Origin of the sequence: Brevibacterium sp. p3-SID960, assembly GCF_025144725.1 — a bacterium.
Classification (GTDB): domain Bacteria; phylum Actinomycetota; class Actinomycetes; order Actinomycetales; family Brevibacteriaceae; genus Brevibacterium.
In genome coordinates this window covers 1-52,640 of record NZ_JALXKS010000017.1, presented here as the reverse complement: position 1 = coordinate 52,640, position 52,640 = coordinate 1, and the positions used below count along the sequence as shown (strand labels likewise).

Here is a 52,640-nt window from a genome sequence, read left to right as displayed (position 1 = left end):
TGCGAACGGCGGGGTGGGAAAGCTCAGCTTTCGCCTTCGAAGTCCTCCGGTGAGACATGGTCGAGGAAGTCGCGGAACTGTGCGACCTCCTCTTCGTCTGCCTCCGGAGCTTCGATGCCGTTCTCCTGAATGAGCTGCTCATCGGCCAGCACCGGGCATTCGGCGATGAGCGCAAGTGCGACGGCGTCGGACGGGCGAGCGGAGATCGTCTTGCCGTCCGAGGTGTGCAGTTCGGCGAGGAAGGTGTGGTTCTCCTTGCCGGTGATGACCACTTCAGTCAGTTCGGCCCCGTAGGATTCGAGGATGTCGAGCATGAGGTGGTGGCTCAGCGGCCGCGGCGGTGTCAGACCGCGCTGGGCGATGCCGATGGCGTTGGCTTCGGCCGTGCCGATCCAGATCGGCAGATAGCGCGGCAGATACAGGGCCTTGAGCAGCAGAATCGGCTGGTTGGCGGGCAACTCGATGCGCACCCCGACGACTTCGACGCTGACGTAGGCCATTTCGCTCAGCTGCTGAGCGGACGCTGCTGGAAGATCATCCGGAACTTCCCGATCTGCACGTCCGCGCCGTTCTGCAGCTCGATCGAATCGATGAGCTGACGGCCCACGTAGGTGCCGTTGAGCGAACCGGTGTCGCGCAGGGTGAATCCGCTCGGGGTGCGGACGAACTCAGCGTGCTTGCGCGAGACGGTTACGTCATCGAGGAAGATGTCGGCATTCGGGCTGCGTCCTACGGTGACCACGTCGGTGTCGAGCAGGATCTGCGCTCCGGCGTCGGGGCCGGAGACGACGACGAGGAGCGCATCGGTCTCCTGCAGGTGGTTGAGGTCGGAGACCGGATGGATCTCACCGGTACGCGGGTCGAGGATGCTCGGCACCTGCTGGTCGTGGCCGCCGACAGGCTGGTTGCCGTAGGCATTCGGAGACGCCTGTGTGCCGGCTTCGGGCTGGCTTCCCTGCGGCTGCGAGCCGTACTGAGGCTCTGAACTGTACTGGGGCTGTGCACCGGAGTCGTACTGCTGGGGGTAGCCCTGCTGCGGCTGGGAACCATAGGCCGGCTGTCCGCCCTGCTGCTGCGGTTCGTAGGACTGCTGGCCATATTGTTGCTGCGGTTCGTAGGGCTGCGAGCCGTATTGCTGCTGGGGCTGCGAGTCGGCATCGTACTCCGGCTGTCCACCATAGGGCGGCTGCGAGCCGTACTGCGGCTGAGCGGCAGGGCCGCTGCCGTACTGCTGGGCGTTGTAGCCCTGCCGCTGCGGTGCTGCGGCAGCAATCTGCTCACCGGCAGCGTGGGAACCGCCTTGGTTCTGGCTCGGGTCGGTCGGGGTCTCACCGGTCTGATACGGGAAAGCACGCGGTTCGCGGGCGGAGTCATCGCCGCCGTACCACGGAGTCTGTCCCGCCTCATCCTGCGGGTAGTTCTGCTGGGACATCAGGCTCCCTCGCTTTCCACTGCGGCGGCGTACGCGTCTGCATCCATGAGCGTATCAAGCTCAGAGACATCGCTGAGCTCAACGTCGAAGAGCCACCCGTCACCATAGGGATCGGAGTTGATCACTTCCGGGGCGTCTTCGAGGGACTCATTGACCGCGATGACCTCACCGCTGACCGGGGCGACGATGTCGGAGACACTCTTGGTGCTCTCGACCTCGCCGCAGTTCTCATTGGCCGTGACGCTGTCACCCACGTCGGGGAGATCGACGAACACGACGTCGCCGAGCTGATCCTGCGCAAAGTCGGAGATGCCCACTCGCACGACAGATCCCTCACGAGTTTCGGTGACCCACTCGTGGTCACGCGAATACCGCAGTGAGGCTGGGAAGGTCAGGTCGGGCATGTTGTCTCCTGCTCATTGTGGTGATGCACCCAGCATAACTGGTCAACAGAATGACGATAACACTAGAGCAACATCACAGAAACCGTGCACGCGAAAACGCAGGCGAGGTCATCCGCTGCCCAGCTGCGGGACGGTGCTGTCGATGTCGAGGCTCGTCTCCTGGTTGATGGTCATCGCGCCGCCGCGCTTCTCGACCGTGTCGTAGATGCCGCCGGGGATGCGCAGGGCGGTGTCCATCGTGTCCGGCTGCCCGATCGCCAGGATCCGGATCGGTAGGTCCACCGGTTCGCCGTCGATCTCCAGGCCGCCGGTCGGGGTGTCAGTGAAGTAGGTGGACACGACCACGCGGTGCCCGCTGATCTCGATCGCCTCCGCCCCAGCATCGCGCAGCTCCTGGACCAGCGTGACGAGATTGGAGGCGCTGAGCTGACCGGGCTGGGCAGTGATCGTCACGTCTATGCCGGGCCCGGTCACCGGGACCGTGCCGGTGATGATCTGCATCGACCGAGCCCGCTCCTCGGCCTGCTTCTGCGCAGCCTCCTGCTGGTTGGTCGAGGATCGCAGCTCGTCTTCATCGCGGCGCAGCGAGGCGGATTCCTGCTCCAGGCGCTGGTTGCGGGAATCGACGTCGCCGAGGATGCGGATGAGCTCAGGTTCGGACAGCTGCGAGAATCCGGCGTCCTCGGTCTGCTGCAGCTGGGCGACGAAAGCGAAGCCCAGCAGCGCACACAGCACGCCGGCCAGCAGCTGGGAGCGATTGGCCCGGAACTTCAGCGCGCTTGCGAGCCGCCCGACGACGTCGCGCCGGGTGCCAGCGTCCTCAGGCTCGGGGTTGGGCCCGGGCAGACGGGGGGCGGAAGGCGCATCCTGCTCGCCGTCGGCCTCGGGACTGGAATCCGGCAGCGGCGTGCCCTGCTCACGGGCCAGCGCCTGACGCCGGGTCAGCGGCCGGTCCTCTGGGTGCGGCTGCTGGGCGCTCATGTCTTCGTCTCGATCAGCCATCTGTTACGCCTTGAACAGCTGCCGGCGGATTGCGGCGGCGTTGGTGAAGATGCGGATGCCGAGGACGACGACGACGCCGGTCGAGAGCTGCGAGCCGACGCCGAGCTTGTCGCCGAGGAAGACGATGAGCGCGGCGACGAGCGAGTTTGAGAAGAACGAGATGACGAAGACGCGGTCGTCGAAGTTGCCCGAGAGCACGGCGCGCAGGCCGCCTGCGAGCGCGTCGAGGGCTGCGACCACGGCGATCGGCAGGTACGGCTGGATGACGGCGGGCACTTCGGGATTGAGCACGATCCCCAAGACGATGCCGATGATGAGCCCGATGATCGCGATCACAGTGTCTCCTCAGAGTCTGCTGGTTGTTCGCCCTTCGGCTGAGCGTACCGGGGTTGTGAGAGCTCGGCTGCCGGGATCGTCACCTCAGCGGAGGTCGAGGCGGAGTAGCCGATCCCGTAGTCCTTGCTGATGGTGGCCAGGTAGCTGGCCGCCTGGGTCTGGTCGAGGCGGTCGATGAGGTCGTCTGGGCCGACGGCGACGACCTCATACGGTGGGCGCAGCGGGTCGTAGTTGACGAGGATCGCCCCGCCTGCGCTGCGCACCGCCGAGGTGGTGGTGATCCGGTGGTCGTTGACGGCCACGGCGTAGGCGCCTGAGGCGAACATCGCATTGATGACGGCCTGGATGTCCTCATCGTGGACCTTGTTGGCTTCCGGCGGGGCCTCCCGCGGGTCATTGTCAAGCGCGCTGGTGTCCTGGTCGATGAGCGTCAGCGTCACGCCGGGTCCGGTGACCGGGGTCAGCGCGGCCTTCTCAGCCAGCACCTCCAGCTCGCTGCTGCGGTCTTCGCCGAGGACTGACGTCTGCGCTTCGCTGAGCCGGGCGGCACGCTGCTCATTGGAGGCGGCGAGGTTCTCGTTCTCCTGCGAGCGCTGTTCGATCTGCTCGATGAGGTAGTCCGCTGTCGTGCGCTCTCCCCCGCTGCCGCGGGTCAGCTGGACCACGGCGATCGAGCCGGTGAGCCCGAGGAACACGGCGACGATGCCGGCGATGAGCTTGGTGCTCGGCCGCTTGGGTGCCCCGGACTTGGCTGCCAGCTCGTAGTCCGGCTCTGGCGTTCGCAGCCACAGCGATTCGAGCAGCGAGGACGAGTACGACTCGCGCAGCGCGCCGCTGCCGCGGGATGTCACCCGTCGTTCGGCGAACCTGCGAGCGCGCCGCAGGCGCTTGGTCTCGGGCATCCGGCGGCCTCCTCTCGTTGATCGCACCCGGGTGAGCGTGAGACTGCGTGCAGCGCGTCGCGCCCATCAGCGGGGCCGAATGCGCAGCAGTATACTGAGACCGATCATCTCATGACCGTCGGCGCCGATGGCGCGGCTGTGAGGTGTGCCGCAGTCGTGCGGGAGTTTTTGCTCCAGCCGAAGCGCCGATATACAGTTAGACGAGCCGATTCGCAGGATCGTCTGCATGGTCGGCATCGGGCTATGGCGCAGCTTGGTAGCGCGCTGCACTGGGGGTGCAGAGGTCGTGGGTTCGAATCCCGCTAGCCCGACCAGCGATGAGGGCCCCGGTCACCGACCGGGGCCCTTGTGCATCAGCAGGGATCCTGGGCCGAGGCTGGGGTCAGTCCCGCGGGTTCAGGCTCCGGGGTCCGGGTCTTCGGGGCCCGGGTCAGCCTCGGCGCGGCGCAGCCCGAAAGTCAGCCCGACGATCACGGCGACGAAGACGGCGCTGATCCCGAGCGTGACGGCCGGGCTCTCCCGATAGGCGGTGACGATCGCACTGAGGCCGACGAGCCCGACAGTCGAGTAGATGAGCGCCCACACAGCTCCGCCCAGACCGAGCGCCGGCAGGTAGCGGCGCAGGCTCATGCCGATCGACCCGGCGGCCAGGTTGACGACGGTCTGCACGCCGATGAGCAGGAAGCTCACCGCCACCGCGGCCGCCCCGTAGCGGCGCAGCAGCTGCTCGGCATGCTGATAGCGGGCAGACTGCATGATCCGCTCGACCCGCTGGATGCGGCTGACACCCCGGCGGGCGAGCCTGCCGAGCAGATAGGTTCCGCCGGCGCGGACGATGATGACGGCGTACATGATGAGCCACACGACGAAGAGCGGCAGCGGCCAGTCGGCAGGATTCACCGCTCCATCGTAGACCCTCACTTCGGTTCGCCTCACCTGGGAGTCCGGCCGAGCGGTGTGAGCCTGCCTGCCCCGCGCCCCGGCCCGGTGCTCCCGCAGCGCCGCCCGGCCACGGGCTAAGATTCACTCGAAGCCTGTCTGAGCCCGGAGGAACCACATCATCGTGCATGCACCGCAGTTCCCGGGAGCGCATCGCGCAGCCCCGGAACGCACGCTCATCGACATCCTCATCGACGTCGCATCCCAGCACCCCGAAGCACCGGCGCTTGACGACGGGGTGCGCTCGATCAGCTACACCCAGCTGCTGGAGGCGATGCGCGACTTCGGCCATCAGCTTCACGACGCCGGTGTCGGCCCCGGCGACACGGTCGGTGTCCGTGTGCCCTCCGGCACCCCCGACCTCTACATTGCGATCCTCTCGACCCTCATGATCGGCGCAGCCTACGTCCCCGTTGACGTCGACGATCCCGATGAGCGGGCCGCCACCGTGTTCTCCGAAGCCTCGGTCACCGCGATCGTCACCGCCGGGCTGCAGATCGAGTCGCGCCGCGATCCTGCGGCCGAGGCGGTGCCTGCCCTGCGTGCCCCGCAGCCGGATGATGACTGCTGGGTGATCTTCACCTCCGGTTCGACCGGCAAGCCCAAGGGCGTGGCCGTCACCCACCGCTCAGCTGCCGCCTTCGTCGACGCCGAAGCCCGGGTCTTCTGCCAGGACGAGCCGATCGGCCCCGGCGACCGGGTGCTCGCCGGGCTCTCAGTGGCCTTCGACGCCAGCTGCGAGGAGATGTGGCTGGCGTGGGCGCACGGGGCCTGCCTGGTGCCCGCCCCGCGCGCACTCGTGAAGTCGGGCATGGACCTGGGCCCCTGGCTGGCAGGCCGGCGCATCAGCATCGTCTCGACCGTGCCGACCCTGGCCGCGCTGTGGCCGGCGGAGACGCTTGAGAGTGTGCGGCTGCTGATCTTCGGCGGTGAGGCCTGTCCGCCGGAGCTTGCCCAGCGTCTCTCCGACGGCACCCGCGAGGTGTGGAACACCTACGGCCCGACCGAAGCGACCGTCGTCGCCTGCGCCGCCCCGCTCGGCGGGCCCGGCCCGGTGCGCATCGGCTTGCCGCTCGACGGCTGGGATCTGGCCATCGTCGACGCTGAGGGGATCCCCGTCGCAGACGGCGAGACCGGCGAGCTCATCATCGGCGGCGTCGGCCTGGCCCGCTACCTCGACCCGGCCAAGGATGCCGAGAAGTACGCGCCGATGCCTACGCTCGGCTGGCAGCGCGCCTACCGCTCCGGCGACCTCGTCGTCAACGACCCCGCCGGGCTGCTGTTCGTCGGCCGCGCCGATGAGCAGATCAAGCTCGGCGGCCGGCGCATCGAACTCGGGGAGATCGACGCCGCCCTGCAGGCGCTGCCCGGCGTCTCCGGTGCCGCCGCCGCGGTCAAATCCACCCCCGCCGGCACCGAGCTGCTCATCGGCTACCTCGCCCCAGCCGACACCGCGGCGCCGGCGCCCCTTGCCGACTGGGAAGCCCAGCTGCGCGAGGTGCTGCCACCGGCGCTGGTGCCCCGCCTGGCGGTCGTCGACACGCTGCCGACGAAGACCTCCGGCAAGGTCGACCGCAATGCCCTGCCGTGGCCGCTTGCCGACCTCGTCGACGACACCTCCGGTGAGGCGGTGCCCGAGGAGGCCGACTGGATCGCCGAGCAGTGGCAGGCGGTCCTCGGCGGCCGCCCGAGCATGGACACCGACTTCTTCACCGCCGGCGGCGGCTCCCTGGCCGCCGCCCAGCTCGTCTCCCGGTTGCGCGCCCGGCACACCACCATCACCGTCGGCGACGTCTACTCCCATCCGCGCTTCGGGGCGCTGGCCGAACTGTGCCTCGGCGACGAGGGCACCGGCAGCGCGGTGCCCGGCCAGCATCGCACCGTCACCCGCACCCGCCGGTCGATGCAGTTGCTGCAGACGCTGCTCGGCACGCTCGTGACGATCCTGGCCGGGATGCGCTGGGTCGTCCTCCTCATGGCCGCAGCCAACCTCGCCGCCTGGCAGGGCGCACCGCTCATCACCACCCCGTGGTGGCTCGTCATCGTGCTGTGGGCGGGGTTCGTCTCCGGCTGGGGCAAGATGCTCGTCTCCGCGCTCAGCGCCCGCGCCCTCATGGCAGGAGTCAGGCCGGGAGTGTACCCGCGCTCAGGCAGCGTGCACCTGCGACTGTGGCTCGCCGAGCACATCCAGGACCTCGCCGGCGCGGTGTCCGTCGCCAACGCACCCTGGGTGACGTGGTACGCCCGGCTGCTGGGCAACCGGATCGGCCCGGACGTCGACATGCACACCATCCCGCCGGTCACCGGACTGCTGACGATCGACCGCGGTGCCGCCGTCGAACCCGAGGTCGACCTCAAGGGCTGGTGGGTCGACGGCGACCTGCTGCGCATCGGCACGATCGACATCGGCCGCGACGCCACCGTCGGCGCCCGCTCGACCCTCATGCCCGGCACCCGGATCGGTGCCGACGCCCGCGTCGAGCCCGGCTCCGCGGTCACCGGCCGGGTGCGCAAGAACCAGGTGTTCTCCGGCTCGCCTGCCGTGCGGATCGGCAAGAAGCGCCGCACCTGGCCCGATCCGCCGACCCGCCGGGCCCGCACCCCGTTCCTGTTCTACGCGCTCGGCTCCCAGTTCCATGCCCTCATCCCGTATCTCGCGCTCATCCCGGGCGTGGCGCTCATGCTCGCGCTCACCGGGCCCGAGGTGTTCGCCCAGCCGCTGACGCTGCTGGCCTGGGCGCCGGTGCAGGCGCTGCTGTGGTTCGTCTCCACCGCCGCACTCGTCGTCATCGCAGTGCGCACGCTGGCCCTCGGGATGCGTGAGGGGCTGTTCCCGGTGCGTTCGATGATGGGCTTCCGGCTGTGGGCCACTGAGCGGATCCTCGACATGGCCCGGGAGCTGCTGTTCCCGCTCTACGCCAGCCTCATCACTCCGGTGTGGCTGCGGATCCTCGGCGCGAAGGTCGGGCGCGATGTCGAGATCTCCACCGTGCTGCTGGTGCCGTCGATGACGCAGATCGCCTCCGGGGCGTTCCTCGCCGATGACACGATGGTCGCCTCTTATGAGCTCGGCCACGGCTGGATGCGCATCGGCCGGGCGAAGGTCGGCAAACGCGCCTTCCTCGGCAACTCCGGCATCGCCGCCGCCGGCCGCCGGGTGCCGAAGAACGCCCTCGTCGCCGTGCTCTCAGCAGCACCCGCCAAGGCGAAGAAGGGCAGCTCGTGGATCGGGTCGCCGCCGGTGGAGCTGCGCCGCAGCGAAGTCGATGCCGATGAGTCGCTGACCTACAATCCGCCGGCTCGGCTCAAGTTCGCCCGCGGCTGCTGGGAGGCGCTGCGCGGCCTGTCGGTCATCACCGCGGGCCTGCTCATCACCGGGCTGCTCATCACCCTCTACGGGCTGCTGTCGGCTGGTGCGCAGCTGGCCCAGGCGACCGGCACCTCGGCGGCGGTGCTGGCACCGTTGACGCTGGTCATCGGCTCCGGTGTCGTCATGATGGCCGCTGGCGCGGTCGCCGCCGGCACTGCGGTCATCGCCAAGTGGGTCCTTGTCGGCAGGACACAGCCGAGTGAGCATCCGCTGTGGTCGAGCTTCATCTGGCGCAATGAGGTCGCCGACTGCTTCGTCGAACTCGTCGCCGCCCCGTGGTTCGCGCGCACTGCCGTCGGCACCCCGGCACTCGTGTGGTTCCTCCGCGCTCTCGGCGCGAAGATCGGCCACGGCGTGTGGTGCGAGACCTACTGGCTGCCCGAAGCCGACCTCGTGACCCTGGCCGACAATTCGACCGTCAACCGCGGCTGTGTCGTCCAGACGCACCTGTTCCACGACCGGGTGATGGCACTCGACACCGTCACCCTCGACCCAGGCGCTACACTCGGGCCCAACAGCGTCATCCTGCCCGCGGCCACGATCGGCCAGGCCGCCACCGTCGGGCCAACCTCGCTGGTCATGCGCGGTGAGTTCGTGCCCCCGCACGCCTACTTCTCCGGCAACCCCGTCGTCCCCTGGATCGACGCCCCGCCGCTGCCGGAGACCCCGCACCGGCCCGCACCGGCCGGCACAGAACGCACCACCTGCCCAGCTGAGACCCCGACCGATTCCGAGGACGCCCGTTGACCGCTGTCGACTCCTACACACCTGACTCCGGCACCACCATGCTGCGTGTCGAGCACTACGACCTCACGCTCGATTACCGCATCGCCCCCAACCGGCTCGCCGGCCACGCCCGGCTGCGGGTGCGGCTGCTGGAGGACAGCAGCGCCTTCGAACTCGACCTCGCCGGCCTGCAGGTGTCCAAGGCGATCGTCGACGGCACCCGGGCACGGTGGCGGCAGCGCGGCCGCAAACTCATCGTCCTCCCCCGCCGGACCTATCAGCGCGGTACTGTGAGCACCGTCGAGATCTCCTACGCCGGCAATCCGCAGCCGGCGATGGGCATGTGGGGAGATGTCGGCTGGGAGGAGCTGACCGACGGGGTGCTCGTCGCCGGCCAGCCCAACGGTGCGGCCACCTGGTTTCCGTGCAACGACCATCCCTCGAACAAAGCCGACTTCCGCATCTCGGTGCTCGTCGAGTCGCCGTATGCCGTCATCTCCAACGGCCGGCTCGTGAGCACCTCCCGCAAGGCCGGGCGCACCCGGTGGGTGTGGGAGTCCCAGGCGCCGCTGGCCCCGTACCTGGCGACCGTGCAGATCGGGCAGTACGAGACGACCGAGCTGGCACCGGCCCAGCGGCCGGGCCCGGTGCCGATGAGCATCGCCTGCTCACGCGGACTGCGGGAGCGCGCCCAGCGGGCTCTGGGCAAGCAGCACGACATGATGCGCATCTTCACCGACTGGTTCGGCCCGTACCCCTTCGAGCACTACGGCGTCGTCATCACCGATGACGTCCTCGAGATCCCGCTGGAGTCCCAGCCGCTGTCGATCCTGGGCCCGAACCACCTGGCCGCGACCTGGGAGGCCGAACGGCTCGTCGCCCACGAGATGGCCCACCAGTGGTTCGGCAATTCACTCACTCTCACCCACTGGTCGGACATCTGGCTCAATGAGGGCTTCGCCTGCTACGCCGAATGGCTGTGGGCCCAGGCCGCCGGACGCGGCCGCACCGATGAGCTCGCCCAGATCCACTGGGACCTGCTCGACAGCCAGCGCCAGGATCTGGTGCTGGCCGATCCCGGCCCAGCCGACATGTTCGATGACCGGATCTACAAGCGCGGGGCGCTGACGCTGCACGCCCTCAGGCTTCACGTAGGCGAGGAGTGGTTCCGGCGGCTGCTGCGCGGCTGGACGCAGCGCCACCGGTACGGCTACGTCACGACCGCCGACTTCCTCGACCTGGCAGCAGAGGTCACCGGCTCCTCAGTCGCGCCGATCGTCGACCCGTGGCTGTACGAGGAGAAGCTGCCGCAGCTGCCGAGGTGACCTGCCCCGCCGCGTTCTCGGCAAAGCGGCGGCCTCAGAGCACCTTGAGCATGACATCGCTGTCGCCTGAGCGGCCGATGTCTGAGAATCCGAGCTGCGTGTAGAGGTGCTTGGACATGTTGCCGTCGGACACCGACAGACTCAGCGCCGGGTGACCGGACACAGCAGCGAGTCGGCACAGCGTGTGCAGCAGCTGGCGGCCGGCCCCCTTGCCCTGGGCGTCGGGCGCCACGGCGATGGACACCTCGGGAATGTCATCGGCCACCCACCCGTAGCCGGGCGGATCGCTCAGCAGCCGACACCAGGCAGCGCCGACCGGCTGGTGATCCTCATCCCAGGCGATGACGGCGATGTCGCCGTCGCGGCCCCAGCCGTCGACGTAGGCAGCGAGCTGGTCGTCGGCTTCGATGACCGAGGCGTCGAGCTCCGGTGAGCTGTGCGACCAGTTGATGCACTGCAGCAGGAAGGGCAGCAGCAGCGCGCGTGCGCGCTCAGGCGTGTAGTCTGCAGGCAGCGGTGTGATGTGCATGAGTGTCCTCTCCGTCATCGGCCTCCACCAGCGTAATGGTCGCAGCCGCGGTTTCTGCGCAGATCCCGTCTGGCGGTCAGGAGCGCTCGGCGACTGCCTCGGCGCGGCGGATCCAGCCGTCGTTGCGCACCCGGAAGCCCAGGCCGATCGCGCGCAGGGCGACGAAGCCGATCCCGAAGCAGGCCCACAGCACCGTCACCGTCGGCCATTGGGCGTAGATGAGCGCGAGGATGCCGCAGTAGCCGAGGAAGGCGGCCAGCTGCGCAAAGGCGAGGTAGCGGGCGTCCTCGGCGCCCATGAGCACGCCGTCGAGAGTGAAGACGTATCCGGCGAGCGGCATGCCGATCGCCAGGACGATGACGAGCGGGGTCAGCAGGCTGCGCACATCCGCATCGGAGGTGAAGACGAAGCCGATGAGCGGTGAGACGGCGGCCAGAACGATGCCGACGAGGACACCGAAGCCGATACCCCACTGGACGAGCCGCCGGTTGATCGCTGAGACCTGTTCGCGGTTGCGGTAGCCCAGCTGCAGGCCGATCATCGCCTGTCCGGCGATGGCGAGCGCGTCGAGGACGAGGGCGAGGGAGTTGAACAGCGTCTGGATGATCTGGATGGCCGCCAGCTGGACGGTTCCCAAGCCGGTGGCGAGCACGATGAGGACGATCATCGCTGCCCGCAGCGACATATTGCGCATGAGCAGCCAGCCGGAGGTCCGGGCCGAGGCGAGCACGCCGGACCAGTCCGGCCGGATGGGTGCGTGGTGGCGGCGGGCGGCGCGCACAGCGATGACGAGGTAGATCGAGCACATGCCCACATGCGCCATGACCGAGCCCAGCGCAGAACCGGCCACGCCCATGCCGAGGCCGTAGATGAACACGGCATTGAGGACGATGTTGGCCAGGAACCCGCCGACGGCCACGTACAGCGGGGTTTTGGTGTCCTGCAGACCGCGCAGCAGCCCGGTGGCGGCAATGACGATGAGCATGAACGGCAGTCCCCACCAGGAGATCGCAAGATAGGCGTGAGCGCCGGCTGCCACCGCGGGCGTGGGGTTGAACCAGCTGATCGGCACCTGAAGCAGCGGCAGTCCTGCTGCCAGCAGGAGCACCGAGGTCAGCAGCGCCAGCCAGATGCCATCGAAGCCGGCGCCGATCGCGGCCGGGGTGTTGCCTTCACCGAGCTTGCGGGCGACCCGCGGGGTGGTGGCATAGGCGAGGAAGATCATGAGGCCGAGCACCGTCTGGATGATCGTTGAGGCGATCGCAAGCGCACCCAGCGAGGCCGGTCCCAGGTGTCCGACCATCGCGGTGTCGGCGAGCAGGAACACCGGTTCGGCGGCCAGCGCGCCGAGTGCCGGCAGCGCGAGGGCGAGGATCTCCCTGTCGAGGAAGCGGTTGCGGCTGGCGATCGGTCGGGCCTTTCGACGGACGGTGGGGGGCGAACGTGCCGAGAGGCGGACGCCGTGTGGCATCCGCCTCTCGATCATAGTCCCGCAGCAGCTTGCGGGAGCGGGTCGGGCGTGTGACTCAGCTCGCCTCGCCGGAGACCTGCTCGGCTCCGATGCGGCGCATCTCGCGGCGCAGGATCTTGCCCGAGGCAGTCTTGGGCAGCGCTTCGATGAAGTTGACGTGGCGCGGGGCCTTGTAGGCGGCCAGGTGCTCACGGCAGTAGGCGACGAGCTCGTCCTCGGTGGCCTCAGCGCCGGGCTGCAGGCTGACAAAGGCGGTGACCGTTTCGCCGCGGTACTCATCGGGTACGCCGACGACGGCGGCTTCGAGCACGGCAGGGTGGGTGTAGAGGACGTCTTCGACCTCGCGCGGCCAGACTTTGAAGCCGGCGGCGTTGATCATGTCCTTCTTGCGGTCGACGATGAACACCCAGCCGTCTTCGTCCATGAAACCGACATCGCCGGTTCTGAGCTCCCCGCCGGGGATCTCCGAGGCCGAGGCGCTTGGGTTGTTGATGTACTCGCTGACGACCATCGGGCCGCGCACGCAGATCTCACCGACCTCACGGGGGCCGAGTTCGTTGCCGTCGTCGTCGAGGATGCGCACGACGGTGTCGGGCACCGGCAGCCCGCAGGACAGGTTGCCGCTGTCGGGGTCGACCGGGGCGCGCATGCCCGGCGGGACGACGATGCACTGCGCGGTCGTCTCAGTCAGCCCGTAGCCCTGGCCGATGTAGTGGCCGGTGCGCTCTTCGAACTTCCGCACGATCGCATCGGGCAGCGGAGCACCGCCGGACATGAGTGATTTGAAGGAGTCGAAGGCGTCGGTCTCGAAGGTCGGGTGCGCCAGCAGCGCCATGTAAGCCGTGGCCGGGCCGGCCATGTACTGCGGCTTCTCGCGGCGGAAGATCTCCAGGGTGCTGGCCGGTTCGAACCGGTAGTTCATCGCCAGGGCCGCGCCGATGGCGACGGAGGCGATGAACTGGCAGACGAAGCCGGTGATGTGGAAGACCGGGGCGAGGGTGAAGATGACGTCGTTCTCGTCAAGCCCCTGGTGCATGCCCAGGGACAGGGAGTTGACGCTCACGCCGCGATGGGTGACCGCTGCGCCCTTCGACCGGCCGGAGGTACCGGAGGTGTAGCCGATGATCGCGGTGTCGTCTGGGCTGAGCTCAGGGGCGGGCACCGCACGGCCCTCGTTGGCTTTGACGACGTCGAGGAGCTCTTCGCAGCCGGTGTCGTAGTGGTCGGCGAAGATCCCGAAGATGCGTTCGTCGTTGGTCGTCTGGAAGTCGGTGTCCTGGCAGGTGAGCACCCATTCGAGGTCCTGGCTGTAGGTCTTGACCCGGTCGAGGTGGGCGGCGGCGGAGACGACGAGGCCGCGGATGCCGGAATCGGCGAAGATATGGCTGAGCTCGTCGCGGTACATCGGGTTGAGCGGCACCGGGATCGCGCCGACCTTCCACGCCCCGAACACAGCGATGTGGTAGTGCGGAGTGTTCTGCAGGTACACGCCGATCCGGTCGCCCTTGCCGATGCCCTTGTCGGTCAGCCAGGCGGCGTAGGCGTCGGTCTGGCGGGCGATGTCGGCCCACGTGGGCTCGTATCCGAAGTAGGCGATGGCGCGGCGATCGGGGAACTTCTCGACCGTCTCGCGCAGCAGCGCATCGCCGGTGGTGTGCGGGACGGGCTCATGGAGCTGGGACAGGTGGCTGTAGGTCTTGAGCCAGGGACGGGTCTCCGAAATGCTCATCGTCTCTCCTCGGATCGTGATGTTCGGAATTCGGGTGTGCCCGGCGGTCAACGGTGACCGCCGGGCGCGGGCCGGCTGATGTCAGCAGACCTCGAAGAGGCCGGCGGCGCCCATGCCGCCGCCGATGCACATGGTGACGACGACGAGCTTCGCGCCGCGTCGCTTGCCCTCGATGAGGGCGTGGCCGGTGAGCCGGGCGCCGGTCATGCCGTAGGGGTGGCCGACGGAGATGCCGCCGCCGTCGACGTTATAGCGCTCCGGGTCGATGCCGAGCCGGTCGCGGCAGTACAGTGCCTGCACGGCGAAGGCCTCATTGAGCTCCCACAGATCGATGTCGTCGACGCTCAGTCCGTGCTGATCGAGCAGCTTCGGCACGGCGAAGACCGGGCCGATTCCCATCTCATCCGGTTCGCAGCCGGCCACGGCCATGCCGCGGTAGACGCCCAGCGGCTCGAGCCCACGGCGGGAGGCCTCGTCATCGGACATGAGAACCGCGGCCGAGGCGCCGTCGGAGAGCTGGGAGGCGTTGCCGGCGGTGATAGACGGGTGGGCGGAGGCGACACCGGGTTCGAGCACCGGGTTGAGGCCGGCGAGTCCGTCCAGGGTGGTCTGCGGGCGGTTGCCCTCGTCCTTGGTCAGGGTGACGGTCTTCTCGGAGATCTCCTTGGTCTCCCTGTCCTGGATCAGCTGCACGGACTCCAGCGGCACGATCTCCGCATCGAGGCGGCCGCCATCCTGGGCGGCGGCGGTGCGCATCTGGGATTCGTACGCGTAGGCGTCCTGGTCCTCGCGGGAGACCTCGTAGCGTTCGGCGACGACCTCGGCGGTGTGGAGCATCGGCAGGTACAGGCCTGGGATGTTCTCGACCAGCCACGGGTCCTTGGCGCGGAAGGTGTTCATCTTGTCGTTCTGGACGAGTGAGACCGATTCGACACCGCCGCCGACGGCGATCTTCATGCCGTCGTGGGTGATCTGCTTGGCCGCGGTGGCGATCGCCATCAGGCCGGAGGAGCACTGCCGGTCGATCGTCATGCCGGAGACGGTGACGGGCAGGCCGGCGCGCAAGGCGGCCTGGCGGGCGATGTTGCCGCTCTGGGAGCCCTGCTGGAGGGCGGCGCCGAGGATGACGTCGTCGACTTCAGCACCCTCGATGCCGGCGCGCTCGACGGCGTGGCGGATGGCGTGGCCGGCGAGTTCCTGCGGCTGGGTGTTGTTGAAGGCGCCGCGATAGGCCCTGCCGATCGGCGTGCGGGCGGTGGAGACGATGACTGCGTCTGTCATGGGTGTCCTTTCTGGATGACGAGGGGCGCCCCGTCAGTCTATTGCGTCTGTGTGATCCTCACCACACGGGAAGCTCAGTGAGTTCGGCCAGGGCTGCGCGGTTGGCTGCCGGATGTCCGAGGGTCAGCTCGCCGGCCTTGGCCCGCTTGAGCAGCAGGTGGATCGGATACTCCCAGGTCATGCCGTTTCCGCCGTGCAGCTGCACGGCTTCCTCGGCGGCCTGCACGGCGACCGGAGCGGCGTAGGCGAGCGCGGTGAGTGCGCAGATCCGGGCCTCGCGCAGATCCTCGTCCCCGCGCTGCCAGTTCGCCGCCGTCTGAGCAGCGTATGTGGCAGCGGCATCGGCCTGGCTGACGGCCAGCCACAGATCGGCGAGCCGATGTTTGATCGCCTGGTAGGAGCCGACCGCACGCCCGAACTGCACGCGGGTGCGCACGTAGTCCAGGGTGGTGGAGAGCGCCTGGGCCGCGGTTCCGGCGAGTTCGGCAGCCAGCGCCACCTGCCCGGCCAGCGTCGCCGCCTCGACCGCAGCCACCGCCTGGGGGCCGGTGGCGACGATCCGTGCCGCTGCGTTCTCGACGGTGATGTCGGCGAGTCTGCGGGTCTCGTCCAGGCTGAGGAAGGGCAGAATGCGTGCCTCCGCGGGGTCGATGACGACGATCGTTGTGTCCTCCCCGCTGCCGAGCACGGCGATGAGATCATCAGCACCTGCTGCTTCCATCACACCTGCGATGGTGCCGCTGACGTGGGCTGTGCCCGCCTCGTCCGCATTCGAGGCGGTGGCTGCCGCCAGTCCGCTGTTCAGGGTCGGGCTGGTGGCCGGAAAGGCGACGGCGGCGTACCGGTCGCCCGCAGCCAGGGCGGCTGCCAGGTCGCGGTCTCCGGCGCGGGTTGCCAGGGTGGTGGCGATGACGCCGGAGGTGAGGAAGCGCAGCGGTGCGGCATGCCGACCGATCGCGTGGGCGACGACGGCGGCTTCGGCGAGGCTGGCGCCGGCTCCGCCGTCTGCTTCGGGGACGAGCAGTCCCGCGAGCCCGAGTTCGCGAGCCCACCCGTCGTTGAGCTCGCGGGAGGCGATGGCAGGGTCGTCGTACACCTCGGCGACGGTGCCGGGGTCGCAGCGTTCGGTGAGGAACGCGCGCACGGTGCGTCTGAGGTCGGCGGCCAGTTCGGTGTCGAGCATTTCGATGGTCATCTGGGCAGATCCTTGAACGGCAGGTCTTTGTCGGTGCGGTGTTCGCCGGGCAGTCCGAGGACGCGTTCGGCGATGATGTTGCGGATGATCTCGCTGGTGCCGCCTTCGATCGAGTTGCCCTTCGCACGCAGGTACCGGTAGACCGGGGTGCGGCCGGTCATCGAATAGTGCTCGGGCCGGCGCATCTCGTAGCTGTCGTGGCGCAGCCCGTCGACTCCCCGCATCCGCACATCAAGGGCGGAGAGCTGCTGGGCGTTGCGCGCAAAGGACAGCTTCGCACCAGACCCTTCGGGCCCGGGCTGGCCGGCGGCGACCTGCTGGGCGGTGCGCTCTCCGAGCATCCGGGCGGCTTCGGATTCGACCCACAGCCGCATGAGCTCGTCGTGCAGCAGCGGATCGCGCACCTCCGGCTGCTCGCGCCAGGCCCGCGTGACAACGCCGAGCATGCCGCCTTCGCGCGGTGCTCCCCCGCCGATCGCCACCCGTTCGTTGTTCAGCGTGGTGTTCGCGATCTTCCAGCCCTCGCCAGGCTCACCGAGGCGCATGGATGCAGGCACCGGCACATCGGTGAGGAACACTTCGTTGAATTCGGCCTCGCCGGTGATCTGGCGCAGTCCGCGGGTCTCGACCCCGGGGGCGTGCATGTCGAGCAGGAAGTAGCTCAGTCCGCGATGCTTGGGCACACTCGGGTCGGTGCGGGCGATGAGGATCGCCAGGTCAGCGTTGTGCGCTCCGGAGGTCCACACCTTCTGCCCGGTCACCCGGTAGGTGTCCCCGTCGCGGACGGCCTTCGTTGCGACGGCGGCGAGGTCGGAACCGGCGCCGGGTTCGCTGAAGAGCTGGCAGACGATCGTCTCAAGCGTGTAGATGCGTCTGAGCCACGTCTTCTGTTCAGCGGTGCCGTAGGCGGCGATAGTCGGGGCGGCCATGCCGAAGCCGATCGCGTTGTCGTGCGGGTCCGGCCGGTGCAGCCCAGCGGCGTCAACGGCGGCATCGGCGTAGTCCTGCAGGCTCGCCGAGACGCCCAGACCGCCGGCGCCGCGCGGGAAGTTCACCCAGGCCAGGCCGTAGTCGTAGAGCAGCCCGGCGTGCGGGGCCCGCGCTTCCGCCTCGGCGCCGGTGAGCCCGGCGGCCGCGGCTGTGGCTGCCGCGACCGCCTCGTCAATGCGTGCGTGTTCGCTCACCAGGTCAGTCCTTGGGTCCGCCGGCGACGTAGATGACCTGGCCGGAGACGAAGCCGGCTCCTTCGCTGGCGAGGAACGATGCGGTGTGGGCGATGTCCTCGGGCTTGCCGGAGCGGGCGACCGGGATCTGGCTGACGGCCATGGCGACGAAGTCGTCGAACTCGACGCCGACGCGCTCGGCGGTCGCCTTCGTCATATCGGTTTCGATGAAGCCCGGGGCGATCGCGTTGGCGGTGACGCCGAACTTGCCGAGCTCAATCGCATACGTCTTCGTCATCCCCTGGATGCCGGCCTTGGCGGCCGAGTAGTTCGTCTGTCCGCGGTTGCCCAGCGCCGAGGTCGAGGACATCGAGATGATGCGGCCGAACTTCTGCTCGACCATATGGGACTGGCAGGCCTTGGTCATGAGGAAGTTGCCGGTCAGGTGGACGTCGAGGACCTTCGTGAAGTCAGCCGAGGTCATCTTGAACAGCAGGTTGTCCTTGATGATGCCGGCGTTGTTGACGAGCACAGTCGGGGCGCCGAGCTCCTCAGCGGTGCGCTGAACGGCGGCGTTGGCCTGGTCCTCATCGGTGATGTCGGCACCGATGCCGATGGCCTGTCCGCCGGCTGCGCCGATGCGGGCGACGACATCGCTGCAGGCGTCTTCGCTCAGGTCGACGACGGCGACCTTCATGCCGTCGGCGGCCAGCCGCTCGGCGATCGCGGCGCCGATGCCGCGGGCGCCTCCGGTGACGATGGCGGTGCGCTGGGTCATAAGTTCTCCTTCAGGTTCGGGGTGTGTGGTCAGGTGGCTGTGCGGGTCAGGATGCGTACTTGCGCAGCTCACGGCGGGCGATGGTCATCTTGTGGACCTCATCGGCGCCGTCGACGATCCGCAGGGTGCGGGCGTGGGCGTACATCTCGGCCAGTGGGAAGTCGTCGGTCAAACCGGCTCCACCGTGGACCTGGATCGCTCGGTCGATGACGCTCAGGGCGACCTTCGGTGCTGCGACCTTGATCTCGGAGATGAGGTTGCGGGCCTCCTTGTTGCCGACCTTGTCCATCATGTCAGCGGCATGCAGGGTCAGCAGGCGGGCCTGGTCGATGTCGACGCGGGATTCGGCGATCCAGTCCTGAATGTTGGCTTTGGCTGCCAGCGGCTCGCCGAAGACCACCCGTTCATGGGCGCGGCGGCACATGGATTCCAGAGCGCGTTCGGCCATGCCGATGGCGCGCATGCAATGGTGGATGCGGCCAGGACCGAGGCGGGCCTGGGAGATCGCGAATCCCTCGCCTTCGCCCTTGAGCACGTCCTTGGCCTCGACGCGCACATCGGTGAAGGTCACTTCGGCGTGGCTTTCGCGGTCGAGGTAGCCGAAGACCGGCAGGGAGCGGACGATCTCGACACCGGGGGCACCGGTGGGCACGACCATCATCGACTGCTGGCGGTGCTTCTCGGCGTTCGGGTCCGTCTTGCCCATGACGATGAGGACCTTGCAGTCCGGGCGGGCGCCATTGGAGGTGAACCATTTGCGGCCGTTGAGAAGGTAGCCGTCGCCGTCCTTCTCCATGCGCATCTCGATGTTGGTGGCATCCGAGCTGGCCACGGCCGGTTCGGTCATCGCGAACCCGGAGGCGATCTCACCGTCGAGCAGCGGGCGCAGGTACTTCTCCTTGTGCTCATCGGTGCCGAAGAGCGTGAGAACCTCCATGTTGCCGGTGTCCGGGGCGTTGCAGTTCGTCGCCTCAGGCGCCAGGTTCGGTGAACGGCCCATGATCTCGGCCAGTGGGGCGTATTCGAGGTTCGTCAGGCCCGGGCCCCATTCCTCGTGCGGGTGGAAGAGGTTCCACAGTCCTCGGGATCGGGCTTCGCCCTTGAGCTCCTGGAGGATCGGCGGGACGGCATGCGGGTCATCCTGGGATGCCATCTGCTCGCGGTAGACGGGTTCGGCTGGATAGATGTGGGAGTCCATGAAGGACTCCAGCTTCTCGCGCAGCTCCTTGGCGCGGTCGGTCTCGTCGAACATCGCTGGCCTTTCTCTCAGGTGTTCTCGTGTGTGCGGGCCTCGGCTTTGAGCCGGGCCTGGTAGCGGCGCATGCCGCGCAGCCATCGGTCGTAGTCGGAGCCCTTCATCTGGAACATCTCGGCGACTTCCGGGTGGGGCAGGATGAGGAACGTGCCGTCGTCGATCGCCCTCATGATGCAGGCGGCGACGTATTCGGGGCTGAGCACCTCACCGGCCTCGGAGACTGAGCGGCTGGCAACGCGTTCGGCGGGGTCCTCGCTGTCGAGCCCGGCCATGAGCAGTTCGGTGCGCACGCCCATCGGGCACAGGCAGGCGACCTGGATGCCGTCATCGCCGTAGGTGATGGACAGCCATTCGGCGAAGGCGAGCGCGGCGTGCTTGGACACGGCGTAGCCGGCCTGTCCGATCTGGGTCAGCAGGCCCGCCGCCGAGGCGGTGGTGACGAAGCAGCCTGCTCCCCTGGCCTGCCAGGTGGGGATGAGCGCCTGGGCAGCGCGGATGTGGGCGCGCAGGTTGATGTGGAGGATCGCGTCCCAGTCGGCGTCGGATTCGCCGAGTCCGCGCGCACCGGCGATGCCGGCATTGGCGAAGTAGAGGTCGATCTCACCGAGTTCGGCGCGGGTGCGGGCGAGGAGTTCGGTGATGCCGTCTTCGGATGCGCAGTCGCCCTGCCAGGCGCGGCAGCCGAGTGCGGAGGCGACCACGGAGACTGTGTCGGCGACGTCGGCGAGCATCACGGAGGCCCCGCGGTCGATGAGCTGTGCGGCGATGGCCTGGCCGATGCCGCCGGCGCCGCCGGTGACGACGGCGACTGCGCCTGAGACGTCCATGGGTGCCCCTTCTGAAGAACTCTCCTGCTGCGTCTGTGATGCAGGTGACATCTCAACTTATAGTTGAGGTGAGCGTCAATTTCAAGAACTAACGAACGAACGTTTACCTCCTGAAAGGAGATCCTCATGTCGCAGGTGTCGCTTCTCGACCCGCTGCTGGAGCACGCGCGCACCCGGCCGGAGAACATCGCGGTGCGCGGCCCGCGCGCCGCTCAGCGCACATCCCTGACCTACCGGCAGTTCGTCGATGCGATCGCCGCTCGCGCACGCCGGCTCCAGGCGGCCGGACTCCAACCAGGTGAGCGCGTCGGCCTCATCGCCCCGACCTGTCCTGAGTTCCTCATCGAGTTCTTCGCGGTCGAGGCCTGCGGGGCGATCACCGTGTGCCTCAATCCCCTTTCAACGGTTCCCGAACTGAGCTTCGTGCTCTCCGATTCCGGCGCCAGCCGCCTCATCATGCACCCGATCTGCCCTGAGGCGGGCACTGCGGCCGCAGAGGCGCTCGGCATCACCGCCGAACTGCTCACACCCGTCGACATGGACGCGCTGCCGCAGGCGAGCCCGGACTTCGCCCCGGTGACCCGGGATCCCGGGGACTGCGTGCTGCTGCTCTACACCTCGGGCACCACCGGCCGCCCGAAGGGGGCGATGCTCTCAGCGCGCACCCTGCTCACCGGCGTCACCGCCGGCGAGACGGTGGCCGGCCTGTCCCCTGCCGACCGGGCCGGCACCGCACTGCCGCTGTTCCACGTCTTCGGGCTCGGTTCGGTGGCTTACCCAGTGCTCGCCAACGGCGCCGCCATCACCCTGCTGCCGCGTTTCGATCCCGATGAGCTGCTGGAGACGATCATCGCCGACGAGCTCACGATCGTCGCAGGCGTGCCGACGATGTGGAATGCGCTCACCTACGCGACTGCCCACGAGGACGTCATGACTCCGCAGCTGCGCTTGGCGCTCTCCGGTGGGGCGGCGATCTCGCTGGACCTCATGCGCGCCTTCCACACCCGGTTCGGCGCGTCGATCACCGAGGGCTACGGGCTGACTGAGACCTGCGCGTTCGGCACGTTCAACGCCGCCGAGGGTGAGGACAAGATCGGCTCGGTCGGCCTGCCTGCCCCGACGATGGACGTGCGGATCGTCGATCCTGCCACCGGTCAGGCGTGCGGCTCGGGACAGACCGGCGAGGTGCGGCTGCGCGGCCCGCTCGTGATGCTCGGCTATTGGAACCAGCCCGAGGCCACCGCTGAGGCGTTCGATGCCGACGGGTTCTTCTGCACCGGGGATCTCGGGTATGTCGATGAGGACGGCTATCTCTTCATCGTCGACCGGCTCAAGGACCTCATCATCCACGGCGGCTACAACGTCTATCCGCGTGAGGTCGAGGAGGTTCTCTACGCCCATCCGCAGGTCTTCGAAGCCGCTGTCATCGGGGCTGCCGACGACCACTACGGCCAGCAGGTCGCCGCTGTCGTCACCCCGATGCCCGGCGCCGAGCTGACCGATGATGAGATTGAGGCGTGGTGCCGGCAGTCGCTGTCGGCCTATAAGGTCCCGCGCATCATCCGCATCGTCGACGGCCTGCCGAAGGGCCCGACGGGCAAGATCCGCAAGCGCTCGATCGAACTGTGAAGGAGTGAGCGATGACCATCCAGCGTCAGCCCGGTGCACCGCTGACTGAGCGCGGCCGCCGCACCCGGCAGGCCCTCATCGACGCGGCGATCGACGTGTTCTATGAGCAGGGTTACTTCTCCACCCGGCTCTCGGCGATCACCGAGCGGGCCGGCTGCTCGACCGGCACGCTGTACACGTACTTCGCCAACCGGCAGGAGATCCTCGCCGCGATCATCGAGGAGTCCTACGCCCCGGTGGTCGCAGCCGATCATGCGTGGGGCGCCCCGGACCATGACCCCGGCACAGACGTTCCCGGTCCCGAGGCGCTCATCGCCAAGATCCGGAAGGCCACTGGAGTGTACGTGCGCCGGTACCGGGACAACGCCCGGGAGGTTGCGCTCATGGATCAGGTCGCTGCGGTCGATCCGGAGATCCGGGACATCCGGCTGGCGCGCAACCGGGTGTTCTACCGGCGCAACAGGCGCAGCATCGAGCAGATGCAGGCAGCCGGGCACATCCGCTCCGACCTCGACCCGGACCTGACGGCCAAGGCGCTCTCGGCGATGGTGAGCCGCACGTGCAAGTCGATCTACGTCGACGAGCCCCAGCAGCGCTACTGCAGCGAAGCAGGCGTCGAGGAACTGGCCGACAAGCTCTCACAGCTGTGGGTCTCGGCTCTCGAGCTCAGCCCCGGGCAGCGCTGAGAGCTAAACACTGGGCTGGGCCCCGCGGCTCGGGCTTTCGGGACTGGCGGTTACGCTTCGTCGATGTCGTCGAAGCGGGAGATGTCGCCGGCGCCGATCCGGCGCACGACCGGTGAGCCGGGTGTGAAGTCGATGACCGAGGTCGGAGTGGTGCCGGGCACGCCGGAGTCGATGATGACGTCGACGTGCTTTCCGAGCGCCTCGGCGACGTCCTCAGCGTGGGTCAGCGGCTCCTCGTGATCGGGCAGCAGCAGGGTTGAGGACAGGATCGGCTCGCCGACCTCCTCGACCAGTGCGAGTGCGGTGGCGTTCTGCGGAATCCGGGCGCCGACCGAGTGCTTCTTCGGATGCATCATCTTCCGCGGCACGTCTTTCGTCGCCTTCATGATGAAGGTGTAGGGCCCCGGCGTCAGGGACTTGATGGTGCGGAAGGCGTAGTTGTCGACGATGACGAACTGGCCCAGCTGCGCGAAGTCGTGGCACATGAGCGTGAAGTGGTGCTTGGAGTCGAGCTGGCGGATGCGGACGATCCGCTCGATGCCGTCCTTGTTCTCCAGCGCGCACCCGAGCGCGTAGCAGGAGTCGGTCGGGTAGGCGACGAGACCGCCATCGGCGATGGCCTTGGCGGCCTGGCGGATGAGCCGCGGCTGCGGGTTCTCAGGATGGATATCGAGTATCTGTGCCATTGGCCAAGTCTATCGAGAGAGGCAGGCTGTGCACACCGGTCTCAGTCCAGCCCGGCAACCCGCCGTCGGGCCATGAGCGTCACCGCGGTGGCGACGGCGACTGCGCGGCCAGTGCTGTGAGGCTGAGATGGGTGCCGTCTGGACGCAGCTTTTCACCTGCCGCCCGGCCAGCGCCAGGAGCACGAGGGCGGCGAGCGCACACACGGCTGCGGCGCTGACGACCCGCAGCAGAGCACTCACGATGATGCTGAGGAGGGTCTTCACGACTGCGCCTTCCTGCAGGGGCGGTCAGTCGAGGTCGATGACCGCACGCTTCGGTGAGCGACCAGGTACTGCCGTTTCACTCATCGTCAGCCCCGGCTGGGAGTCCTCCACCGTCTCGGCGTGAGACTCCTCACCTGAGGTGTCCATCGACTCGCTCGGGCTGGCAAGGAGTGGGGACTCTGCAGCGCGCACATCGGAGGCGACAAGCAGGTTGATCCAGCGGGCGCGCGGGTCGACGTCGACGAGCAGAGCCTTGACCAGCAGGGTCGCCGGCAGGGCCAGCAGCGCACCGAACCACCCGAGGACCCACACCCAGAACAGCAGGGACAAAAACGAGATGAAGGGGGTGACGCCGACGGACTGGCCGGTGAACTTCGGCTGGATGATCGCCTGGATGACGAAGTTGAGCAGGCTGTAGGCAATCACGACCCACAGGGCGTCCCACCAGCCGCCTTCGATCAGCGCCATGATGGCCGGCGGCACCAGGCCGATGACAAAGCCGATGTTGGGGATGTAGTTGGTCAGGAACGCCAGCACACCCCACACGAGCGCCAGCGGCACGCCGATGATGATGAGGGCGACGACGTCGAGGGCGGCGACGATGAGGCCGAAGACGGTGGCGACGACCCAGTAGCGGCGCACGCCGACGGCGAAGGTGTTCATCGCCTCTACGAAGCGCGGCTGCACGCCCGAGGCCAGGGTCATGCGCCGTGGGAAGGCCAGAGAGTCCATGACGATGAAGAAGGTCGCCATGATCGCAGTCGTCACGAGCGTCACGACCAGGGTCGCGTTCGACAGCACTTCGCGCAGCGCGGCGGCGAGCTGGTTGACGTCGAAGTTCGCCATCTGCTCCTTGACGAACTCGGGAGTCAGACCCAGCGATGAGCTGCCGGCGAGCAGGTCGCGGTAGAGCTTGTCGAGTTCATCGGAGTATTCGGGGATGACGAGGACGAGCTCGGCGATCGACCAGCCGGTCAGTGCGAAGAAGGCCGCCACGACGCTGAGCACCAGCAGCACGGTCACAACAGCGGCAGCGGCGGCCGGGACGCGGCGGCGGACCAGCCAGGCCTGCACCGGATAGCCGACGATCACGAGGTTGAAGGCCAGGAACACCGGGGCAATGATGAGCTGGAGGTCCTTGATGAATCCGACGGCGAAGAACAGCCCGGCCAAGCCGAGGACGATGATCGTGAACCGCGGCAGCGCCCACTCGCGGGGCCGGACCGCCTCAGCGGTCCCCGGCCGGCCCGCGCTGGTCAACGTCCCTTCCTCTTCTCCCGGATCCGCATGCTCACATCGATCGGGGTGCCGGTGAAGCCGAAGGTCTCCCGCAGCCGCCGGATGATGAACCGGCGGTAGCTGGGATCGAGGAACCCGGTGGTGAAGAGCACGAACTTCGGCGGCCGGGACGAGGCCTGCGTGCCGAAGAGGATGCGCGGCTGCTTCCCGCCGCGCAGCGGGTGCGGATTGGCAGCTGAGAGCTCGCCGAGGAAAGCGTTGAACCGGCCGGTCGGGATGCGGGTGTCCCAGCCTTCGAGAGCCGCCTCCATAGCGGGCACGAGCTTCTCGGCGTGCCGGCCGGTCTTGGCGGAGATGTTGACGCGCGGGGCCCAGGCGACGTGGCCGAGATCGCGTTCGATCTCGCGTTCGAGGAAATGGCGGCGCTCCTCATCGAGCAGATCCCATTTGTTGAAGGCGAGCACGAGTGCACGGCCGGCGTCGAGGACGAGGCGGATGATCTTCATGTCCTGATCGCTCAGCGGCTCATTGGCCTCCAGCAGCACGACGGCGACCTCGGCGCGCTCGAGCGCGGTCTGGGTGCGCAGGGCCGCGTAGAAGTCCGCCCCGGAGGACTGGCGGGCACGCTTGCGGATGCCGGCAGTGTCGATGAATCGCCACTGCCTGCCGCCGAGATCGACGAGCTCGTCGACCGGGTCGCGGGTAGTGCCGGCGGTGTTGTCGACGATGACGCGTTCGGTGCCGACGAGCTGGTTGAGAAGCGAGGATTTGCCGACGTTGGGCCTGCCGACGAGGGCGATGCGGCGCGGGCCGCCGACCTCTTCGGTCTGTCCGGTCGCCGAGACCTCCGGCAGCATCTCCATGATCGCGTCGAGGAAGTCGGCGACTCCCCTGCCGTGCATGGCGGAGATCGGGTGCGGTTCGCCCAGCCCGAGTGACCAGAGTTCGGCGGCCATGAGTTCTCCGCGTTCGTCATCGACCTTGTTCGCTGCCAGCAGCACCGGCTTGCCGGACCGGCGCAGCATCCGCACGACATGTTCGTCGGTGGCCGTCGGCCCGGTGGTGGCGTCGACGACGAAGACGACGCCATCGGCCATCCGCACGGCGATCTCGGCCTGTTCGGCGATGCGGGACGCCATGCCGCGCGAATCGATGTCCCAGCCGCCGGTGTCGACGAGGGTGAGCGGGCGGCCGTTCCATTCGGCGTGGTAGCTCACCCGGTCGCGGGTGACGCCGGGGACGTCTTCGACGACGGCCTCGCGGCGCCCGAGGATCCTGTTGACCAGCGTCGACTTGCCCACGTTGGGCCGGCCGACGATGGCGAGCACCGGGGCCGGTCCGCGTCCGCCGTCTTCGGCCTCGATGACGCCGTAGGCCTCGAGCAGCTCCCGGTCCTCCTCTTCCAGTTCGTACTGGTCGAGGCCGGCGCGCAGCGAGGCGGCGCGCTGTTCGGCGTCATCGTGGTCGATCGCCTGCACGCGCTCGGGCAGCGAATCGTCGGGGTGCTCGACGAATCCGTCGGCAGGCTGAGATCCGGGCTCCTGTGCAGAGGGTGACATGGTCATCAGGCTTTCTGTGCGGCGGCGACGAGTGCGAGGACTGCGCCGACCGACTGGTCGAAATCGATGTGGGTGGTGTCGAGTGTGTGCACGCCGTCTGCGGCGGTGAGGAAGCTCGTCGTCTGGGCGTCCTTGGCATCGCGGCCGAGGGTGACGTCGCGGGTGGCAGCCACCGCCTCGGCGTCGGCATTGCCGTGGGTCTCCCTGGCGCGGCGGGCCACGCGCACCTCATCATCGGCGGTCATGAGGATGCGGACCGGGGCGTCGGGGGCGACCACGGTGGTGATGTCGCGGCCTTCGACGACGATTCCGGGCTCAGCTGCGGCGATGATCTGCCGCTGCTGCTCGATGAGCTCGCTGCGCGCCTCAGGCACGGCCGAGACGACCTGAACGCTGGCCGAGACCTCTGCCGAGCGGATCTCCTCGGTCACGTCGATGCCGTCGACGGCGACGGTCGGGGCGCTCGGGTCGGTGGAGATCTCCAGGTCAGCGCCGCGGACGAGTTCGACGACATCGCCGGGGTCGGTGATGCCGCGGGTCATGCACAGCCAGCCCATCGCCCGGTACATCGCCCCGGTGTCGAGGTAGGCGTAGCCGAGGTGGGCGGCCACGGCCTTCGAGACGCTGGATTTTCCGACGCCGCTGGGGCCGTCGATGGCGATAACGGTCATTCCTGTCCTTCGTGTTCGATGACGGCTTCGGGAACCCACCAGCCGCGGGAGGTGAGGCCCTCTTCGAGTTCGCGCTGGCGTGCCGGCACGACAGCGACTTCGACACTGCCCAGCTTAACGCCGGTGGCGTGCTCGATCCGGATGTCTTCGATGTTGATGCCGAGCTCGCCGACGTCGGCGAAGAGCTTGCCGAGCATACCGGGGGTGTCGTCGATGAGGACGGTGATCTCGGCGTACTTCTGCGGTGCCTGGCCGTGCTTGCCGGGGATCCGGTCGTAGCCGTCGTTGCCGGCGGTGATCGTCTGCGCGATCGTCGCGATCGATCCCGGTTCCAGGTCGAGGGCGCTGATGAGGGTGTCGAGGTCTGCCCGGATTGCGGTGAGCACGTCGCGGACCTCGGCGGCGTTGCCCGCCAGGATCTGGGTCCACAGGCTGGCGTCGGAAGCGGCGATGCGGGTGACGTCGCGCAGTCCCTGCCCGGCCAGTGCCACTCCGTCCGGCGGCATGTCGACGAGCTGGGCGGCCATGAGGCTGGCCATCACCTGCGGGGCGTGCGAGACGCGGGCGACTGAGGAGTCGTGGAACTCCGGATCGAGGTGGACGACGGCCGCACCGACGTCAGTGGCCAGCGCGACGATCTGGGCGAGGCGCTCAGCCGGGGTGTCGTCATCGGAGCACACCACCCAGGGCCGGCCGACGAACAGGTCGTCGCGGGCGGCGATCGCTCCGGACTTCTCGCGGCCAGCCATCGGATGGGAGCCGATGTAGCGGTCGAGGTCACCGGGTGCGCAGGCGCCGCGCACCTCGTGCAGCAGCACGGTCTTAACACTGGCGACATCGGTCACGGTCGCCCCGGGGAACCGGTCGAGTGCGGTGAGGATCGCCTGTCCGGCCACGTCGGGCGGGGTGGCGACGATGACCACATCGGTGGCCTCAGGTTCGCCGACGGTGCCGGCACCGAGGTCGGAGGCCAGCCGCTGGGCGGTCGGTGACAGGTCGGCGAGCGTCACCGCGTGGCCGGCACCGGTGAGCGCGAGTCCCAGTGAGGTGCCGAGCAGGCCGGTGCCGACGATGTGCACGCGCATCGTCTGGCTCACAGACCGACCGCCTGCATGAGCTCGCCGATCTCGTCGGGGCGCAGGTCGCGGACCTTGCCCTGGCGCTGTTCGGCCAGGGCGATCGGGCCGAAGTGGGTGCGCACGAGCCGGTCGACGGGGTTGCCGACGGCGTCGAGCAGGCGGCGCACGATCCGGTTGCGGCCTTCGTGGAGGACGAGTTCGACGAGCGCGCGTCCGGGGGTTGAGTCGATGAGTCTGAAGGAGTCGACCCGGGCGATACCGTCGTCGAGTTCGATGCCCTCGCGCAGCCGGGCGCCGACGTCCTTGGCAACCGGGCCGCGCACCTGGGCGAGGTAGGTCTTGGGGATCTCATAGGACGGGTGGGTCAGGCGGTTGGACAGCTCCCCGTCGTTGGTGATGAGCAGCAGCCCCTCGGTCTCGGCGTCGAGTCGGCCGACGTGGAAGAGCCGTTCGGGCCGGTCGCGCAGGTACTCAGCCAGGCTCGGCCGGCCTTCGGGGTCGTCCATCGTCGAGACGACTCCGGAGGGCTTGTTGAAGGCGAGGTAGACGCGGTCGGGGGCGGTGACGATGCGCATCGAGTCGACGTGGACGGTCTGGATCTCCGGGTCGATGCGGGTTCCGAGTTCGGTCACGATCTGCCCGTCGACTTCGACGCGGGCATCGGCGATGAGCTGCTCGCAGGCGCGCCGGGAGCCGAGGCCGGCATCGGCGAGGACCTTCTGCAGGCGCACACCGTCTGGCTGGTGGACGGCACTGGCCGCCGAGGCGCTCTGCTGGGCGGTGCGCTGCGCGTGGCTGCGCTGTCGGCGGGTCGGGCGGTTGGACCGGTGACCGGGTCCGCGAGGATTGCTGCGAGTCATAGGGGTCATTGTCTCAAACCCGCACGTGGTTGCCGAACCGGGCACGAGGTGTGGCTGCGGGTCGTGCTGCCGCTCAGGTGCCGGCGGGCTCACCGCTGGCTTCCAGGCCGACCTCGGCCGGTGCTGCCGGTTCGTCGGCGTCTGCGTCGAGGTCGATGTCGTCGCCGGTGGCCACGTCGTCGTCTGGGGGCAGGAAAGGTGCGATGTCCGGCAGTTCGTCGAGGCTGTCGATGCCGAGGCTTTCGAGGAACTGGCCGGTGGTGGTGAACTGGCGTGCGCCGGTGACCTCCTCGGTGCCGGCTTCGACGATGAGCCCGCGCATGAGCAGGGTGCGCACGACGCCGTCGACGTTGACGCCGCGGATCGCGGAGATCCGTGCGCGGGTGACCGGCTGCCGGTAGGCGATGACGGCCAGGGTCTCCAAGGCCGCCTGGGACAGGGTGGCGGTCTGGCCTGCGGTGAGGAAGTCGGAGACGAGGTCGTGGTAGTCGCTGCGCGAGTAGATCCGCCAGCCGCCGGAGGCCTCACGCAGTTCGAAGCCGCGTCGCCGGGTGCCCGGCTGCCGTCCGTCGTAGTCGGCCTGCAGCTGCCGGCAGGCGGCGATGGCGGCGCCGGTGTCGATACCGAGGCTGACCGCCAGCGCTTCGGCGGTGACGGGGGCGTCGGCGATCATGAGCACGGCTTCGATCCCGGCCAGCAGCGTGTCCTCGCCCTGTGGCGCGGCTGGTTCCCCGCCCCGCGCTGCGGCCGGTCCCCCGCCCTGCAGGGTGTGCTGCTCGCTCATGTCGGCTCCTCGTCATCGGGTGGCGTCGGGGCGTCCCATTCGTCGGTGTCGGGCAGTGCGATGGTCGCCAGGTCCTCGGCTTCGGCGGACACAACGGTGAGCTCGCCGAGCGGGGCGGGCTGGTCGAAGTCGCACATCCCGGCTTTGAAGAGCTCGAGCAGTGCCAGGAACCGGGCGACGACGACAAGGGTGCTCTCGGCATCGGCGATGAGGTCGGAGAAAGTCAGCCGGCCGTGCTGGCCGAGGCGGGTGAGGACCACGGTGCGCTGTTCGGCGACGCTGATCTGGGGCAGGTGCAGGTGGTCGGTGCTCACCGTCGGCGGGGTGTGGTCGCGCTGCAGGACGGTCGCGTAGATCGCTGCCAGGACCTGCGGGGTGGCGGTGATCTCCAGGGGCGGCAGGATGTCGCGCAGCCCGTCTTCCAGCGGCACTGAGCGGGCGGTGCGGGTGGCGGCGTGGGCCATCTGCTCGGCGAGGACGGCGGAGACGGCCTTGTAGGCACGGTACTGCAACAGCCGGGCGAAGAGCAGGTCGCGGGCTTCGAGCAGCTCTAAGTCGAGTTCGTCGTCGACGTCGCCGCGCGGCAGCAGCCGGGCGGTCTTGAGGTCGAGCAGGGTCGCTGCCACGAGCAGGAAGTTCGACAGCTCCTCGAGGCTCTGCTCTTCGCGCAGCGCGGCGACGTAGGCGATGAACTCGTCGGTCACTTCTGCCAGGGCGACATCGGTGATGTCGAGCTTGCGCTTGGAGATGAGCCCGAGCAGCAGGTCGAAGGGACCGGAGAAGTTCTCCAGCCTGACGACGAAGCCGCCGGACTCGTGCTGCCCGGCGGCTCCGCTGCTCTCGGCATCGCTGGTGGCCGGGGCCGAGGCGTCCTGCTGTGCCGTGGTCGTCGCTGGGCTCAGGGTGCTCCCCCACGGGCGACGAGCTCGCATGCCAGCTGACGGTAGGCCTGTGCTCCGGTGTGGGTGGGGGCGAACGAGATGATCGGCTCGGCTGCCACCGATGCGTCGGGGAACTTCACAGTGCGGCTGATGACGGTGTCGAAGACCCGGTCTCCGAAGGCCTCGACGACCCGGGCGATGACCTCCTTGGCGTGCAGCGTGCGCCCGTCGAACATCGTGGCGAGGATGCCGTCGATCTCCAGGCCGGGGTTGAGGCGGTCCTGGACCTTCTCGATCGTCTCGACGAGCAGGGCGACGCCGCGCAGGGCGAAGAACTCGGTCTCCAACGGGATGATGACGCCATGGGCGGCGGTGAGCGCGTTGACGGTCAGCAGGCCGAGCGAGGGCTGGCAGTCGATGAGGATGACGTCGTACTCATCGGCGACCTTGGCCAGGGCGCGGGCGAGAACCTGTTCGCGGGCGACTTCGCCGACGAGCTGCACTTCGGCAGCCGAGAGGTCGATATTGGCCGGCAGGATGTCGATGCCTTCGACATTGGAGGGCTCGATGACCTCGTGCGGGTCGAGGCGGGAGTTCATCAGCACGTTGTACACGCTGCGCTCGAGATCGTGCGGGTTGAGGCCGAGCCCGACGGAGAGTGCGCCCTGCGGGTCGAAGTCGACAAGCAGCACACGGCGACCGTAGTCGGCCAGCGCCGCTCCGAGGTTGATCGACGAGGTCGTCTTGCCGACGCCGCCCTTCTGGTTCACCATCGCGATGATCCGTGCTGGGCCGTGCCCGTCGAGCGGCGGCGGTTCAGGGTACTCGACCTGCGGTCGCCCGGTCGGGCCCATCACCTCGGCATCTGGGATGTCCAGCTTCTGCTGCGAATCAGCCACGCCAGTCTCACCTTTCGTCTCGGATGTGTTCAGCTTATCGTGCGCACCGGCAGTTTCGCCGCTCCACCGCGCCTGCCGCCGCAGGCTGGGCTGCGCGCCGGTTCAGTGGGCCCGCGGGTGGGTGGTGGCGTAGACCTCGCGCAGGGTCTGGCTCGTCACCCGCGTGTAGATCTGGGTGGTCGTCACGGCGGCGTGACCGAGCAGCTCCTGCACGACCCGGATGTCGGCGCCGCCTTCGAGCAGGTGGGTGGCGAATGAGTGGCGCAGTGAGTGCGGGCTGATGTCGTCGTCGAGGCCGGCATGCTGGGCGGCGGTCTTGATGGTCTGCCACGCGGATTGGCGGCTGAGCCTGCCGCCGCGCTGGTTGACGAACACGGCGCCGGCGCCCTGGCGGCCGGGCTGCTGGCCGGTGCCGACGCGGGCGGTCATGTCCGGCCGGGCGCGCACAAGCCAGGCTTCGAGCGCCTCGGAGGCGTGTGAGCCCAGCGGCACGAGGCGCTCCTTGCTGCCCTTGCCGTACAGGCGCACGATTCGGGATTCGAGGTCGATGTCGTCGATGTCGACACCGATCGCCTCGCTGATGCGCGCGCCGGTGGCATAGAGGAACTCCAGCAGGGCCCGTGCCCGCAGCTGGACCGGTTCGTCTCCGGCGCAGGCGGCGAGCAGCCGTTCGACCTCGGCGATGGTCAGCGCATGCGGCAGCGAGTCGACGTCCCGGGGCGGGGAGATCTCAGCGGCCGGGTCGTCGGGGACTCGACCTTCGGCATGGAGGAAGCCGAAGAGCCGCCGGATCGCCACGGTCAGCCGGGCGCGGGAGCGCACCGACAGGCCGGTGTCGGCGATGTATACGAGGAAGGTCTCCAGATCAGCGCCGGTGACGGCGGTGAGGTCGCGGATCTGCTGGTCGTCGAGCCAGGTGAGCAGCCGGGCGAGGTCGCGGGCGTAGGCGTCGAGCGTGTTGTGCGACAGGCCGCGTTCGAGCTGCAGGTGAGCGAGGTAGTCGCGGACCGGGTCGCCGAGCCTGGCCGGCGCCTCGGGCAGCAGTTCGGCTGCGTGGCGAGCCATCAGGGTCCGTCGGCGACGGGCCCGGTTCGGGCGCGGGGGCCGCGAGCGCGCAGCTGCACGTCTCTGGCCGGCCACGGTTCGTCGGCTGGACGCATGTTCTCCCAGCCGCGGGTGCGGGCATGTTCGGCGTGGAGGATCGCCAGAGCTGCGGTGCCGTTGGTGATGCGTCCGGCCAGCACCGCCTCGACAGCTTCGGTCAGCGGGATCCAGACGGGCACGATGCCGTTCTCCTCCCCGTCGCGCAGGTGGCGTTCGGCTTCCGGGACGGCGCAGAGGTCGCGGGCGGTGAAGATCCGCAGCGTCTCGCTGACACCTCCGGGGGTTGAGAGCTGATCGGCGAGCAGGCGCCACTGTCCTGCGTGCAGGTCTGCTTCCTCACCGAGTTCGCGCTGCGCGGCGTGCAGCGGTTCCTCGCCGGGCACGTCGAGCAGGCCAGCTGGAATCTCCCAGTCCCGGCACAGCACCGGGTGCCGGTACTGCTGGATGAGCAGGATCCGGTCCCGGGCATCGATCGCAGCGATCGCGACGGCCCCGGTGTGCTGGACGAAGTCGCGGGTCAGCGGCTCCTCGGATTCGGGTACGGAGAAGGTCTCGCGCCGCACATCCCATACGTAGCCGCGGAAGGCGGTTTCGCTCGCGGTCACCTCGGCGGGTGCGAACTCGTCGCGCAGCTCGCCTGCCGGGTGCTGCCCGGCGGTCAGCGCTTCGGCCGCCGAGCTGGTGTGTCGTGCGTGCATCAGATGCTGCGCCGGTCGAGTGCTGCGCGCACGAGGCCGGAGAACAGCGGGTGGGCCTCAGTCGGCCGGGACCGCAGCTCCGGGTGGGCCTGCGTGGCGACGTAGTACGGGTGGACGTCGGCGGGCAGTTCGACGAACTCGACGAGCTGCTGGTTCGGCGAAGTGCCCGAGATCACGAGTCCGGCGTCGGTGAGCTGCTCGCGGTAGGCGTTGTTGACCTCGTAGCGGTGCCGGTGGCGCTCGGAGACCTCGTCGGCACCGTAGACGCCGGCGACGATGCTGCCGGGCAGCAGGTCGGCGCTGTACAGGCCCAGCCGCATGGTGCCGCCGAGGTCCCCTTCGCCGTCGACGATGTCGAGCTGCTCGGCCATCGTGGCGATGACTGGGGCCGAGGTGTCGGGATCGAACTCCGTCGAGGACGCCTCGTCGATCCCGGCGACGTTGCGTGCGTATTCGACGACCATGCACTGCATGCCCAGGCACAGGCCGAGCGTCGGGATGCCGTTCTCGCGGGCGTAGCGCAGGGCGCCGAGCTTGCCTTCGATACCGCGGATGCCGAAGCCGCCGGGAACACAGATCGCGTCGAGACCGGCGAGGTGCTCGGCAGCGCCTTCGGGGGTTTCGCAGGAATCGGAGGCGATCCAGTGGATGTTGACCTTCGCGTCTTCGGCGAATCCGCCGTGGCGCAGCGCCTCGGTCACCGACAGGTAAGCGTCAGGCAGGTCGATGTACTTGCCGACGAGGCCGATCTCGACTTCGTGACGGGGGTTGTGGACACGTTCGAGCACCCAGTCCCACTGGTCCCAGTCGACGTCGCGGAAGGGCATGTTGAGGCGGCGGATGATGTAGACGTCGAGGCCGCCGTCGTGCAGGACCTTCGGAATGTCGTAGATGGAGCGGGCATCAACGCAGGAGACCACGGCTTCGAAGTCGACGTCGCAGGCCGAGCCGATCTTCGCGCGGATCGAATCCGGCAGTTCGCGGTCGGAGCGCAGCACGATCGCATCGGGCTGGATGCCGATCGAGCGCAGCGCTGCCACCGAATGCTGGGTCGGTTTGGTCTTGAGCTCTCCCGACGGCCCGAGGTAGGGCACAAGGGAGACGTGGATGAAGAAGCAGTTCTCGCGGCCGACGTCGTGGCGAACCTGGCGGGCGGCTTCGAGGAACGGCTGCGATTCGATGTCGCCGACGGTGCCGCCGACCTCGGTGATGATGACGTCAGGGGCCTCACCGTCGGTGCGCTCAGCCTGGGAGCGCATCCGCAGCTTGATCTCATCGGTGATGTGCGGGATCACCTGGACGGTGTCACCGAGGTAGGCACCGCGGCGCTCCTTGGCGATGACCGAGGAGTAGATCTGGCCGGTGGTGACGTTGGCGCTGGCGTCGAGGTCGGTGCCGAGGAAGCGCTCGTAGTGGCCGATGTCGAGGTCGGTCTCTGCACCGTCGTTGGTGACGAACACCTCACCGTGCTGGAAGGGGTTCATCGTGCCCGGGTCGACGTTGAGGTAGGGGTCGAGCTTCTGCATCGCGACTGTGAGCCCGCGCTGCGCGAGCAGATGTCCCAGCGATGATGCTGTCAGTCCCTTGCCGAGGGAGGATGCCACACCCCCGGTGACGAAGATGTGCCGGGTTGTGTTCTGTCCGCTTGTTCGCAATCGATTCACCACGGAATTGAATCCTATCAGGGAGGACGGGATCGCGTCCCGTCAGGGAGGCGACAGACGTCAGCGGCGCTCGATCGGGCGGGTGCCGGCGTGCATGCCGAGCACCGTGTCGTAGATGTCGAGCAGGATCAGCCCGGCGGTGTCGACGCTGGTGGAGGCGGCGACCCGGTCCTTGGCTGCCACTGCTGCGGTGGCACGGGCGGCGGGGTTGTCGACGTAGTCGGCGATGGCGGCCAGCAGTCCGGGTGTGTCGTCGGCGGCGACGTGGGTGACGCTATCACCCCAGATGCGGGCGCCGCGCTCCCGGCCGATGTGGATGACGGGCCTGCGCATCTGCATGAGCCCTTCGGTGCTCAGCCCGGTCATCCGGTCGGCTGCGACGACGAGATCGGCGGCAGCGGCCACTTCGGCGGCGGAGTATTCGCTGGCCACGCGGATGTGGTCGAAGCGGTTGGCGATCTCGCGGCTGACCTGGTCGCGGGCTGCTCCCCCGCCGGTGAAGGCGACGACCCAGCGGCGGTCGGCACGGTGGCTCGGCAGCCTGATCGCGGCGTCGAGCACGGTGGTCAGGTCTGTGCCGTCGCGCATCTCGATCGGGCTGGCGATGAGCCAGTAGCCGGCAGGCACGTCGAGGTCGCGGCGCACGCGTCTGCGGTCGCGGGTGATCGCCGTCTGCAGGTCGCCCCGCGGGTCGAGGTCGGGGCGCAGCAGCGGGGCGCGTTCGGTGACCGGGACCTCGAGGTCGGCGAAGTACTCGCAGACCGGGTCGGTGGTGCCGAGCACGGCTGTCGAGGTGCGGGCAACGGTGCGGGCCAGCAGCGTGTCGACGGTGCTGGACTCGTCGAAGCGCTCGACGGTGGTGATGATCGCCGGGTGCATCCGCTGCGGCAGGCCGGTCAGGGCGAGACCGGCCAGCGCACCGGCGTGCAGACCGTGGGCGTGGACGAGATCGACGTGCCGGTAGTACTTGTGCAGCGTGAAGGCGTGCGAGGCGTCGGAGACGCGGATGCCGCGCACCGCGCCGATCTCGATGTGGACGAGCAGCGGGTCAGCGGTGTCGAGGCCGAGCGTGTCGAACACGGATCGGCGGGCGGCGACGGCAGTCGGGTAGCCGGCTTGCAGGTGGCGGGCGATGGTCTCGCGGGCCATCTCGACGACGACGGAATCGGCAGTGTCGAGAACGTGCATGATCCGGGTGCTGGGATCCGGTCCGAGGGGCGTCTGGCTGGCGAGTTCGCTCATGGCTGTCGCTCTTTCTGCTGGTCGCGGGTGGGTTGCGTCTGTCTCTAGCCTAGCGATGTTTCAACGGCCGCCGGCATCGAGCAGAGAGGTGTAATGGCGGAGGACCGTGCGGGCGACTTCGGGTTCGCGCGGCAGGTCGAGTGCCTTGTGGGCTGCGCGGCGGCCGAGCTCGGCGCGCATCTGCTCTTCTGCAGCGAGCATCCTGATGCCCTCGGCCATCGCCTCGGCGTCCCCGGGGGTGACGAGCAGGCCTGCATCGCCGAGCAGTTCGGGGGTGCCGCCGGTGGCGGTGGCGATGATCGCCTTGCCGGCCATCATCGCCTCCTGCAGCACGAGTGCGCGGGCCTCCCACAGGCTGGAGAGGACGAAGATGTCAGCGGCCTGGTTCAGCGTGGTGACATCATCGCGCTGACCGAGGAAGTGCACCGGCAGCTGCTCGGCGATCACGCGCTTGCGCAGCACCCGCAGCTCGTCCTCATCGGCGGCCCCGGCGATGAGCAGGTGCACCCGGTCGTCATCGAGCCGGGCCAGTGCGTCGAAGAGCAGACCGTAGTTCTTCTGCGGGGCGATCCGGCCGACGGCGAGCATGAGGACGGTCTCGCGCGGCAGGGCCAGTTCACGCAGCAGTCTGGAGCGCAGCAACCGGTTGTTGACGTCTTCGGCGAACTGCGGGTCAGGTGCTGCGGCTGGGGCGAAGACAGCGTTGCGGGCACCGTGATCGCGGGCTCGGACGACGAGGTCGGAGCTGGCTCCGATCGTCAGGTCGGCACCGCGGGCGACGTACATCTGCACGGCCTTCTCGGCCAGTTCCCGGATGCCGCTGCCCATCGCCTGGTTGTGCCAGGAGACGACGGTGTGGGGGCGATTGCGCTTCGAGAGCCGGTTGGTGGCCATGAGTGTGGTGAAGCCGGCGCGGAAGCCGTGGGCGTGGACGATGTCGGCGTCGAAGGTGGCGATGAGCTTGCGCAGCCGGTTGATCGAGGCGGTGTCTTTGACGCTGAGGCTGGTGCCGAGTTCGAGGGGTGCGAAGACCACCTGGCCGAGGGCGTCGAAGCCGAACTGCTCATTGGTGGCCGATGGCCCGATGACGCCGACGGTGTGGCCTGCCTGCGCGAACTCCCGGGCCAGGGAGGCGACGTGGGTTCCCACTCCCCCGGTGGAGGTGGCTAAGACCAACAGAATCCGCAGGCTGCGCATGGACGATGTCCTCTCAGTCGATCGCTCACCGGCGCCTCTCGGCACCGCTTCAGCCAGTCTAGCGAATCCGCAGGGCTCTGCTGGCCGGTCGGATCAGCGGCTGGCCAGCTGGCGCATCGAGGTGATGAGCCGGCGGTTGAGCGCGAAGGTGAGTCCGGCCATGACGGCGACCGCGACAACCCCTGCGATGAGACCGGAGACGACTGCTCCGCCTGCCGGCGGCCAGCTTCCTGCCAGGGCGAGCATGAGCTGGGCGCTGCCGTAGCCGGCGACCGCTGCGGCAAGGGAGGTGAGCACGGTGAGCGACAGGTTGCGCGTCATCCCCTGCAGCGCCTCGGGCCCGACGGCCCGGCGCAGGAAGGACAGGTGGAGCACGGCAGCGACCGTCATGCCGATGGCATGTCCGAGGCAGACGAGGATGAGGGTGGCCGCAGCGCGGTGGCTGGGGTCGGTGGTGGTGATGACGGCGGCTCCGCTGAGCACGGTGGCGATGACGGATATCCATCCGGTGGTGGTGCCGATGGCGGCATAGCGGGCGGATTCGAGGGCGGCGTACATGCGCATCGCCCAGGCGATCATGCACCAGCCGGGCACGGCGAGTGCCATCACGAGGATGGCGGTCGACATCGCAGCGAAGGGCACCGCCTCGGAACCGGAGGCGGCGTCGAAGGCGGTGAAGAACTGCTGCAGCGGCACGGCTGCGGCCACGAGGATCGCGGCTCCCAGGCCGCCGGCGATGAGGATCGCGGAGGTTGTCGTCGCCACGGTGCGCGGCACCTCGGCGCCGGCCTCGGCGACCTGCCGGGACAGGCGCGGGAACACGACGGTGGCGATCGGCACGGCGAGCACTGCGTACGGGAGCATGTACACGGCCTGGATGTAGTTGAACAGCACGAACACGCCGGTGCCGCCGGTGCGGTTGGAGACGGTGAGGACCGAGAGGATCGCGATCTGCTGGGCGATGAGTGCGGTCATGCCGGCGGCGCCCAGGCGCACGGCGCGGCGGGCCACGCCGTCGGGGAAGGTGAAGGTCGGCCGCAGCCGCACCCCGGCCGCAGCGGTCGGCAGCCACAGCGGCAGGGCCAGGGCGACGACTCCGGCCGTGGTGCCCCAGGCGAGCAGGGCCAGGGGCCCGGCGGCAGCGTGGTTCGGGTCAGTGGGCACGGCGCCGTAGGCAAGGTAGGTGCCGATGACGACGAGGCTGGAGAACAGCGGCATGAACGCCGGCCATAGGAACTTCCGGTGGGCCTGCAGCACGCCGGTGAGCACCGCCCCGACTGCGTAGAGCGGCAGCTGGGCGGCGAAGATGAGGAGGAACTGCCCGGCGTAGTGGGCCGCGGCCGGGCTGGCATCAGCACCGCCGGAGATGAGGGCTGCGGCCAGCGGCTGGTGAAAGACGGCCACGAGGACGGCCAATGGCAGGGTCAGCGCCAATGACCAGGTCAGCAGGGCTGAGGCGATCCGGTTGACCTGTGCGCGGTCGGCCCGGGCAATCGGGGCGGCCAGCAGCGGCACAACCGCTCCGGCCAGCGCGCCTCCGGCAACGACCTCGTAGAGGATGTTCGGGACCTGGTTCGCGGCCTGGTAGGCGGTGCCGACGACGCCGGCGCCGACGGTCGGTGAGAAGACGAGCCAGCGGACGAACCCGATGATCCGAGTCAGCAGGGTGATGACGGAGACGGCCAGTGCCGCCCCGGCCGTGGCCCGCAGCCAGCGGGGCATCAGCGCACTCGTGCCCAGGCGTCGAGCTCGCGCAGTCCCGGGGTGCTTTCGATGACCTCGGTGAAGGAGACCTTCTCGCTGGCCAGGGTCAGGCCGGCCAGCAGGGCGAGGCTGAGGGCGAGTTCGGTGCGGGAGGCATCGAGTGCGGCTGCGGTGCCGAGCAGGCTGCCGAGGGCATTGGCGCCGGTGTCGCCGAGCATCGTGAGCCCGGCTGCGTCATCGGCGAAGGCTGCAGCGATGACGCCGAGGCTGCCGCCGCTGAGCACGAGGGCGGACCCGCGGCCGCTGAGCAGGCCGATGCCGGCGAGCAGGGCGCTGGCCTTGAGCGCCCGGGCCGGGCGCAGGTCGAGGAGGTTGATGAGGTTGGCGGTGCCGGCGATGACGCCGCCTGCCAGCACCGCATCGGCGAGGCTGCCTGCGAGCTGGGAGCCGAACAGCTCGTCGGCGTCCCGGCCGATGAGCGCGGCGACGACCGAGGAGGCGGAGATGCCGAGGACTTTGAGGCCGCCGGTGGTGACCTCGCCGCGGGTCAGGGCGCTCAGGTGTCCGCGCAGTCCCTTCTCGCTGCCGGATTCGGCGAAGTCGTCGACGGCGCCGAGCACGCCGGCCGCGGTGGTGGCCAGGGTGGCGGCCAGACGATGCGGCAGCGGGTCGGCGAAGATCGCGACGGTGGTGGCGCCGGCGGCAGCGGCCGGACCTTCGATGAGCGAGACGGTCTCTCCGGCGTGGTTGGTGCGGTCGAGGCGATTGTTGAAGCCGAACCGGCTGCGGGCGGCGCTGACGCCGCGGGTGGCGGCGTAGCCTGCGACGGCGGCGACGGAGGCGGTGACGAGCGTGCGGATCATTTCTCAGCTCCTGGCATGAGGGCGTCGGCGTTGGCGGCGAAGCCGTAGTGGCCTTCGGACGTGTCGTCGTGCAGGGCGGCGACGGTGAGTGCGGTGATGACCGGTCCAGCACCGAGCTCGATGCTGTCGACACTGGAGACGCCAGTGTCGTTCTCGCGCACGTAGCCGACCAGGCCGCTCTCAGCGCCGGCGGTCGTGCTGGCGACCACGGTCGGAGTGGCTCTATCGAGGTCGGCGGCGAAGGCTGAGTAGGCGTTGGCTTCCGGGCGCGGCGCGTCGGTGGCTCCGGCATCGCCCTGGCCTGGCTGTGCCTCGGGAACCGGCGGGGCGATGAGGACGATGACCTCGGCGGTGGCATAGCTGCCGCCGTTGAGCCGGCCGGCGGCGCCGAAAGCCTGGAGCACGTCTTCGGACTGCTTCTGGTCATACCGGGTGCCCTCACCGTCCCCGGGGGCGGCGGTGACCTCGGTCGCATCGCCGGCCGGGGCCGCGGTGGCGGCTTCCTCGGCGGCACCGCCGGCGGAGACGGCTGCCGCCAGCGCCGTGGTGAGCGCGCTCGCATCGTCATCGGGCAGGTTCGGGTCGATCGAGCGCAGGGTGTCGAGCAGGTCCTCAGCGCCCTTCGGGTCGAAGGCGTCGGCGGAGAGCTCGCCGCCGTCGTTGACGGTGGCGTCGGCCTCGGACAGGCGGTCGCGCACTGCGTTGACGGCGTCGGCGTTCGTGTCGGCGGCGCGCACGAGGGTCACCGGCACCTCGGCCAGCCGGTCCTTGAGAAGGTCCGGGGCGGTGGCGGCGATGAATTCGTTGAGGTCGCTGACGTCGGCCTTCGACTGGTCGAGCTCGGTGCGCAGTTCGTCGCGGTCGGAGCGCAGTGAGTCGACCTGGCTCTGCAGGGATTCGCCGATCGGCTCCTTCAGCGGTCCTGCGCCGAGCACGATGCCGATTGCCAAGGCGACGAACACCGAGATGAGGGACACGAGGTGGTAGCGGAAGTCGATCACGTCAGAGGAGGCCCTTCGTCGAGCAGGTGGGTGGCGGGCAGATGGGATTCGGGCGGCGGCACAGCCAGCGCTTCAGGAGTGGGAGTCGGTGAGAACAGGTTCTCGATCCACTGGATGAGCCCGTCGAACTGGGCGCCGATGAGCCCGAGCAGCGTCTGTCCGGCCGGAGTGGCCGACATCGCGACAAACAGTGCGAACAGTCCGGCCAGGGCGAGGATCGACAGCTGCCAGTTTGAGATCCGCTGCCGGTACAGCAGGGACACGCCCTTGGCGTCGAGCAGCTTCGAGCCGACGCGCAGCCGGGTGAGGAACGTCGAGGCCATGCCGCGGCGGCCCTTGTCGAGGAACTCGATGAGCGTGTCGTGGGTGCCGACGGCGACGATGAGCGGGGAGCCCTTGTCATCGGCGAGCAGCATCGCGATGTCCTCACTGGTGCCCGAGGCGGGGAAGATGACGCATTCGAGACCGAGGCCGTGCAGACGCTCGACACCGGGTGCGCGGCCGTCGCGGTAGGCGTGGACGACGAGTTCGGCACCGGAGCTCAGGGCGGCATCGGAGACGGAGTCCATGTCGCCGACGATCATGTCCGGTGAGTGGCCGGCTTCGAGGATCGCATCGGCGCCCCCGTCGACGCCGATGAGGATCGGCCGATACTCGCGGATGTAGGTCCCCAGCATCGCGAGGTCTTCTTTGTAGTGGTAGCCGCGCACGACGATGAGCGCGTGCCGACCGGCGAAGCTCGTGCGCACGTGAGGGACGACGAAGTCCTCCGAGAGCAGATCTGAGTCTTTGCGGATGTACTCGATGGTGTTCTCGACGAAGTCGACGAGCACCTTGTTCATCCCGGACTCGGCGTCTTTCATCTGCTCTTCGATGCTCAGCCGGGTGTGCACGCGTCCGTCGCCCAGGGGCGTGCCGTTGCGTTCGAGGACGCCGTCTCTCAGATGCAGCTCCTCACCTTCGGTGATGGAGTCCATGAGCTCTTCGCCGGCCTCGTCGATGAGCGGGATGCCGGCGTCGACGATGATCCCGGGCCCGAGGTTGGGGTAGCGTCCCGAGATCGACTTGACAGTGTTGACGACGGCCGCCGGGCGGCATTCGACGAGAGCCTCAGCGGAGACGCGGTCGATGTCCGAGTGGCAGATGACGGCGATCTCACCGGGCTGGAGTCGTTTGGTGAGATCCTTCGTGCGGCGGTCGACGCGCGTCACAGCTGGTCCGATCGTCAGATCGGTCTCGATGGTCTCGCGGCTCTTGCGGATCTTCATGGTGCCGCCATTGTCGCATGCGGCATATCAGAACTGCGCCTTCGCCTCGGCTGCGGTGTCCATGAGTTCGACGGCGTGGGCGCGAGCTGATCCGGAATCGGCCATCCCACCGAGCATCCTGGCCAGCTCCTCTTCGCGTCCGGCACGGTCGAGGGCGGTGACGCCGGAGACGGCGCCGCCGGTCTGATCGTCCTTGACGACGGTGATGTGGGTGTCGGCCCACGCGGCGACCTGGGCGAGGTGGGTGACGACGATGACCTGGGAGTGGGCGGCCAGACGGGCGAGCCGGCGGCCGATCTCGATGGCGGCTTTGCCGCCGACGCCGGCGTCGACCTCGTCGAACACGAAGGTGGGGAAGGTGTCCTTGGCGGCTTTGACGACTTCGATGGCGAGCATCACGCGGGAGAGCTCACCGCCGGAGGCGAGCTTGCCGATCTCCCCGGGGGCGGCGGCGTCGTGGGCACTGAAGAGCATCGCCACCGCATCGGTGCCGAGGCTGTGCGGGGCGGCCTCAGCGATGTCGAAGACGATCCTCGCCCGCGGCATCGACAGTGCTGACAGCTCAGCGGAGACGGCGGCGGCGAACTCCGCAGCCGCCTGTTCGCGCAGCTGACGCAGCCGCTGTCCGGTCTCTGCGACCGCCTCGGCGGCGGCTGCCACCGCATCGTCCATCCCGGCTGAGGAGCTCTCGGCGTTCTGCAGCTCCAGCAGCTCAGCCCCGGCCTGCGTTTCGAAGGCGAGCACCTCGGTGACATCAGCGCCGAAGGCCGACAGCGAGCCGAGGGCCGCCCGGCGGGCCTCGGTGTCCTCCAGGGACTGGCCTTCGAGGTCGGTGAAGGAGGCGACGTAGGCCGACAGTTCGGTGGCGGTGTCGGTCAGCCGGATGCGCACATCGGTCAGCGCCTCGACGTGGGTCTCCAGGCTGGCGTCGGAGCGCGCGGCGCGGGTGACTTCGGCGATCGCCTGCTCGACGGCGTCGAGGGCGTTGTGGGTCTCCTGCCAGTCACTGCCGGCCAGTGCGTCATGGGCGGTGCCGACGGCCTGTTTGAGGTCCTCGGCGGCGCCGAGGCGGGCGGCGAGCGCCTTGAGCTCCTCGTCCTCGCCTTCGACCGGGCGGACCGCGTCGATGGTCTCGAGGCTCTCGGTCAGATAGGCGATGCGGGCGGCGCGTTCGGAGGCGGTCTCACGCAGCCGGGCAGCCTCGGCTTCAAGCTCCTGCCAGCGGTGGTAGGCCTGCTGGTAGCTGGTGAGCGCATCGGCGATCGCGGTGCCGCCGTAGCGGTCGAGCAGGGCGCGCTGTTTGGCCGCCGAGCGCAGGGTGATCTGCTCAGACTGGCCATGCATCGACACAAGGGCGTCGCCGACGTCCTTGAGCACGGCCAGCGGGACGGTGCGGCCGCCGGCTGTCGCGCGGGCGCGTCCCTCGGCGGGGATGCTGCGGGTGAGGATGGCCTCCTCGTCGGCTTCTCCCCCGGCTTCGTCGATGCGGGCGGTGAGCTGGTCTCGTGCCTCAGCTGACTGGTCGCTTAAGTCGAAGATGCCTTCGACGATCGCTTTGTCGGCCCCTGCCCGCACGACGCGGGGTTCGGCGCGGGCGCCGGTGAGCATGTCGAGGGCGGTGACGAACATCGTCTTTCCGGCACCGGTCTCACCGGTCACGACGGTCAGGCCGGCGCCGAGGTCGATGTCGGCTGCCGAGATGACGCCGAGGTTCTCGATGCGCAGACTCGAGATCATCGATCTCCTCGCTGCTGCTCCTCGGCGCTGACGACCGGCACGGCGTTCGTGTCAGCGGTGTTGCTGGGCCCGCGCCATCCGGTGACCGGCAGCTGGAACTTCGCGACCAGCCGGTCGGCGAACCGGCGGGTCGACAGGCGCGCCAGGGCCACCGGGGTCTTCGAGCGGCGGGCTTCGATGCGGGCACCGGCGGGCAGTTCGATCTCGTGGCGGCCGTCGCACCACAGGCCGGCGTGCATGCCTGGCTGGGAGGGCCGGAATTCGACGCCGAGGCGGGAGTCGGGGCTGACGACGAGCGGTTCGGTGAATAGGGCGTGGGCGGAGATCGGCAGCATGAGCAGCGCTTCGACGTCCGGCCACACGATCGGCCCGCCGGCGGAGAAGGCGTAGGCGGTTGAGCCGGTGGGGGTGGCGAGGATGACGCCGTCACAGCCGAAGGAGGACACCGGCCGGGAGTCGACGCCTAGGATCACGTCGATCATGCGGGTGTCTCCGCTCTTTTCGATCGTCACCTCATTCAGCGCCCAGGTGCGGTGGATGACCCGGCCCTCGGCGATGACGCGGATGTCGAGGGCCATGCGCTCGTCGACGTCGTAGTCGCGGCTGACGGCCCGGTGGACGGCGACGTCGAGGTTCTCGCGTTCGCTTTCGGCCAGGAATCCGACATGGCCGAGGTTGACACCGAGCAGCGGGACGCTGAGGTGGCGGAACTTCTCGGCCGCCCGCAGGATCGTGCCGTCGCCGCCTAGGACCATGACGAGTTCGCAGTCGCGTTTGAGGGTGTCGATGGCGTCGTCGTCGCAGACCTGCACGGGGGTGTCGAGGCTGTCGATGTGGCTGAGGAGCATCTCGTAGTCGGAGGCGAGCATGACCGGCTGGATGCCATCGGAGTGCAGCGTCTGGCACGCACGTAAGGCTGCTTCGCGCGAGTCGGCTCGCTGCGGGTGAAGCACGACGACGATGCTGCGATCCACGTATCTCCCCTTCCTCGTCGTCTCGACTGTCTCCGCACGTGCCGGAACTTGGACGGCTGCCGGCTGGCGCGCTGATCTCAGTCAACTGTACAAGCCTGGGAATCTGCTTGGGTGATGTGGATGAAGAACTCGCGGTTGCCGCTGGGGCCGGGCAGTTGGGTTTCGACCCACCCGTGGACGCGGGCTCCGGCGTCTGTGGCGGCGTCGGCGACGGTGGCGATGGCGGCCTGGCGTTCGGCTGGGTCGGTGACGACGCCGTGTTTGTTCACAGCGTGGCGACCGCGTTCGAACTGGGGTTTGACCATGAGCAGCAGGGTTCCGCCGGGCCGGGTGAGGGCCAGCAGCGGTTCGATGAGCAGGGTCAGGGAGATGAAGGATACATCGGCGACGATGAGGTCGACACCCGGGGAGCCGTCCGGCCGGCCGGGCAGCTGGTCGCGGGTCAGCTGCCTGAGGTTGGTGCCTTCCATATTCGACACACGGGCATCAGTGCGCAGCTGTGCGGCCAGCTGGTCGTGGCCGACGTCGACAGCGTAGACGTGTGCCGCACCGGCAGCGAGCAGCACCTGGGTGAACCCGCCGGTCGAGGCACCGGCATCGAGGCACATGGCACCATCAGGCAGATCCTCCAGGCCGAAGTCACGCAGCGCACCGAGCAGCTTGTGGGCGCTGCGGGCGACCCAGGGATCCTCGCCGGAGACTTCGATGACGTCGACAGCGCTGACCTTCTGGGAGGACTTCTGCGCCGGCTGGCCGTTGATGAGCACGTGGCCGGCGGCGATCTGCCGGGCTGCGCGGTTGCGGCTGACGGCCAGTCCGCGGGTGACAAGTGCTGCGTCGATGCGCTGCAGCGGCTGGATCATAGGGAGGACAGGCCGCGTTCCATCTCCTCGAGCAGGCGCCCGGCCTGGTCGAGGGCGGTGGCGTCATCAGCCTGGTCGATGGCCTCGTCAGCCTCCTTCCAGCTGGCGGTCTCCAGGGCGCCGGCGGCCGCGGCGGGGCTGGCGGCCGGGCCCGAGGCGATGGACTCGCTCATGGGTTCTCCTGGGTGTCGGTGGCCGGGCTGAAGAGCTCCGGCAGGCGGGAGAGGATGAGGTCGGGCCGACAGCCGGCATCGGCTGCTTCGACGTCGTCGACCTGGTGAATGCCGGTGAGCACGAGGGCTGTCGGGCAGCCGGCTGCCTTGCCGCCTGCGATGTCGGTGTCGAGCCGGTCGCCGATCATGAGCGGCCGACGCACCCCGATCGCGGCGGCGGCTGCGGAGATCATGAGGGCTGAGGGTTTGCCGGTCACGGTCGGGGTGACCTCGGTGATGGTCTCGACGATGCGCACGAAGGAGCCGTTGCCCGGCATCGGGCCGCGGTCGGTGGGCATGCTGATGTCGCGGTTGGTCGCCCAGTAGGCGGCACCGGCGCGGATCGCCTCGCAGGCGGCAGCGAGGTCGTACCAGTTGAGTTCGCGGTGGAAGCCTTGCACGACAGCCACGGGGGTCTGGGCCGAATCAGCTGCGATCGCGTGGAGTCCGTTCTCGCGCAGGCACTCGGCCAGTGCCGGTGAGCCGATCGCCAGGACCGGTGCTGCGGCGGGGAATTCGGCGGCCAGCGCGCGGGCGGCGACCTGTGCAGAGGTCGTCACCTGCTCTGCCTCGGCCGGCAGACCGTAGGAGCGGATCTGGGCGGCGATGTCGGCTGCGCTGCGCGAGCCGTTGTTCGTCACGAACCCGTAGGGGATCCCCGCCTCGGCTAGCCGGGTGAGCGCCTCGTGTGCCCCGGGCACCACCTCGGGGCCGGCATAGATGACCCCGTCGAGATCGAACAGGACGCCATCGACGTCGCCGAGGTGGGCGGCTGCTGCCAGCAGCGGTTCACCGGTGGTCGTGGGTGCGCCTGGGTTCATTCGCGTGCCTCCTGGTGTTGCAGACGACTGGTGCTCACGGCCTCAGAAGAGGGTCTCCTCCTGCGGTGGCTCCTCCTCAGAGGGTGCCTGTGTGCCGGCGTCGGGTTCGATGCCAGCCTCGACGAGGATCTCCTCGAGTTCAGCCTCGATCTCGTCTTCGAACGACATCGGCGCAGGCGCCTCGGTCTGCACGGTGGCCTTCTCGGTCTCGTCTGCCGGCTGCTCGGTCTGGTCTGCCTTCTCGAAAGCGGAGCCCGCGTCCGCGGCGGCGGCCGGCTCTGCAGGTGTCTCACCTGTGTCTTCAGCGGCGGGCTCTTCCAGTTCCGGCGTATCGGCGGCCTCGTCAGCCGAGTCGTCTGCTGCCTCTGTGTCTGTGGCTGCGGGTCCCAGTGCGGTTTCGTCTGTGCTGTCGCTGGTGCTCTCGCCGCCGGTTTCCTCATCGGGCAGCTCGTCGATCGTCATGATCTCGACGTCGGCGTTGGGGTCTGGCTCCTCATCGCCGTACATGACGTTCTTCATCTTCGCCGTCCGGCGGGCCAGCTGCTCGTACTTGTCAGCCAGTTCGGTCTCACCGTCGACGCGCAGCAGATCAGCGTACGCCGACAGCAGCCTCACGGTCGCGCCAGCCGGGTGGCCGGTGAAGCCGGCACTGCTGAGCAGGGTCTTGGCCTTCTCATTGTCACCGAGGTCGCTGTGGGCACCGGCCTTAACGATGAGCAGCTCGATGCGCACTGACGGGTCGAGATCGGCTGCCTCGAACTCCTCGGCTACTGCGATGGCCTTGGCGGGGTTTCCGCGGCCGCGTTCGCAGTCGGCCATGAGTGCGGCGTTGTCATTCGAGCCGGTGATCCGGCGGTGCGTGCGCAGCTCACGCAGTGCCTCACCGTAGTTCTCCAGCTGGTAGGCCACGATACCGACGGCCTCGCGAACGGCACCGATCCGGGCAGCCCGGCCGAGGGCTGCCTGCGTGTGTTCATAGGCGAGCTCAGGTGCGACGTCGACGAGCTGGCCGGCAGCGACGAGATGCTTGGCGACGACCTCGGCGTTGGTCTTCTCCAGCGGGCGCAGCTGGCGACGTGCCTCAGAGTGCAGCTCCTTGCCGGTGATGCCCTCAGGGATGGCCGGTTCGTGCCGACGTTCGCGGCGGGTACCTCCGCGCTCCCGGTCGTCACGCTTGCGGCCATCGCGGCGGAAGTCCTTGCCACCGCGTCGGTCGTCACGTCGGCGATCATCTCGGCGCCGGTCGTCACGCCGGAAATCCTGGCCACCTCGCGCACGGTCGTCGCGGCGGAACCCCTCACCACCGCGGCGGTCGCCGTGCCTGCGGTCATCGCGACGGCGATCATTACGCCGATCCCCGCGCCGGAAGTCCTTGCCCCCTCGGCCGCGGTCGCCGAAGCCACGATCACCACGCTGCGAGCGGGGCTTCTGATGGTGCTTGCCGCCGCCGCGGGGACGCTGATGCCCGCCGTCGTCGCGGCGCGGGCGGTCCTGTGGTTCGTCGTCAGACTTCGACACTGTGCTCCCTATGTGACTGTCGGTGAGATGCCCGCCCAGTCTATCGCCCCGGCGCGGTGGGGAGAGAATTCATACCCGCGTCACCTTCTTCTCAATTCAGGGCCCAGCTGGGCTTCTAATGTCGGTATCTGCCCATCTGCTCTCAACTGGAGAATCTGCATGCCTCGCTTCATCTCCGGGCTGACCGCGCTCAGCGTCGTCAGCCTCACCGCCCTGGCTCCCGTCGGCCTCATGCCGGCCACGGCCGCCAACCCCGACTACTTCACCTCTCATTCGGCCCCCGGCGCCGAGGTGGAGCTCTCGGTGCTCGGATCGCACCGCGCTGACATCTTCGACGCCGGTGCCGCGGAGATCGTCGCCCACTACGCTGCCAAGCAGCAGACGCTCGTCGTCAACGCCGAAGCCGGCACCGTGCAGGTCCTCGACTCCTCCAACCCGGAGAAGCCGACCGCAGTGACCGAGCTGACGACAGCGGGCATGAGCTCAGCTGACGGGGCCTCGGTGCCAGCCGGAGCGGTGGCGAACTCGGTGGCAGTGCGTGCCGACGGTCTGGCTGCTGTTGCTCTCGAGGCGCCGACGAAGACCGACGACGGCTGGGTTGGGTTCTTCGACCTCTCAGGCGATGAGCCGAAGCCGCTGGGTGCGGTGCGCGCAGGTGCGCTGCCGGATTCGGTCGTCTTCGATGACGAGGGCAAGCACGCAGTCGTCGCCAATGAAGGCGAGCCCGCAGAGGACTACTCTGTCGACCCGGAGGGCACCGTCAGCGTCGTCTCCCTTCCCGAGGCGGTCCAGGCTCCCAGCCAGGAGGATGTCAAGACTGCAGACTTCCGGGCCTTCGAAGGCGATGCCCTGCCGGAAGGTGTGCGGGTCTTCGGCGGTCGTGAGGACGCCGGCACCGGCACCCCGGAGTACCCGGTGTCGGAGAACCTCGAGCCCGAGTACAGCACCGCCATCGACGGCAAGGCGTACGTCACCCTGCAGGAGGCCAATGCGATCGCAGTGGTCGACCTCGCCTCGGCGACAACAGAGAAGCTCATGCCGCTGGGCACCCAGGATGTGGCCGAGGTGCCTTTCGATGTCTCGAACAAGGACCAGGGGATCAACCGGGCGAACTGGCCGGTGCAGTCGTTCCTGCAGCCGGATACGATCCGCTCGATCGAGATCGGCGGACGCGACTACCTGCTGACGGCCAATGAGGGTGACACCCGCGACTGGGACGGCTACTCCGAGGAGATCCGGGTCAAGGATCTCGGCAGTGAGAAGAAGGGCTTGGCTCCGATCTGCGAATCGGTCGTCGAAGGCATGACGAACGAGGATGGCTCGCCGATGACGATCGAGGACCTGCAGAAGGAGGAGAACCTCGGCCGCCTGACGATCACCAAGGCCGACGGGCTGAAGGAAGACGGCAGCTGCTACGAGACGATCTACGGCGTCGGCGGTCGCTCGTTCTCGATCCTCGACACCGATGGCAAACAGGTTTTCGACTCTGCTGATGATTTCGAGCGCATCACGGCGGAGGTGCTGCCGAAGAACTTCAACTCCAACAACTCCGAGTCGAACTTCGACAACCGCTCCGATGACAAGGGTCCTGAGCCTGAGGCGATCGAGGTCGGCCAGATCGGTGAGAAGACCTATGCGTTCATCGGCATGGAGCGCATCGGCGGGATCTTCGTCTACGACATCACCGATCCTGCGAAGTCTGAGTACGTCACCTACGTCAACAACCGCAACTTCGCCGTCCAGCCTGAGGACAATGTCGCCGAGGCCGGAGACTCCGGCCCGGAGAGCATCGTCTTCGTCCCTTCGGCTGATCTCCAGGCCGACGGTGCAGCAGCTGCCGGTGAGGCCGGCAATGCCGGCATGCTCATCGTCGGCAATGAGGTGACCGGTTCGACCACGTTCTACGCCGTCGACTCCAGCCGCGTCGGAGACGATCCGACTGAGGAGCCGACCGACGACCCGACCAATGAGCCCACCGCTGACCCGACCGGTGAGCCGACCGACGACCCGACCAATGAGCCCACCGCTGACCCGACCGGTGAGCCGACCGACGACCCGACCCAGCAGCCGACCGACAGCCCGTCGGCCGAGCCCTCGCCGAAGCCGAGCGACAAGCCCGGTGATGACGACAAGGGCAGGTTGCCGCGCACCGGAGCCCAGATCGGCGCGCTGGCGGTCCTCGGCGCCCTGCTGGCAGCAGCCGGTGGCGCCGCTGTGTGGATCGCACGCCGCCGCAGCTGATAGCTGAAGCAGGACATCGGGCCCGCGTCGAAACGATGCGGGCCCGATGCGTCTGTCTCATTGCTAGGCTTCACCTCATGCAGCACACCCATGCGATGTCCCTTGAAGAGATCTGGCCGCCGTACGCTCTGACGATCTCGTGCGGGAACATAACCCTCTCCCCCGTGCGGGACTCCGACCTGCCCGAACTGGCGGCCCTTGCCGCCGGTGGTGTGACAGCACATCCGGGGGCGTTCATCGTCGATTGGGATCAGGGCACTGCAGAGGAGGTCGCCCGGAATCTCGCGACCTATCACTGGCGCACCCGCGGTGCGATCAACCCCGAAGAGTGGACGCTTGAGCTCGCGGTGCGCGTCGGCGGAGAAGCTGTCGGCGTGCAGAGTGCTGGCGCTCGTGCCTTCGCCAAGCGACGCACCGTGGGCACCGGATCCTGGCTGAGCAGGAACCATCAGGGCCATGACATCGGCACCCGGATGCGCCAGGCGATCGCCGTCGCGTGCTTCGATCACTTCGGTGCCCGGGAGCTCGTCACGTCGTACTTCAGCGGCAACGATTCGAGTCGGCGGGTCTCGGAGAAGGTCGGCTACGTCGACAACGGCTCGCTCATCGATGTCTCGGCCAGCGGCTCCCATGTCGGCCGCGAGCACAGGATGCTGCTGACCCCGGATCGACTGGTCCGCCCAGCCGAGGAGGTCACCGTGACCGGCGCCGAGGCGGTCGCTGAGTTCTTGCAGCTTCCAACCGCACCTTCCGAGCCGGTGGAGTGAGGCTGGAGTTCAGCCGAGCTTGGCCAGCAGGGGCGGCAGCACGTCTTCGATGTCTCCGTCGAGGACGTCATCGGCCCAGGCGTCGAAGGGCGTCGGCTCGGCATTGACGATGTAGCCGACAGCGCCGTTTTCGATGGCCAGCGGGAACAGCGATGCGACTGGAGTGACGTTGAGGCTGGTGCCGACGGCGATGATGACCTCACAGCCCTCTGCCGCGTCGATGGCCGCATCGAGGACGTCTCCGTCGAGCATTTCGCCGAACAGGATCGTCGTGGCGCGGATAATGCCGCCGCAGCCGGGGCAGCGCGGTTCGATCTCTCCGGAACGCACCCGGTTGATCATCTCCTGCATCGGTCCGGTTGCCTGACAGTCCTCGCAGCGCCAGGTGCGCACATTGCCATGAACCTCATGTACGAGCTCTGGAGAACTGCCGGCCAACTGGTGCAGACCGTCGACGTTCTGGGTGATGATGCCGCGCACCCTGCCGGTGCGCTTCTCGAACTCAGCGATCGCCGTGTGGGCCCTCGTCGGTGCGGCTTCCCAAAAGCGCGACTGCGAACGATACTGCCATGCCTTCTGGCGAATGGAGGCGCTGCCGACATAGTGCGACAGCGTCGAGGTGAGTTCGGCTTCCGGATCCTTGGTCCATATCCCTTCCGGCCCGCGGAAGTCCGGGATGCCAGCTCCCGTCGAGATCCCGGCGCCGGTGAGAAACGTGATTCGATCCATGCCCTAAGCGTATAAGCATGAGGTGATCGGATGAACCGGGTGCAGCTAGACGCGCCCGGCTGATGCCACGGCAGAAGAGAGCCGTGAATGCCGAAGAGCCCTGACCGCCGTGGTCAGGGCTCTTAGGTCAAAGTGA

General features: G+C 68.6%; 47 protein-coding genes and 1 tRNA gene. 7 read left to right on the top strand and 41 right to left on the bottom strand.

Going from position 1 to position 52,640, the window contains the following annotated elements:
- Nucleotides 1-23: 23 nt before the first annotated feature.
- From M3B11_RS07000 to M3B11_RS06975, 6 genes are all read right to left on the bottom strand, one after another.
- Entirely contained in the window at nucleotides 24-500 is a 477-nt protein-coding gene (locus M3B11_RS07000; protein ID WP_102160583.1) for a bifunctional nuclease family protein, read from the bottom strand.
- Nucleotides 501-505: 5 nt separating this feature from the next.
- Complete coding sequence (locus M3B11_RS13390; protein ID WP_396121545.1) at nucleotides 506-1,432, bottom strand: FHA domain-containing protein; 927 nt, start codon at nucleotides 1,430-1,432, stop codon at nucleotides 506-508.
- Nucleotides 1,432-1,836, bottom strand: a complete 405-nt coding sequence (gene gcvH, locus M3B11_RS06990; RefSeq protein WP_259876044.1) for a glycine cleavage system protein GcvH — start codon at nucleotides 1,834-1,836, stop codon at nucleotides 1,432-1,434. The genes M3B11_RS13390 and gcvH overlap by 1 nt, the downstream gene beginning before the upstream one ends.
- 108 nt (nucleotides 1,837-1,944) lie before the next feature.
- Entirely contained in the window at nucleotides 1,945-2,838 is an 894-nt protein-coding gene (locus tag M3B11_RS06985) for a DUF881 domain-containing protein (RefSeq protein ID WP_259876029.1), read from the bottom strand.
- Between the two features lie 3 nt (nucleotides 2,839-2,841).
- Nucleotides 2,842-3,174 (bottom strand): small basic family protein, encoded by a 333-nt coding sequence (locus M3B11_RS06980; protein ID WP_259876028.1) that lies wholly within the window; start codon nucleotides 3,172-3,174, stop codon nucleotides 2,842-2,844.
- Nucleotides 3,171-4,076: a DUF881 domain-containing protein gene (locus M3B11_RS06975; protein WP_259876026.1), complete on the bottom strand. Its 906-nt coding sequence runs from the start codon at nucleotides 4,074-4,076 to the stop codon at nucleotides 3,171-3,173. The genes M3B11_RS06980 and M3B11_RS06975 overlap by 4 nt, the downstream gene beginning before the upstream one ends.
- 237 nt (nucleotides 4,077-4,313) lie before the next feature.
- On the opposite strand from M3B11_RS06975, the gene M3B11_RS06970 reads away from it, so the two are divergent.
- Nucleotides 4,314-4,390: transfer RNA gene (locus M3B11_RS06970), tRNA-Pro, on the top strand.
- A gap of 82 nt (nucleotides 4,391-4,472) precedes the next feature.
- Here M3B11_RS06970 and M3B11_RS06965 read toward each other — a convergent pair.
- Complete coding sequence (locus M3B11_RS06965; protein WP_259876020.1) at nucleotides 4,473-4,976, bottom strand: DedA family protein; 504 nt, start codon at nucleotides 4,974-4,976, stop codon at nucleotides 4,473-4,475.
- Between the two features lie 157 nt (nucleotides 4,977-5,133).
- Between M3B11_RS06965 and M3B11_RS06960 the strand changes: the two genes are divergently transcribed.
- Both M3B11_RS06960 and M3B11_RS06955 read left to right on the top strand, forming a co-directional pair.
- A complete protein-coding gene (locus tag M3B11_RS06960; protein WP_259876061.1) occupies nucleotides 5,134-9,132 on the top strand; it encodes a Pls/PosA family non-ribosomal peptide synthetase in 3,999 nt (1,332 codons plus the stop codon).
- Nucleotides 9,129-10,436, top strand: a complete 1,308-nt coding sequence (locus tag M3B11_RS06955; protein WP_259876019.1) for a M1 family metallopeptidase — start codon at nucleotides 9,129-9,131, stop codon at nucleotides 10,434-10,436. Before M3B11_RS06960 ends, M3B11_RS06955 begins: the two co-directional genes overlap by 4 nt.
- A gap of 34 nt (nucleotides 10,437-10,470) precedes the next feature.
- Here M3B11_RS06955 and M3B11_RS06950 read toward each other — a convergent pair whose 3' ends face one another.
- From M3B11_RS06950 to M3B11_RS06910, 9 genes are all read right to left on the bottom strand, one after another.
- Nucleotides 10,471-10,983: a GNAT family N-acetyltransferase gene (locus M3B11_RS06950; RefSeq protein WP_259876018.1), complete on the bottom strand. Its 513-nt coding sequence runs from the start codon at nucleotides 10,981-10,983 to the stop codon at nucleotides 10,471-10,473.
- Nucleotides 10,984-11,041: 58 nt separating this feature from the next.
- Nucleotides 11,042-12,436, bottom strand: coding sequence for an MATE family efflux transporter (locus M3B11_RS06945; RefSeq protein WP_259876017.1), 1,395 nt, complete (start codon nucleotides 12,434-12,436; stop codon nucleotides 11,042-11,044).
- 55 nt (nucleotides 12,437-12,491) lie between these two features.
- Nucleotides 12,492-14,165, bottom strand: a complete 1,674-nt coding sequence (locus tag M3B11_RS06940) for a class I adenylate-forming enzyme family protein (protein ID WP_259876016.1) — start codon at nucleotides 14,163-14,165, stop codon at nucleotides 12,492-12,494.
- An 81-nt stretch (nucleotides 14,166-14,246) separates the two neighbouring features.
- Entirely contained in the window at nucleotides 14,247-15,446 is a 1,200-nt protein-coding gene (locus M3B11_RS06935; RefSeq protein ID WP_259876015.1) for an acetyl-CoA C-acyltransferase, read from the bottom strand.
- A 58-nt stretch (nucleotides 15,447-15,504) separates the two neighbouring features.
- Nucleotides 15,505-16,641, bottom strand: coding sequence for an acyl-CoA dehydrogenase family protein (locus tag M3B11_RS06930; protein ID WP_259876014.1), 1,137 nt, complete (start codon nucleotides 16,639-16,641; stop codon nucleotides 15,505-15,507).
- Nucleotides 16,638-17,825, bottom strand: coding sequence for an acyl-CoA dehydrogenase family protein (locus tag M3B11_RS06925; protein WP_259876013.1), 1,188 nt, complete (start codon nucleotides 17,823-17,825; stop codon nucleotides 16,638-16,640). The genes M3B11_RS06930 and M3B11_RS06925 overlap by 4 nt, the downstream gene beginning before the upstream one ends.
- 4 nt (nucleotides 17,826-17,829) lie before the next feature.
- Nucleotides 17,830-18,582 (bottom strand): 3-oxoacyl-ACP reductase FabG, encoded by a 753-nt coding sequence (gene fabG / locus M3B11_RS06920; protein ID WP_259876012.1) that lies wholly within the window; start codon nucleotides 18,580-18,582, stop codon nucleotides 17,830-17,832.
- Between the two features lie 46 nt (nucleotides 18,583-18,628).
- A complete protein-coding gene (locus tag M3B11_RS06915; RefSeq protein ID WP_259876011.1) occupies nucleotides 18,629-19,834 on the bottom strand; it encodes an acyl-CoA dehydrogenase family protein in 1,206 nt (401 codons plus the stop codon).
- Between the two features lie 14 nt (nucleotides 19,835-19,848).
- Nucleotides 19,849-20,664 (bottom strand): SDR family oxidoreductase, encoded by an 816-nt coding sequence (locus tag M3B11_RS06910; RefSeq protein WP_259876010.1) that lies wholly within the window; start codon nucleotides 20,662-20,664, stop codon nucleotides 19,849-19,851.
- Between the two features lie 126 nt (nucleotides 20,665-20,790).
- Here M3B11_RS06910 and M3B11_RS06905 point away from each other — a divergent pair, with 126 nt between their 5' ends.
- Complete coding sequence (locus M3B11_RS06905; RefSeq protein WP_259876009.1) at nucleotides 20,791-22,293, top strand: class I adenylate-forming enzyme family protein; 1,503 nt, start codon at nucleotides 20,791-20,793, stop codon at nucleotides 22,291-22,293.
- 11 nt (nucleotides 22,294-22,304) lie between these two features.
- Nucleotides 22,305-22,979: a TetR/AcrR family transcriptional regulator gene (locus M3B11_RS06900; RefSeq protein WP_259876008.1), complete on the top strand. Its 675-nt coding sequence runs from the start codon at nucleotides 22,305-22,307 to the stop codon at nucleotides 22,977-22,979.
- Between the two features lie 50 nt (nucleotides 22,980-23,029).
- Here the strand turns inward: M3B11_RS06900 and M3B11_RS06895 are convergent, their stop codons facing one another.
- From M3B11_RS06895 to M3B11_RS06780, 24 genes are all read right to left on the bottom strand, one after another.
- On the bottom strand, nucleotides 23,030-23,665 hold the full coding sequence (locus M3B11_RS06895) for an L-threonylcarbamoyladenylate synthase (RefSeq protein ID WP_259876007.1): 636 nt from the start codon (nucleotides 23,663-23,665) through the stop codon (nucleotides 23,030-23,032).
- A 288-nt stretch (nucleotides 23,666-23,953) separates the two neighbouring features.
- Nucleotides 23,954-25,189: an AI-2E family transporter gene (locus M3B11_RS06890; RefSeq protein ID WP_259876006.1), complete on the bottom strand. Its 1,236-nt coding sequence runs from the start codon at nucleotides 25,187-25,189 to the stop codon at nucleotides 23,954-23,956.
- The gene (der, locus tag M3B11_RS06885; RefSeq protein ID WP_259876005.1) at nucleotides 25,186-26,727 is read right to left on the bottom strand and encodes a ribosome biogenesis GTPase Der; all 1,542 of its coding nucleotides are present in this window, start codon (nucleotides 26,725-26,727) and stop codon (nucleotides 25,186-25,188) included. Before der ends, M3B11_RS06890 begins: the two co-directional genes overlap by 4 nt.
- A 5-nt stretch (nucleotides 26,728-26,732) precedes the next feature.
- The gene (cmk, locus tag M3B11_RS06880) at nucleotides 26,733-27,398 is read right to left on the bottom strand and encodes a (d)CMP kinase (RefSeq protein WP_259876004.1); all 666 of its coding nucleotides are present in this window, start codon (nucleotides 27,396-27,398) and stop codon (nucleotides 26,733-26,735) included.
- The gene (locus M3B11_RS06875; protein WP_259876052.1) at nucleotides 27,395-28,483 is read right to left on the bottom strand and encodes a prephenate dehydrogenase; all 1,089 of its coding nucleotides are present in this window, start codon (nucleotides 28,481-28,483) and stop codon (nucleotides 27,395-27,397) included. The genes cmk and M3B11_RS06875 overlap by 4 nt, the downstream gene beginning before the upstream one ends.
- Before the next feature lie 8 nt (nucleotides 28,484-28,491).
- A complete protein-coding gene (locus M3B11_RS06870) occupies nucleotides 28,492-29,337 on the bottom strand; it encodes a pseudouridine synthase (RefSeq protein WP_259876003.1) in 846 nt (281 codons plus the stop codon).
- Between the two features lie 73 nt (nucleotides 29,338-29,410).
- Nucleotides 29,411-30,121 (bottom strand): SMC-Scp complex subunit ScpB, encoded by a 711-nt coding sequence (scpB, locus tag M3B11_RS06865; protein ID WP_259876002.1) that lies wholly within the window; start codon nucleotides 30,119-30,121, stop codon nucleotides 29,411-29,413.
- Nucleotides 30,118-31,053, bottom strand: a complete 936-nt coding sequence (locus tag M3B11_RS06860; protein WP_259876001.1) for a ScpA family protein — start codon at nucleotides 31,051-31,053, stop codon at nucleotides 30,118-30,120. The genes scpB and M3B11_RS06860 overlap by 4 nt, the downstream gene beginning before the upstream one ends.
- On the bottom strand, nucleotides 31,020-31,856 hold the full coding sequence (locus tag M3B11_RS06855) for a ParA family protein (protein ID WP_175295077.1): 837 nt from the start codon (nucleotides 31,854-31,856) through the stop codon (nucleotides 31,020-31,022). Before M3B11_RS06855 ends, M3B11_RS06860 begins: the two co-directional genes overlap by 34 nt.
- Nucleotides 31,857-32,003: 147 nt before the next feature.
- On the bottom strand, nucleotides 32,004-32,966 hold the full coding sequence (gene xerD / locus M3B11_RS06850) for a site-specific tyrosine recombinase XerD (RefSeq protein WP_259876000.1): 963 nt from the start codon (nucleotides 32,964-32,966) through the stop codon (nucleotides 32,004-32,006).
- Nucleotides 32,966-33,703 (bottom strand): NUDIX hydrolase, encoded by a 738-nt coding sequence (locus M3B11_RS06845; RefSeq protein WP_259875999.1) that lies wholly within the window; start codon nucleotides 33,701-33,703, stop codon nucleotides 32,966-32,968. Before M3B11_RS06845 ends, xerD begins: the two co-directional genes overlap by 1 nt.
- Nucleotides 33,703-35,388: a CTP synthase gene (locus tag M3B11_RS06840; RefSeq protein ID WP_396121546.1), complete on the bottom strand. Its 1,686-nt coding sequence runs from the start codon at nucleotides 35,386-35,388 to the stop codon at nucleotides 33,703-33,705. The genes M3B11_RS06845 and M3B11_RS06840 overlap by 1 nt, the downstream gene beginning before the upstream one ends.
- A 39-nt stretch (nucleotides 35,389-35,427) precedes the next feature.
- A complete protein-coding gene (locus tag M3B11_RS06835; protein WP_259875997.1) occupies nucleotides 35,428-36,609 on the bottom strand; it encodes a group 1 glycosyl transferase in 1,182 nt (393 codons plus the stop codon).
- A 60-nt stretch (nucleotides 36,610-36,669) separates the two neighbouring features.
- Nucleotides 36,670-37,806: a glycosyltransferase family 4 protein gene (locus M3B11_RS06830; protein ID WP_259875995.1), complete on the bottom strand. Its 1,137-nt coding sequence runs from the start codon at nucleotides 37,804-37,806 to the stop codon at nucleotides 36,670-36,672.
- Nucleotides 37,807-37,899: 93 nt separating this feature from the next.
- The gene (gene murJ, locus M3B11_RS06825) at nucleotides 37,900-39,528 is read right to left on the bottom strand and encodes a murein biosynthesis integral membrane protein MurJ (RefSeq protein ID WP_259875994.1); all 1,629 of its coding nucleotides are present in this window, start codon (nucleotides 39,526-39,528) and stop codon (nucleotides 37,900-37,902) included.
- On the bottom strand, nucleotides 39,528-40,373 hold the full coding sequence (locus tag M3B11_RS06820; protein WP_259875992.1) for a hypothetical protein: 846 nt from the start codon (nucleotides 40,371-40,373) through the stop codon (nucleotides 39,528-39,530). The genes murJ and M3B11_RS06820 overlap by 1 nt, the downstream gene beginning before the upstream one ends.
- Nucleotides 40,370-41,374, bottom strand: coding sequence for a copper transporter (locus M3B11_RS06815; protein ID WP_259875991.1), 1,005 nt, complete (start codon nucleotides 41,372-41,374; stop codon nucleotides 40,370-40,372). Before M3B11_RS06815 ends, M3B11_RS06820 begins: the two co-directional genes overlap by 4 nt.
- Nucleotides 41,371-42,642 carry a putative cytokinetic ring protein SteA gene (steA, locus tag M3B11_RS06810; protein ID WP_259875990.1) on the bottom strand — a complete coding sequence of 424 codons (1,272 nt, stop codon included), beginning with the start codon at nucleotides 42,640-42,642 and terminating at the stop codon, nucleotides 41,371-41,373. Before steA ends, M3B11_RS06815 begins: the two co-directional genes overlap by 4 nt.
- A 27-nt stretch (nucleotides 42,643-42,669) precedes the next feature.
- Nucleotides 42,670-44,379, bottom strand: a complete 1,710-nt coding sequence (gene recN / locus M3B11_RS06805) for a DNA repair protein RecN (RefSeq protein ID WP_259875989.1) — start codon at nucleotides 44,377-44,379, stop codon at nucleotides 42,670-42,672.
- Nucleotides 44,376-45,353, bottom strand: a complete 978-nt coding sequence (locus M3B11_RS06800; protein ID WP_259875988.1) for an NAD kinase — start codon at nucleotides 45,351-45,353, stop codon at nucleotides 44,376-44,378. Before M3B11_RS06800 ends, recN begins: the two co-directional genes overlap by 4 nt.
- A gap of 77 nt (nucleotides 45,354-45,430) precedes the next feature.
- Nucleotides 45,431-46,216, bottom strand: coding sequence for a TlyA family RNA methyltransferase (locus tag M3B11_RS06795; protein WP_259875987.1), 786 nt, complete (start codon nucleotides 46,214-46,216; stop codon nucleotides 45,431-45,433).
- Complete coding sequence (locus M3B11_RS06790; protein ID WP_259875986.1) at nucleotides 46,213-46,389, bottom strand: hypothetical protein; 177 nt, start codon at nucleotides 46,387-46,389, stop codon at nucleotides 46,213-46,215. Before M3B11_RS06790 ends, M3B11_RS06795 begins: the two co-directional genes overlap by 4 nt.
- Complete coding sequence (locus tag M3B11_RS06785) at nucleotides 46,386-47,249, bottom strand: HAD-IIA family hydrolase (protein ID WP_259875985.1); 864 nt, start codon at nucleotides 47,247-47,249, stop codon at nucleotides 46,386-46,388. Before M3B11_RS06785 ends, M3B11_RS06790 begins: the two co-directional genes overlap by 4 nt.
- A gap of 42 nt (nucleotides 47,250-47,291) precedes the next feature.
- Nucleotides 47,292-48,767: a hypothetical protein gene (locus M3B11_RS06780; RefSeq protein ID WP_259875984.1), complete on the bottom strand. Its 1,476-nt coding sequence runs from the start codon at nucleotides 48,765-48,767 to the stop codon at nucleotides 47,292-47,294.
- Nucleotides 48,768-48,926: 159 nt separating this feature from the next.
- Between M3B11_RS06780 and M3B11_RS06775 the strand changes: the two genes are divergently transcribed.
- A complete protein-coding gene (locus tag M3B11_RS06775) occupies nucleotides 48,927-51,008 on the top strand; it encodes a choice-of-anchor I family protein (RefSeq protein ID WP_311197723.1) in 2,082 nt (693 codons plus the stop codon).
- A 77-nt stretch (nucleotides 51,009-51,085) separates the two neighbouring features.
- On the top strand, nucleotides 51,086-51,775 hold the full coding sequence (locus M3B11_RS06765; RefSeq protein WP_259875983.1) for a GNAT family N-acetyltransferase: 690 nt from the start codon (nucleotides 51,086-51,088) through the stop codon (nucleotides 51,773-51,775).
- A 9-nt stretch (nucleotides 51,776-51,784) separates the two neighbouring features.
- On the opposite strand, the gene M3B11_RS06760 is transcribed toward M3B11_RS06765, so the two are convergent.
- Nucleotides 51,785-52,504 carry a Sir2 family NAD-dependent protein deacetylase gene (locus M3B11_RS06760; RefSeq protein ID WP_259875982.1) on the bottom strand — a complete coding sequence of 240 codons (720 nt, stop codon included), beginning with the start codon at nucleotides 52,502-52,504 and terminating at the stop codon, nucleotides 51,785-51,787.
- Nucleotides 52,505-52,640 lie beyond the last annotated feature (136 nt).

Coding starts and splice junctions, on each gene's coding strand:
- M3B11_RS06790 (WP_259875986.1), bottom strand. CDS start 46,389: ATGAGCGAGTCCATCGCCTCGGGCCCGGCCGCCAGCCCCGCCGCGGCC.
- M3B11_RS06845 (WP_259875999.1), bottom strand. CDS start 33,703: ATGCACGCACGACACACCAGCTCGGCGGCCGAAGCGCTGACCGCCGGG.
- M3B11_RS06775 (WP_311197723.1), top strand. CDS start 48,927: ATGCCTCGCTTCATCTCCGGGCTGACCGCGCTCAGCGTCGTCAGCCTC.
- scpB (WP_259876002.1), bottom strand. CDS start 30,121: ATGAGCGAGCAGCACACCCTGCAGGGCGGGGGACCGGCCGCAGCGCGG.
- M3B11_RS06860 (WP_259876001.1), bottom strand. CDS start 31,053: ATGCGAGCTCGTCGCCCGTGGGGGAGCACCCTGAGCCCAGCGACGACC.
- xerD (WP_259876000.1), bottom strand. CDS start 32,966: ATGGCTCGCCACGCAGCCGAACTGCTGCCCGAGGCGCCGGCCAGGCTC.
- M3B11_RS06895 (WP_259876007.1), bottom strand. CDS start 23,665: ATGGCACAGATACTCGATATCCATCCTGAGAACCCGCAGCCGCGGCTC.
- recN (WP_259875989.1), bottom strand. CDS start 44,379: ATGATCTCGAGTCTGCGCATCGAGAACCTCGGCGTCATCTCGGCAGCC.
- M3B11_RS06870 (WP_259876003.1), bottom strand. CDS start 29,337: ATGACTCGCAGCAATCCTCGCGGACCCGGTCACCGGTCCAACCGCCCG.
- cmk (WP_259876004.1), bottom strand. CDS start 27,398: ATGACCGTTATCGCCATCGACGGCCCCAGCGGCGTCGGAAAATCCAGC.
- der (WP_259876005.1), bottom strand. CDS start 26,727: ATGTCACCCTCTGCACAGGAGCCCGGATCTCAGCCTGCCGACGGATTC.
- M3B11_RS06785 (WP_259875985.1), bottom strand. CDS start 47,249: ATGAACCCAGGCGCACCCACGACCACCGGTGAACCGCTGCTGGCAGCA.
- murJ (WP_259875994.1), bottom strand. CDS start 39,528: ATGCCCCGCTGGCTGCGGGCCACGGCCGGGGCGGCACTGGCCGTCTCC.
- M3B11_RS07000 (WP_102160583.1), bottom strand. CDS start 500: ATGGCCTACGTCAGCGTCGAAGTCGTCGGGGTGCGCATCGAGTTGCCC.
- M3B11_RS06935 (WP_259876015.1), bottom strand. CDS start 15,446: ATGACAGACGCAGTCATCGTCTCCACCGCCCGCACGCCGATCGGCAGG.
- fabG (WP_259876012.1), bottom strand. CDS start 18,582: ATGACCCAGCGCACCGCCATCGTCACCGGAGGCGCCCGCGGCATCGGC.
- gcvH (WP_259876044.1), bottom strand. CDS start 1,836: ATGCCCGACCTGACCTTCCCAGCCTCACTGCGGTATTCGCGTGACCAC.
- M3B11_RS06945 (WP_259876017.1), bottom strand. CDS start 12,436: ATGCCACACGGCGTCCGCCTCTCGGCACGTTCGCCCCCCACCGTCCGT.
- M3B11_RS06795 (WP_259875987.1), bottom strand. CDS start 46,216: ATGATCCAGCCGCTGCAGCGCATCGACGCAGCACTTGTCACCCGCGGA.
- M3B11_RS06940 (WP_259876016.1), bottom strand. CDS start 14,165: ATGAGCATTTCGGAGACCCGTCCCTGGCTCAAGACCTACAGCCACCTG.
- M3B11_RS06915 (WP_259876011.1), bottom strand. CDS start 19,834: ATGTTCGACGAGACCGACCGCGCCAAGGAGCTGCGCGAGAAGCTGGAG.
- M3B11_RS06975 (WP_259876026.1), bottom strand. CDS start 4,076: ATGCCCGAGACCAAGCGCCTGCGGCGCGCTCGCAGGTTCGCCGAACGA.
- steA (WP_259875990.1), bottom strand. CDS start 42,642: ATGAAGATCCGCAAGAGCCGCGAGACCATCGAGACCGATCTGACGATC.
- M3B11_RS06985 (WP_259876029.1), bottom strand. CDS start 2,838: ATGGCTGATCGAGACGAAGACATGAGCGCCCAGCAGCCGCACCCAGAG.
- M3B11_RS06905 (WP_259876009.1), top strand. CDS start 20,791: ATGTCGCAGGTGTCGCTTCTCGACCCGCTGCTGGAGCACGCGCGCACC.
- M3B11_RS06930 (WP_259876014.1), bottom strand. CDS start 16,641: ATGACCATCGAAATGCTCGACACCGAACTGGCCGCCGACCTCAGACGC.
- M3B11_RS06855 (WP_175295077.1), bottom strand. CDS start 31,856: ATGGGCCCGACCGGGCGACCGCAGGTCGAGTACCCTGAACCGCCGCCG.
- M3B11_RS06760 (WP_259875982.1), bottom strand. CDS start 52,504: ATGGATCGAATCACGTTTCTCACCGGCGCCGGGATCTCGACGGGAGCT.
- M3B11_RS06910 (WP_259876010.1), bottom strand. CDS start 20,664: ATGGACGTCTCAGGCGCAGTCGCCGTCGTCACCGGCGGCGCCGGCGGC.
- M3B11_RS06900 (WP_259876008.1), top strand. CDS start 22,305: ATGACCATCCAGCGTCAGCCCGGTGCACCGCTGACTGAGCGCGGCCGC.
- M3B11_RS06835 (WP_259875997.1), bottom strand. CDS start 36,609: ATGAGCGAACTCGCCAGCCAGACGCCCCTCGGACCGGATCCCAGCACC.
- M3B11_RS06765 (WP_259875983.1), top strand. CDS start 51,086: ATGCAGCACACCCATGCGATGTCCCTTGAAGAGATCTGGCCGCCGTAC.
- M3B11_RS06950 (WP_259876018.1), bottom strand. CDS start 10,983: ATGACGGAGAGGACACTCATGCACATCACACCGCTGCCTGCAGACTAC.
- M3B11_RS06875 (WP_259876052.1), bottom strand. CDS start 28,483: ATGCGCGTGCACATCGTCGGCACCGGCCTGCTCGGCACCTCACTGGGA.
- M3B11_RS06830 (WP_259875995.1), bottom strand. CDS start 37,806: ATGCGCAGCCTGCGGATTCTGTTGGTCTTAGCCACCTCCACCGGGGGA.
- M3B11_RS13390 (WP_396121545.1), bottom strand. CDS start 1,432: ATGTCCCAGCAGAACTACCCGCAGGATGAGGCGGGACAGACTCCGTGG.
- M3B11_RS06820 (WP_259875992.1), bottom strand. CDS start 40,373: ATGATCCGCACGCTCGTCACCGCCTCCGTCGCCGCCGTCGCAGGCTAC.